The 57,671-nt window shown below is 70.8% G+C and carries 47 protein-coding genes and 1 pseudogene (1 of these 48 running past the window's edge); 19 read left to right on the top strand and 29 right to left on the bottom strand.

What is annotated here, in order from left to right:
• The 3 genes in view from OP04_RS04310 to OP04_RS49145 are tightly spaced (at most 4 nt apart) and all read right to left on the bottom strand, a layout consistent with a single transcriptional unit that may run on beyond the window.
• Positions 1–2,916: the beginning of an RHS repeat-associated core domain-containing protein gene (locus OP04_RS04310; protein WP_157239276.1), read on the bottom strand. Its footprint begins 3,651 nt before the window's first position; the window shows 2,916 of its 6,567 coding nt (coding positions 1–2,916); it begins with the start codon at positions 2,914–2,916; the stop codon falls past the left edge of the window.
• A 4-nt stretch (positions 2,917–2,920) separates the two neighbouring features.
• Entirely contained in the window at positions 2,921–4,306 is a 1,386-nt protein-coding gene (locus tag OP04_RS49150) for a LamG domain-containing protein (protein ID WP_051797073.1), read from the bottom strand.
• Complete coding sequence (locus OP04_RS49145) at positions 4,303–6,516, bottom strand: hypothetical protein (protein WP_157239274.1); 2,214 nt, start codon at positions 6,514–6,516, stop codon at positions 4,303–4,305. Before OP04_RS49145 ends, OP04_RS49150 begins: the two co-directional genes overlap by 4 nt.
• Before the next feature lie 301 nt (positions 6,517–6,817).
• On the opposite strand from OP04_RS49145, the gene OP04_RS04300 reads away from it, so the two are divergent.
• From OP04_RS04300 to OP04_RS04290, 3 genes are read left to right on the top strand one after another with little or no spacing between them, the layout of a single operon-like run.
• Positions 6,818–7,633 (top strand): CPBP family intramembrane glutamic endopeptidase, encoded by an 816-nt coding sequence (locus OP04_RS04300; protein WP_085066217.1) that lies wholly within the window; start codon positions 6,818–6,820, stop codon positions 7,631–7,633.
• 5 nt (positions 7,634–7,638) lie between these two features.
• Positions 7,639–8,754, top strand: coding sequence for a sensor histidine kinase (locus OP04_RS04295; RefSeq protein ID WP_232323471.1), 1,116 nt, complete (start codon positions 7,639–7,641; stop codon positions 8,752–8,754).
• Positions 8,755–8,786: 32 nt separating this feature from the next.
• Positions 8,787–9,449 (top strand): response regulator, encoded by a 663-nt coding sequence (locus tag OP04_RS04290; RefSeq protein ID WP_198153729.1) that lies wholly within the window; start codon positions 8,787–8,789, stop codon positions 9,447–9,449.
• A gap of 27 nt (positions 9,450–9,476) precedes the next feature.
• Here the strand turns inward: OP04_RS04290 and OP04_RS04285 are convergent, their stop codons facing one another.
• The 6 genes from OP04_RS04285 to OP04_RS04260 all read right to left on the bottom strand — a co-directional run bounded on the left by OP04_RS04285 (position 9,477) and on the right by OP04_RS04260 (position 17,658).
• Positions 9,477–12,716 (bottom strand): NACHT domain-containing protein, encoded by a 3,240-nt coding sequence (locus OP04_RS04285; RefSeq protein WP_051797071.1) that lies wholly within the window; start codon positions 12,714–12,716, stop codon positions 9,477–9,479.
• Positions 12,717–12,723: 7 nt separating this feature from the next.
• Positions 12,724–13,545 carry a class II fructose-bisphosphate aldolase gene (locus OP04_RS04280; RefSeq protein WP_051797070.1) on the bottom strand — a complete coding sequence of 274 codons (822 nt, stop codon included), beginning with the start codon at positions 13,543–13,545 and terminating at the stop codon, positions 12,724–12,726.
• Complete coding sequence (locus tag OP04_RS04275; protein ID WP_033338186.1) at positions 13,542–14,594, bottom strand: 1-phosphofructokinase family hexose kinase; 1,053 nt, start codon at positions 14,592–14,594, stop codon at positions 13,542–13,544. The genes OP04_RS04280 and OP04_RS04275 overlap by 4 nt, the downstream gene beginning before the upstream one ends.
• Positions 14,591–15,478, bottom strand: a complete 888-nt coding sequence (locus OP04_RS04270; protein ID WP_033338185.1) for a DMT family transporter — start codon at positions 15,476–15,478, stop codon at positions 14,591–14,593. Before OP04_RS04270 ends, OP04_RS04275 begins: the two co-directional genes overlap by 4 nt.
• Positions 15,479–15,615: 137 nt before the next feature.
• Positions 15,616–16,539, bottom strand: coding sequence for an N-acetylglucosamine kinase (locus tag OP04_RS04265; protein ID WP_033338184.1), 924 nt, complete (start codon positions 16,537–16,539; stop codon positions 15,616–15,618).
• Between the two features lie 18 nt (positions 16,540–16,557).
• On the bottom strand, positions 16,558–17,658 hold the full coding sequence (locus OP04_RS04260; protein ID WP_033338183.1) for an SIS domain-containing protein: 1,101 nt from the start codon (positions 17,656–17,658) through the stop codon (positions 16,558–16,560).
• A gap of 99 nt (positions 17,659–17,757) precedes the next feature.
• On the opposite strand from OP04_RS04260, the gene OP04_RS04255 reads away from it, so the two are divergent.
• Positions 17,758–18,504 (top strand): GntR family transcriptional regulator, encoded by a 747-nt coding sequence (locus OP04_RS04255; protein ID WP_033338388.1) that lies wholly within the window; start codon positions 17,758–17,760, stop codon positions 18,502–18,504.
• Here OP04_RS04255 and OP04_RS55445 read toward each other — a convergent pair.
• A complete protein-coding gene (locus OP04_RS55445; RefSeq protein WP_157239272.1) occupies positions 18,474–19,202 on the bottom strand; it encodes a GNAT family N-acetyltransferase in 729 nt (242 codons plus the stop codon). The genes OP04_RS04255 and OP04_RS55445 overlap by 31 nt on opposite strands.
• 573 nt (positions 19,203–19,775) lie before the next feature.
• Between OP04_RS55445 and OP04_RS52935 the strand changes: the two genes are divergently transcribed.
• The 4 genes from OP04_RS52935 (at position 19,776) to OP04_RS04235 (ending at position 23,608) form a co-directional block, all read left to right on the top strand.
• A complete protein-coding gene (locus tag OP04_RS52935) occupies positions 19,776–19,928 on the top strand; it encodes a hypothetical protein (protein WP_157239270.1) in 153 nt (50 codons plus the stop codon).
• A gap of 346 nt (positions 19,929–20,274) precedes the next feature.
• Entirely contained in the window at positions 20,275–20,691 is a 417-nt protein-coding gene (locus tag OP04_RS04245) for a hypothetical protein (RefSeq protein ID WP_051797068.1), read from the top strand.
• Between the two features lie 431 nt (positions 20,692–21,122).
• Positions 21,123–22,220, top strand: a complete 1,098-nt coding sequence (locus OP04_RS04240) for an SMI1/KNR4 family protein (RefSeq protein WP_198153712.1) — start codon at positions 21,123–21,125, stop codon at positions 22,218–22,220.
• A gap of 305 nt (positions 22,221–22,525) precedes the next feature.
• Complete coding sequence (locus OP04_RS04235; RefSeq protein WP_033338182.1) at positions 22,526–23,608, top strand: NAD(P)-binding domain-containing protein; 1,083 nt, start codon at positions 22,526–22,528, stop codon at positions 23,606–23,608.
• Positions 23,609–23,654: 46 nt separating this feature from the next.
• Here OP04_RS04235 and OP04_RS04230 read toward each other — a convergent pair whose 3' ends face one another.
• A complete protein-coding gene (locus tag OP04_RS04230; RefSeq protein WP_085066242.1) occupies positions 23,655–25,877 on the bottom strand; it encodes a transglycosylase domain-containing protein in 2,223 nt (740 codons plus the stop codon).
• 154 nt (positions 25,878–26,031) lie between these two features.
• Positions 26,032–26,574, bottom strand: coding sequence for a TetR/AcrR family transcriptional regulator (locus OP04_RS04225; protein ID WP_033338181.1), 543 nt, complete (start codon positions 26,572–26,574; stop codon positions 26,032–26,034).
• A gap of 59 nt (positions 26,575–26,633) precedes the next feature.
• Between OP04_RS04225 and OP04_RS04220 the strand changes: the two genes are divergently transcribed.
• Positions 26,634–27,785 (top strand): FAD-dependent monooxygenase, encoded by a 1,152-nt coding sequence (locus OP04_RS04220; RefSeq protein ID WP_063746536.1) that lies wholly within the window; start codon positions 26,634–26,636, stop codon positions 27,783–27,785.
• 55 nt (positions 27,786–27,840) lie between these two features.
• Here the strand turns inward: OP04_RS04220 and OP04_RS04215 are convergent.
• Together OP04_RS04215 and OP04_RS04210 are read right to left on the bottom strand one after the other, a co-directional pair.
• Positions 27,841–31,617 (bottom strand): annotated as a pseudogene (locus tag OP04_RS04215) (GH92 family glycosyl hydrolase); the annotation flags it as partial.
• Positions 31,618–31,748: 131 nt separating this feature from the next.
• Entirely contained in the window at positions 31,749–32,138 is a 390-nt protein-coding gene (locus OP04_RS04210) for a hypothetical protein (RefSeq protein WP_157239266.1), read from the bottom strand.
• A 111-nt stretch (positions 32,139–32,249) separates the two neighbouring features.
• Here OP04_RS04210 and OP04_RS04205 point away from each other — a divergent pair, with 111 nt between their 5' ends.
• Positions 32,250–33,068: a TIGR02452 family protein gene (locus tag OP04_RS04205; RefSeq protein WP_033338179.1), complete on the top strand. Its 819-nt coding sequence runs from the start codon at positions 32,250–32,252 to the stop codon at positions 33,066–33,068.
• 447 nt (positions 33,069–33,515) lie between these two features.
• Here OP04_RS04205 and OP04_RS04200 read toward each other — a convergent pair whose 3' ends face one another.
• Positions 33,516–34,571 carry a glycoside hydrolase family 43 protein gene (locus OP04_RS04200; protein WP_033338381.1) on the bottom strand — a complete coding sequence of 352 codons (1,056 nt, stop codon included), beginning with the start codon at positions 34,569–34,571 and terminating at the stop codon, positions 33,516–33,518.
• A 258-nt stretch (positions 34,572–34,829) separates the two neighbouring features.
• On the opposite strand from OP04_RS04200, the gene OP04_RS04195 reads away from it, so the two are divergent.
• A complete protein-coding gene (locus OP04_RS04195) occupies positions 34,830–35,765 on the top strand; it encodes a transporter substrate-binding domain-containing protein (protein WP_051797065.1) in 936 nt (311 codons plus the stop codon).
• Positions 35,762–37,105, top strand: coding sequence for a threonine/serine exporter family protein (locus OP04_RS04190; RefSeq protein WP_033338178.1), 1,344 nt, complete (start codon positions 35,762–35,764; stop codon positions 37,103–37,105). Before OP04_RS04195 ends, OP04_RS04190 begins: the two co-directional genes overlap by 4 nt.
• A gap of 226 nt (positions 37,106–37,331) precedes the next feature.
• Here OP04_RS04190 and OP04_RS04185 read toward each other — a convergent pair whose 3' ends face one another.
• Genes OP04_RS04185 through OP04_RS04165 form a run of 5 tightly spaced genes read right to left on the bottom strand, consistent with a single transcriptional unit; the run spans position 37,332 to position 44,468 of the window.
• Entirely contained in the window at positions 37,332–40,103 is a 2,772-nt protein-coding gene (locus OP04_RS04185) for a DUF5682 family protein (RefSeq protein WP_033338177.1), read from the bottom strand.
• Positions 40,100–41,212 (bottom strand): ATP-binding protein, encoded by a 1,113-nt coding sequence (locus tag OP04_RS04180; RefSeq protein ID WP_033338176.1) that lies wholly within the window; start codon positions 41,210–41,212, stop codon positions 40,100–40,102. The genes OP04_RS04185 and OP04_RS04180 overlap by 4 nt, the downstream gene beginning before the upstream one ends.
• Positions 41,213–41,236: 24 nt before the next feature.
• Positions 41,237–42,610, bottom strand: coding sequence for a VWA domain-containing protein (locus tag OP04_RS04175; RefSeq protein WP_033338175.1), 1,374 nt, complete (start codon positions 42,608–42,610; stop codon positions 41,237–41,239).
• Positions 42,607–43,971, bottom strand: a complete 1,365-nt coding sequence (locus OP04_RS04170) for a hypothetical protein (protein WP_033338379.1) — start codon at positions 43,969–43,971, stop codon at positions 42,607–42,609. Before OP04_RS04170 ends, OP04_RS04175 begins: the two co-directional genes overlap by 4 nt.
• Positions 43,971–44,468 carry a hypothetical protein gene (locus OP04_RS04165; protein WP_033338174.1) on the bottom strand — a complete coding sequence of 166 codons (498 nt, stop codon included), beginning with the start codon at positions 44,466–44,468 and terminating at the stop codon, positions 43,971–43,973. Before OP04_RS04165 ends, OP04_RS04170 begins: the two co-directional genes overlap by 1 nt.
• A gap of 76 nt (positions 44,469–44,544) precedes the next feature.
• Here OP04_RS04165 and OP04_RS04160 point away from each other — a divergent pair, with 76 nt between their 5' ends.
• The 4 genes from OP04_RS04160 to OP04_RS04145 all read left to right on the top strand — a co-directional run bounded on the left by OP04_RS04160 (position 44,545) and on the right by OP04_RS04145 (position 47,894).
• Positions 44,545–45,294, top strand: coding sequence for a formylglycine-generating enzyme family protein (locus OP04_RS04160; RefSeq protein ID WP_033338173.1), 750 nt, complete (start codon positions 44,545–44,547; stop codon positions 45,292–45,294).
• Positions 45,295–45,305: 11 nt separating this feature from the next.
• Positions 45,306–45,758: a ribonuclease HI gene (gene rnhA / locus OP04_RS04155; RefSeq protein ID WP_033338172.1), complete on the top strand. Its 453-nt coding sequence runs from the start codon at positions 45,306–45,308 to the stop codon at positions 45,756–45,758.
• 200 nt (positions 45,759–45,958) lie between these two features.
• Complete coding sequence (locus OP04_RS04150; RefSeq protein WP_033338171.1) at positions 45,959–46,969, top strand: glycoside hydrolase family 11 protein; 1,011 nt, start codon at positions 45,959–45,961, stop codon at positions 46,967–46,969.
• Positions 46,970–47,069: 100 nt separating this feature from the next.
• Positions 47,070–47,894 carry a hypothetical protein gene (locus OP04_RS04145; protein WP_157239264.1) on the top strand — a complete coding sequence of 275 codons (825 nt, stop codon included), beginning with the start codon at positions 47,070–47,072 and terminating at the stop codon, positions 47,892–47,894.
• Positions 47,895–47,901: 7 nt separating this feature from the next.
• On the opposite strand, the gene OP04_RS04140 is transcribed toward OP04_RS04145, so the two are convergent.
• From OP04_RS04140 to OP04_RS04120, 5 genes are all read right to left on the bottom strand, one after another.
• Complete coding sequence (locus OP04_RS04140; protein WP_051797064.1) at positions 47,902–48,516, bottom strand: DUF305 domain-containing protein; 615 nt, start codon at positions 48,514–48,516, stop codon at positions 47,902–47,904.
• Positions 48,517–48,595: 79 nt separating this feature from the next.
• Entirely contained in the window at positions 48,596–49,405 is an 810-nt protein-coding gene (locus tag OP04_RS04135) for a lytic polysaccharide monooxygenase (RefSeq protein WP_033338169.1), read from the bottom strand.
• 125 nt (positions 49,406–49,530) lie between these two features.
• Complete coding sequence (locus OP04_RS04130) at positions 49,531–50,190, bottom strand: hypothetical protein (RefSeq protein WP_033338168.1); 660 nt, start codon at positions 50,188–50,190, stop codon at positions 49,531–49,533.
• A gap of 228 nt (positions 50,191–50,418) precedes the next feature.
• Entirely contained in the window at positions 50,419–51,153 is a 735-nt protein-coding gene (locus OP04_RS04125; protein WP_033338167.1) for a lytic polysaccharide monooxygenase, read from the bottom strand.
• Between the two features lie 121 nt (positions 51,154–51,274).
• Positions 51,275–52,222 carry a phosphotransferase family protein gene (locus OP04_RS04120; protein ID WP_051797063.1) on the bottom strand — a complete coding sequence of 316 codons (948 nt, stop codon included), beginning with the start codon at positions 52,220–52,222 and terminating at the stop codon, positions 51,275–51,277.
• A gap of 42 nt (positions 52,223–52,264) precedes the next feature.
• Here OP04_RS04120 and OP04_RS04115 point away from each other — a divergent pair, with 42 nt between their 5' ends.
• The gene (locus OP04_RS04115) at positions 52,265–52,810 is read left to right on the top strand and encodes a hypothetical protein (RefSeq protein ID WP_033338166.1); all 546 of its coding nucleotides are present in this window, start codon (positions 52,265–52,267) and stop codon (positions 52,808–52,810) included.
• A gap of 12 nt (positions 52,811–52,822) precedes the next feature.
• Here OP04_RS04115 and OP04_RS04110 read toward each other — a convergent pair whose 3' ends face one another.
• Genes OP04_RS04110 through OP04_RS04100 form a run of 3 tightly spaced genes read right to left on the bottom strand, consistent with a single transcriptional unit; the run spans position 52,823 to position 54,665 of the window.
• Positions 52,823–53,314 (bottom strand): DUF6882 domain-containing protein, encoded by a 492-nt coding sequence (locus OP04_RS04110; protein WP_198153711.1) that lies wholly within the window; start codon positions 53,312–53,314, stop codon positions 52,823–52,825.
• Positions 53,311–53,856, bottom strand: a complete 546-nt coding sequence (locus OP04_RS04105) for a hypothetical protein (protein WP_033338165.1) — start codon at positions 53,854–53,856, stop codon at positions 53,311–53,313. Before OP04_RS04105 ends, OP04_RS04110 begins: the two co-directional genes overlap by 4 nt.
• A 26-nt stretch (positions 53,857–53,882) precedes the next feature.
• The gene (locus tag OP04_RS04100; RefSeq protein ID WP_232323470.1) at positions 53,883–54,665 is read right to left on the bottom strand and encodes an SDR family NAD(P)-dependent oxidoreductase; all 783 of its coding nucleotides are present in this window, start codon (positions 54,663–54,665) and stop codon (positions 53,883–53,885) included.
• Positions 54,666–54,762: 97 nt separating this feature from the next.
• Between OP04_RS04100 and OP04_RS04095 the strand changes: the two genes are divergently transcribed.
• Positions 54,763–55,383 carry a TetR/AcrR family transcriptional regulator gene (locus tag OP04_RS04095; RefSeq protein WP_033338163.1) on the top strand — a complete coding sequence of 207 codons (621 nt, stop codon included), beginning with the start codon at positions 54,763–54,765 and terminating at the stop codon, positions 55,381–55,383.
• Here the strand turns inward: OP04_RS04095 and OP04_RS04090 are convergent.
• Positions 55,303–55,896, bottom strand: coding sequence for a nucleoside monophosphate kinase (locus tag OP04_RS04090; protein ID WP_033338162.1), 594 nt, complete (start codon positions 55,894–55,896; stop codon positions 55,303–55,305). The two genes, OP04_RS04095 and OP04_RS04090, sit on opposite strands and share 81 nt — an antisense overlap.
• 59 nt (positions 55,897–55,955) lie before the next feature.
• On the opposite strand from OP04_RS04090, the gene OP04_RS04085 reads away from it, so the two are divergent.
• On the top strand, positions 55,956–56,384 hold the full coding sequence (locus OP04_RS04085; protein ID WP_157239262.1) for a hypothetical protein: 429 nt from the start codon (positions 55,956–55,958) through the stop codon (positions 56,382–56,384).
• The last annotated feature ends 1,287 nt before the right edge of the window (positions 56,385–57,671 follow it).

The following is a 57,671-nucleotide window of genomic DNA, read 5'->3' as shown; positions in this document are numbered from 1 at the left end:
GACGTCGTCGGTGCTGGTGGGCGCAGTGCCGCACGGCAGCACGGTGGTCGTCGTGCGTTTGACGAGGTGAAGCAGGTTCTTGACCGTGTTGCGGTTGTACTCGAAGGTCGTGCAGCCCTCGTCGCCGGTGACGGCCAGGTCGCCGTCGGAATGCTCGGACTTGACGGTGCCGTAGTCGTTGTCGTACTCGGTGTGGGTGCGCCCCTCACGCCAGCCGCGGGCACCGTCCTTCCCGACCGCGGTGGCGGTGTAGGTGGTCTGGTTACGCAGGTAGCGGGCCTCGACGACGTCGCCGTTGATGTTCCGGGAGGCGGTCGCCGGGGAGCGCCACGGAACATGAACGGTCTTGGACACCGGCAGGTCCTCGTCGCCGTTGTAGACGACGGTCTCGCGGACCATGCCGGCGAACGCGTCCTCGTCGTAGACGGTCTCGTCGCCGAGTGACGCAGGGACGGTGACGGTGCGGGTGCCACCGGTGTGGGAGGCGCGGTCGCCGTGCATGCCGCGCATGTACTTGGTCTTGGTGAGGGTCTTGGCCGCGCCCGCGCCGACCTGGGTGGTGACCCACTCGTACCCGCGGAATTGGCTCCAGGTCTTGCGGTTGACCCTGGTCAGGCCGTCGTCGTCGGCGTAGTGCCAGGCGGGCGGGCCGCCGTAGGTGTAGGTCGTGACCATCGGCGGTGACTGCACGCCGCCCTCGAGCTGCACGTCGGTCTCGGTGATCGAGGCGACCAGATACTTGTGCCACCACTCGACCAGGTCCACGTTCGGGTCGGCCGGGTCGGGACCGAGCACCGGATAGCAGCGCATGCCGTTCCTGGGCGCCTCCGGCAGATTCGTCGCGGTGCACTCCGGCAGCGTGTAACGGATCTGCGTGGTGGCACCGGTCTCGGTCACGATCCTCGACAGGCGCTGCCAGCTGTTGGTGGTGTTGTGCACGGTGAGCACGCGGTTCTGCAGCGCCTCGTGATCGAACGTCACCTGCGGCAGCCTGATCTCGGTACCGACCAGACCGACCTTGGTGATCGACTTCAGCCACAAACCCGGGTCACCACCGTCTCCCGGAGTGGGGAATGTGTGGTCGAACTCCCACCGGGTGACGTCCTGCCAGGCCGGCGTGGTCTTGGCGCTGCTGGTGTCCCAGACCTTCGTCGTGAGCTTCGTCAGGCGCTTCTTCGTCCAGAACGTCGGTGAGTACTTGTTCTCGCACTTCGCATCGGCCTTCAGGCACTCCTGGTCCGTCGGCGTGTCGAACCAGTTGGCCTTGTCACTGCAGGCGGACAGGCAGCGGTCGCCGGTCTCGAACACGACCTGCGCGACCGGGGTCGTCGAACGGCCGTCCGCGCGGTCCCAGGTGCCGTAGTCGATCCGGCTGAGCGTGCCACCGCGGGTGTACTCACGCTTCGCGGTCGCGGTGACCCGGGTGCCGTAGAAGTTGTTCTCCTTGGCATACCAATACGACTGTGTGTTGCCGTGCACGTCGACGACGTAGTCGAGGTTCCACCGGTAGACCAGGTCACATTCCGAGTCGGCGAACGCGGCCTGATGGCACGGCTCGTCCTTGTGGTTGCCGTAGACCGGGACCCGCCAGGCCGAGTCGGTGGTGCCGGACTGCCCCGGCAGCGTGTTGAGACCGAAGTAGTACTCGGTGCCGTCGGTGCCGGTGACCTTCCAGTGTTCGGTGTTGGTCCACTTCCTGACCTGCTCGATCTTCGAGCCGTCCTCGTTCCGGCTGCGCCAGGTCCCCTTGTCCTTGTCCCAGACCAACTCCGTGGAGCTGCCGTTCAGGCTCAGGACGGCATTGTCGGTCCGCCAGCACAGGTCGCCGGTCAGCGTGGTCTCGGTGTTGTTCGCCCCGTCCTTGGTGTCCTCCGCGCAGGAGACGTAGCGACGCTCGACGGAGCCGACACCGAGGTCGAAGCCCTCGCCGATCCAGGACGGCTGGTTGTTGGTGACGTTCGATCGGCCGTCGACCGACGACGACGAGTAGGACACCGCCAGGCTGGGAGACCCGCCCGCGTGTACGGGCGGGGTGGTGATCCCGTACGACCAGTTGAACGATCCGGAGTTCCCGCCGACGCTCCAGGTCGACGACGGTGACAGCGACGTGGCGGCGAAGTCTCCCGCCGGGCCGTTCGGCGCCGCGGCCACCGCGATCAGCGTCCCCGCCGGGGTCGCCACCTCGGCATCGCCGGCGAGCTGGGCGCGGGTGGTCGCGGCGCCGGTGCCGCCGATGGGCGCGATCGGCGCATCCGCGGTGACCGTGCTCGTCGCCGTGTCATTGACGGACGGCAGCTCACGCGCCGAACACCGTGGCTGGTCTCCGGCGACGAGCGCGCACTGCGGCAGCTGCCACAGCCGCAGCCGGGATCCCCATCCGGCACCGTAGGCGTACCGGAACGAGCTGTAGTCCACGGACACGGATGCCGTGCCGGAGGTGGTCGTGCCCGGCGCGCCACCGATGCGGAGCACGACGCCGGCGCGCCACTGGCCGGGAATGTTCGCGCGGTCGATGACCTCGACGGTCAGGTCTGTCGGCAGGCTACGGCCGGCCTCACCGTCGGCGCGGGCCACGCTGACCGGAGTGCTGCCGGCCTTCGCCGGCCCGGACGGCTTCAGCACAGCACGTGCCGATGCCGCGGTCGGCCACACCGGATCGGGCAGATCGGGTACGGGGTCGTTCTGCAGCACGGGCGGAGCGCCTTGGACCTCGCCGCCGTCGGCGTCGGTCTTCTCCACCTGGATCTGCAGCGGCTGCGGCGTGAACGGCACCGCCAGCGCCGGTGGAACGGCGAGCAGAGTGCCCGCCAGCACGGTGCCGAGCGTCGCCGCCAGCAGACGTCCGGCCGTGCCCATGGTCGACCTGCCCACGCTGTTTCCCATCCGTTTCACGTCGGCGTTGAGTACAGAAGTCATCTGGTCAGCTCACCGCGATCCGCAGTTCGCTCTGGAACAGGTCACGAACCTGGAGATCGCTGAGCGCGCCCTGGTAGGCGTGCACGTCGTCGATCCCGCCGCGCCAGCGGTCGGTACGGACCCCGCTGAACAGCGCACCGCCGACGGTCAGCGGGCCGGAGGCCTGCCACACAGGGAAGTTCTTCGTGAGCGGTTTCTCCGGGACACCGTTGACGTACAGCCGGGCCTCTTTGCGGACGGCGTCGTAGACGCCCACGACGTGGGTCCAGACCGCCGTGTCCTCGTAGTCGACCGGCTCAGCCGAGATGACCACGTCCCCGCCGGTGCCGGAGGACGGCACCATCGAGAACGTCCAGCGGTCGGCGGTGACGCCGGCGACCGTGGCCGGGCGAAGCGACAGACCGAACGGGGTACGGTCCGGACCGTCCTGAGACACGATCGTGTGTGCTCCGGTGCCGAAGTCGTCCGGATTCACCCACGCGGACACCGAGAACGACTGATCGGTGCGCAGGACGGGCGCGTACGCCCATGCCGGTACGTCAGCGGTGCCGGTGTTGCGCTGCGACTGGCCGTACTCGGGCTTCGAGTTCGGCGCCTCGCCGTCGACCAGGAGATCGTCGAGGAACATGGCACGGCCGTCGTGACCGCCAGTCTTGATCTCCGTGCCGAGGGTCGTGCGGAGTTGCCGGCCGAACGGGTCGTCCGCAGAGGCCAGGCAGGTGGCCTGATTCGTCTCGTCCCGGCAGTTGAATCCACGACTGAACGTCCACCAACCGACCTCGATCGGGTCCAGGATCCCGGGCACGTCGACATCGCCGTCGAGGGTCGCGCCGGCGGTGTGGCCCGTGAAGTCCTCCGCGACGAGCAGCCGGTCGAAGACTTGCAGGTCAGCGACGTTGCCGCGCAGCCGGTCTCCCGGGCCGGCAACCGCGTCGACGCCCTGACCGACCACGATTCCCCTGCCGTTGGTGATGGGCGCGGTAAACGCGGCGGACGTCTCAAGTCCGTTGACCCAGACCTTGATCCGGCCTTCGGCCCGGTCGAAACCGGCAGCCACATGTACCCACTGGTTGGCGGTATTGGCCACGGTGGAGCAGACCTCGGTACCCGACGTGGCGGTGGCGGCCGCCACCATACTCAGGCACCAGGCGTTACCGCCGGAGGCCAGCGGCCGGGCACGCAGCCGGAACGGGCTGGACTGTCCCGAGGCGGCATCTTTGGCAAGGAGGGTCGATGTCGTGGTCAGGTCGGTAAGCCTGGTCCAGGCCGCAATCGAGAAGGACTTCGTCGTGTCCAGCGCCAGCCCGCTCACACCCGCGCTCTGCGACGTGGCGCCGGTGAACGTCGCGGTCCTGCCGCCGATGATCCGTACGTCGTCGGTCCAGCTCACGCCGGTGGCGACAAGCGGGTTCTCGCCGCTGGGCCGCGCGCTGTTGACCAGCGCATCGACCTCGCTGACTCCGGGTAGGTCTGCAGCCCGTAGCGGGCGACCGCTGTGACCGGCTTGTTCACCAGCAACGAGACGCTCGTCCGGTGACCTTCGTTGAGCGTGCCGTCGATGCCGAACGCGGTGAAGATGCTCTCGCCGTATTTGGTCGTCGACATTTTCACCTGCGCGGTCTTTGCCTGGCTGCCGTTGGTGGCCGTCGTCAGCGTCGCGGCGACCTCCCGTACCTGCTCTGCTTTGAATCCGTACCGGAACGTGGTCACGTCCAGCGACGGCGTGCTGATCGTGAAGACCACCTCCTCACCGGGCTGAAGCAGGCGATTACTCCAGGTGATCACCGGCTCCTTCGGCTTGGTGGTGTCCGGGTAGAACTCGCACCACGCTGACCAAGGGCTCAGGATGTTGTACGGGGCCGGATCTCTGGCCTGGACGCGGAACGCGTACCGCTCCCCGTTCTTGATCGTCACCTTCACCGGCGACGCATGGACGTTCGGCGTCTGCTCGGACACCGTCACGGTCGACGTCGGGTAAGTGCCGTCATCGACCTGCCCCGGACCCGGGATCCGCCGCCACTCGAACGTCACGGCCAGCTTCTGCGTGCTGTCCGCATCGCGCGGGCGAGCGTACAGACTCGGCGTCAGTGTGCCTGTCGAGATCGGCGAGCCGCAGTCCGTGTTCGGCTCGACCATCAGCCCGTTCGGTACGTCCGGCGGGGTGTCGTACTCGACGACCAGCACCGCACCGTTCGGGTGGAACGTCTTCCAGCGCTCGCCGACGTACTCGTTCGCACCGCTGACGTCACACGCACAGAAGCCCACGGTCAGATCGGACCACCGGCCCTTCGCGGCAGTCTGGACCTGGTTCTTGACCGCGTTGTTCTGGAACTGCACGGTCATGTCGTCCTGCTGGCGATCGCACCCGTCCGCCTCATTGCCGTGCGACGACGCCGCCACGAGACCACTACGAAGCTTCGTGGCCCACCCCACGCGCACGCCGCTGCTCCCGATGCCGATCGAGTCGGCCCACCACATCGACGTCGGCGTGTCGTCACACGACCAGGAGTGGTCGACCTTCATCTGCACCCGCGCGGAGTGGATGTATGTCCCGCCCAGGTCAGGAATCGAGAACTTGAAGAACGACCGATGCTTCATCCCCGAGGCCGGGTTGACTCCGACCCGGGCGTTGGTGTGGTGATTGTCGGCGTTGTTCTCCGTCGCGTACGCCCACTTCAACGGCTTCCGATCCCAGGCCGGGTCGATGAACAACGGGAAATGCTGCGCCGGAGAGGACAGCAGGCCCGCATCCGGCACCAACCGCAGATCACCCTGCGCGGTCACCTCCGCCGCCACCGGCGCACTGTTCGCCGCCGGACCCGGGCTCGCCGGCGTCGAGCTGTCACCCGGCACCGCCGCCTGCGCCGCACGCACCTGCCGGTCCACCGTCAGAGGCGCCGAGTCCCACATCACCGGCCTGGCCGCCGTCGCCAGCACCGTCCGGCCGACGGCCGCACGCAGACCGCCGTCCTCCAGCCGCTCCACCGACGCGTCCCCGCCGACCCCGACCGTCACCGACGCGACATCGTCCGCCGCCTCCGGCGTCTTCACCACCAGCACATGCGTAAAACCGGTCCACGTCGCCCGCAACACCAGATCAACACCGGGCAGCACCTCGCGGTACGTCGCGGAGTCACCGGAAACGGTCGGCGGCGGCAGCACGCCTGGGAAGGACAGCTCGAGGGTCTTGCCGGCGTCGTTCAGCGTGACCATCGGGGCGGTGCCACCGCCGGAGAACCGCACGTCCGCGATCGACGCACCGGGGCGGACCGTACCGTCCGGACGCACGGACAGGTTCAGGTTCACATCGGACCAGGAACCGTCACCGTGACGCACGTGTGTCGGCACCACGGTCGACTCCATCACCAGCACACCGGACGGCTCCGCGAACACCTGAGAGAACTCGGTCCGCTCCGCCATCACCTCGACCCGCTCACCGGACGCGGCAGCACGGTCCAGTTCGGACTCAGGGCGTGCGGCGCTCGAAGGCTGCGACAGCAACGGATTCAGCGACAGTCCCACCACACCGGACAGAAACAACGCAAGTCCGCGCCGCGGCGACGACGCCCGGAACCCGCGCGGCAGGACACGACGTGGCACAGCGATTCCCCCCGATATTCAAGATCAAGCCGGAGGGACTGTAGAGCGTCGATACCCAGGAAGTAAACAGCAATTACAAAGGGTATTCACAGAACCGACAAAGCGGGCATCGGGTCACGTTAGGCAACTCTATGAATGCAAGCGCACACTCAGAGCAAGTGTCGAAATTCACCGAGTCGCAAGGTAGATGTCACCCGTGAGAGCTACGCGGAAGTGTCCGCGAAGTGGGGACGAAGGGGCGGGGGCGGATCCATAGCGTTCTGGGGGTCAGCAGGGCACACGGAGCGAAGGAAGTGCGGTCATGGCACGCCACTGGTGGATGCGGTTCGGGCTCATGGTGGTCGCGGGGGTGGTCATACTCGTTGCGGCCCAAGCGGTCAGCACGATCCGGCTGGAGAATCCGGTGTGGCTGCTGGCGGCGAGCCTGGTCGCGGCGGTGCTGGCGCTGCTCGCCTACCGGTATGCCACCCGCGGCATCGAGAAGCGCGAGGCCACCGAGCTGGCCAGGCCGTGGTGGGTGGTGCCGGGCACGCTCGCGGGCGCGGTCCTGTTCGGGCTGGTGATGCTGGTCATCGACCTGCTCGGCGGCATCGGGTCGATGACGTTCAACTCCTGGATCGGGCTGGCCGCCATGACCGGGCTGATGGTCAACGTGGCCGTCATCGAGGAGGTGCTGTTCCGAGGGGTGCTGCTGCGGATGGTGGCGGAGCGGTTCGGCGGGTGGGCGGCGCTCGCGGTGTCGGCGCCGCTGTTCGGGCTGCCGCACCTGCTCAACCACGGGACCGATCTGGTCGGCGCGCTGTCGATCACGATCTGTGCGGGGTTGCTGCTCGGCGGCGCCTATCTGGCCACCGGGTCGCTGTGGCTGCCGATCGGGCTGCACCTGGGGCTCAACTTCGCGGAGTCGGCCGTGTTCGGGATCGTCACGGCGGACAGTCCGCTGCCGGACTTCTCGCTCTACAACACGGTGCTGACCGGGTCTGACCTGCTCACCGGCGGGGCCGGCGGGCCCGAGGCCAGCATGGTCACGTTGGGCGTCATCACCGTACCCGCGCTGGTGTTGATCTGGTTCGCTGCGGCCACCGGACGGATGCGTCGCGGCCGGGCTCTATCGTGACCGGCGTGATCAGTGCCCTGCTCAGGCGTGCACGGAGCCGGAACGTCATGGACGCGTCCGCGACGATCCTGCTGCTGGTGCTGTGCCTGCCGGCCCTCGGCACGTCCGGGACCCGGCTCGGCGAGCTGCCGACGCGGCCGTTCGACGAGTGGGCACTGGTCGTGGTACTGCTGGAGTGCCTGCCGCTGGCGACCCGGCGGCGGTGGCCGGCGGCGAGCATCCTGGTGACGGCGCTGGGGTTCGGCCTCGATCAGGCCCTGGCGTACCACACCCTGGGAGGGACCGCCCTCCTGCTGGGACTGGTCAGCGCGGGCCTCCACGTCGGCCGCCGTCGCCGATGGCTGCTGAAGGCGCTGCTCACGGCCTGTTTCATCGGCCTGGCGGTAATAGCCCGAGAGGCGGACTCTCCCGGCGGGTGGCTGCTCACCTACCTGCTGCTGGCCGCGGCCTGGATCGTCGGGTCACGACTGCGGGCGGCGCGGGCGCTGGAGGCGGAACGACGGCTGCGGGCGGCGGAGTCGGTGCGGACGACCGAACGGACCCGCATCGCCCGGGAGCTGCACGACATCGTCACCCACCACGTGACGGCGATGGTCTACCAGGCCGAGGCCGCCCGCTACCTCGCCGCCGACCCGGCGCGCCTCGGCAGCACGCTCGACGCGGTCACCGGCACCGGCCGCCAGGCGATCACCGACCTGCGGCATCTGCTCGACCTTTTGAACCCGGATCACGATGCCGCCGGCCGGGAGCCGACGATCGGCGCGCTGGACACGCTGGTCGCGCAGACCAGGGACGCGGGTCAACCGATCGAGTTCACCGAGGAGGGTACGCGGACGGCCGCGGCCGGCAGCGGAGAATTCGTCACGTACCGGGTGGTGCAGGAGGCGCTGACGAACGCGCTGAAGTACGCGCACGGCCGGCCGACGGTGGTGCGGGTGGTCTACCGGGAGAAGAGGATCACGGTGCGGGTGGAGACGGTGGGGACGTCGGTGTCGTCTGGTGCGGGCGGGTCCGGGCGCGGGCTGGCCGGGCTGCGCGAACGGGTCGAGACGCTGGGCGGCACGTTCGCGGCCGGCCCCGATGGTCACGGCTTCGTCGTCACGGCAGAGATCCCGGCATGAGCGCAGATTCCGGCATGAGCGCAGATTCCGGCGTGATCGGGCAGATCCGGGTGCTGGTCGCGGACGATCAGATGCTGGTCCGGATGGGCATGGTGACGATCATCGACGCGCAACCGGACCTGTCGGTCGTCGGCGAGTGCGGCGACGGCGAGAGCGTGGTCGCGCTGGCCGCGAAGCTGCGCCCGGACGTGGTGGTCATGGACGTTCGGATGCCCCGCCTGGACGGCATCGAGGCGACGCGGCGGATCGCGGGCGCCGGCGTGACGGATCCGGTCAAGGTGCTGGTGGTGACGACCTTCAACCTTGATGAGTACGTGTACGAGGCGTTGCGCGCCGGCGCGAGCGGCTTCCTGCTGAAGGACGCGCCGCCCGCCCAGCTGCTGCACGGCATCAGGACCGTCGCGATCGGCGCGTCCCTGCTCGACCCGGAGGTGACGCGCAGCCTGGTGGGGCGCTACGCGTCCCGCATCCGGCCCGCCGAGGAGGCTCCCCCGCCCGGCGGCCCGCTGACGCCGCGCGAGCTGGAGGTGTTGCGGCTGCTCGCGGACGGCCGCTCGAACAGCGAGATCGCGGCCGCGCTGACGATCAGCCCGGAGACCGTCAAGACGTTCGTCTCGCGCATCCTGACGAAGCTCGGGTTGAGAGACCGGGTACAAGCGGTCGTCTACGCCTACCGCAACGGCCTGGTCACCTAACCGCCGGCGCACCCGCCATCCGTTTTCTCACCCTCGGTCCGTGATGTCGAGAGCGCGGATGAGGCGCTCCACGTCCGCTGCCGGGAGCCGGGCGCGGTCGGAGTCGAGGAGGTGGCGGAACAGCTGGGTGATCCGGGTGGCGGAATCGGAGGTGGTGCGCGGGAAGACCCGGCGGGAGGTGGAGATCGCGGTCAGGGCGCGGTCGTAGGCCTCCAGCAGCGCGTCCGGCTCGGCGGAGGAGGCGGAGGCGAGCAGGAGGCGCAGCAGGCTGTGGGCCACGGATTCGGCGGCGCCGGACGCGTGCAGGACGAAACGCTCGACGGTCTCGGGGGCGAGCTCGAGGAGCGGCTCGACGGCGTGGCGCAGCATGTCGTCGCTGAACGCGCCGGTCAGGTTCATGGAGACCAGCGCGGGGGCCAGCGGCAGGTGGTTGACGATCACGGCCGCGTCCGGATCCTCGATGGCTCTCAACGACCACAAAGGATCCAATCTCGCGGGTACGGCCGGAGCCGCGCCCGCGGAGACGGCGATGTCGCGGCGCCGGTCCGCGGTCCAGGTACGCGTGATCGTCATGGTCTCCAGCGTGTCCAGCATGATGCCGCCGGGGATCGCGGCCCGCCACTGCAGGCCCATGTCGCGCAGCCAACCGGCGGGGTCCGCCGCATGACGGAACAGCTCGGACGCGCGGACCGGTGCGCCGCAGGCGAGCGTGAGCAGCAGCAGGTTGAAGGAGTAGGTGAGCATCCAGTAGTCGATGCGCTTGTCGATCGGGGCGTAGCGGCGTTCGGAGTACCGCGGCCGGGTGACGGCGGTCCGGAGCCGGTCGATGAGCCACTCGCGCAGCAGCGCGGGCTCGGCGCGGGACAGCATCGCGGTCACGAACGGCATGACGGTCGCGCGGGCGCTCAGCGATGTGTAGCCGAGCAGCGACTGCAGTAGTTCGTCGTCGTCGGGGCGGCCGAGGTGCAGCGTGCGGGCGCGGGAGCGGGCCGCCGCGTCCCGGACCGCGTCGACGACGAGCCGGGCCACCAGGTATTCGCCGAAGGTGGCGTGGAGGAACTCGTACGTCTGAAGGGTCTGTCCGTCCTGGATCGCCTGGGCGCGCTGGATGAAGAAGAATCGGCCGATCATCTCCTGGCCGGCCGTGACCGGCGCACGGAACGCGGTGGCGGGGCCGGGGACGGCCGGGGTGAGGCCGAGGCCGGCCAGGTCCGCGTCCAGCTCGGCGGTGGTCACCCACAGGCGCAGGCGGTGGAACATGGCGAACCCGACCACGGACAGGCGCAGCAGCTCCGCTTCGATCAGATCCAGGGGTACGTCCGGCGGCGCGATCCGGTGCAGCCGCCCGACCTCGCGGGCGGCGAACTCGCGCAGCAGCTGCTCGTAGAGCTGCCCGGTGTCGAAGTCGGCGTCGTCGCGGCGGAGTCCGCCGGCCGGGCTGCTCGCGTCGTAGAGCGCGAGCATGAGCAGCAGCAACGGCTGGGCGGCCAGGTCCGGGAAGCGGCCGGCGATCTCCGGGGAGAGCGGGGCGGGCAGGGCCGCGGCGTTGGCCGTGTTCCACAGGCCGAGCCAGCGCGCGACCTGTGCGTCGTCGAACGGTTCGAGGCGCACGGCGAGGCTGTCGGCCGGGACGCGGGCCCGGTCCGCGACCGCGACGCGGCTGGTGACCACGATCGCGACCGGGCGGCCGAGCACGGCCTCGCGCCGCTGGAACTCGGCGGCCCTGGTCAGGTAGTCGGAGCGGTGCACGCCGGTGGCCTGCAGCAGTTCGTCGAGGCCGTCGAGCAGCACGACCGGCATGGCCCCGTCCGCGTCGCCCGCGAGTTCGGGCCAGGAGACGGTCTCGCCGATGGTGGCGCGCAGCGCGTACTCGATCTGGTCCTGGATCTCCGCGTCGGCCGGGACGTCGCGCAGCGTCACGCGGACCACGAGGAAGTCGGCGGCGGGCAGGCGTGCGGCGAGGATGCGGGTGAGCGAGGACTTCCCGGCGCCGGGCTGACCGAGCAGGATCAGCGGCGCGTCCGCGGCCTGCGGCGTGGTCAGGTGCGTGGCGAGGAACGCGGCCAGGTCGTCGCGTGCCGGCGCGTGCCGGTCGTCGATGTGCGAGGCGGTCCGGTTGTCACGCCGCGGCCCGGCCTGATCGTGGCCGGGCAACGCCGGCCGGTCGTTCTGGGACGACGCGGCCTGGTCGTCACTCGGCATCACTGAACGGCCGGCGTCCGGCACCGCGGCGTCGCCGCCACTCGACTGCGCAGAGCGCGCAGCGCCCGGCAGGATGGCAGCACCGTCGCGGGGTGGTGCTGCGCGGTCGTTGCGTGACCGCCCGGTCCGGTCGTCACGCGGCGTCGCGGCCCACCAGCTCTCGTCCGCCGGCCGCGCGCCCGGACCGGCGACCCGCGCCCGGAACCGCGGGTCGATGTACGCCGCCGCGAGCGACGGCATGACCAGCTCGCCGGCGTCGCCGCCGAGAATCGGACGATCGAGATCCGCGCGGTACGCCGTCGCCAGTTGCTTGCGCTGGCGGCGCGGGTCGCGGTGCGAGGTGGTCCGGAGCAGCAGCGCCTCCAGCGACTCCAGCCCGCGCGCGCCGGCCCGCTCCGACAGGCCACGAAGCCACAGATCGGCCTCGGGCACCTCGGCCGCGAGGCGGCGCAGGCTCTCCTCGTACCCCCGCATGGTCTGATCCGGCAGTTGATCTTGAATGCGGGAGAGGAACGCGCGCCGTGCGCGGTCGTCCGCGGCCTCCCAGACCGCGAGGCCCTCGAGGTGCGCGATCAGTCGCGGGACCAGCGCCACGCACCACGCGTGCAGCGCGACCAGCAGGCGGTCGTGGCTCCGGTCCGCGCTCGGGGACGGGATCTCGGCGGCGAACAGCCGCGGCAGCCAGCCGCCGGACGCGGGAGCACGCAGCGCCAGCGTGATCTGGTCGTCGCGGGAGAAGCCTGCGTCGCCGACGCCGGATGCGGTCAGGCAGTCGTCGAGCGCGTGGAAGCAGGCCGAGACCACCAGCACGCTGTGCGCGGCCTGGAGGCGACGGCTGCGGTCGTAGCGGCCGAGGCCGTGCAGGTTCTCGGAGATCCGGGACGTGACCAGGTGGCCGAGGCGGATGACCTCGTTCTTCGCGTCGAAGAAGCTGAGCGCGACCTCGCTGCCACCGGCGGTGGCGACGCTGAGCGCGCCGCCGAGCACGTTGTCCGCGATGGTGACGAGCGGGCCGGAACCGCCCAGGATCGTGACGGCGTCGGAGTAGGTCAGGCCTCGGGGCATTGCTCCACTATGCAGGCTGGTGCAAAAGCCTCAGCGTGTGCGTCACCGCGGCACGGATCGCGTCGCGGCCGGGCGCCAGGTACTTGCGCGGGTCGGTCAGGTCGGCACGATCGGTCAAGATCTCGCGGACCGCGGCGGTGAGCACACGGTTCAGCAGCGTACCCACGTTGACCTTGACGATGCCGTGCGCGACCGCCCGCTGAAGGCCGTCGTCCGGCACGCCGGACGAGCCGTGCAGCACCAGCGGCACGGGTACGGCCGCGGCCAGCCGCGCGATCAGGTCGTCGTCCAGGACCGCGTCGCGGCTGTGCATGGCGTGCGACGAGCCGACCGCGACCGCGAGCGCGTCCACGCCGGTGGCCTTCACGAACGCGGCGGCCTCGTCCGGATCCGTGCGGACGCCGGGCGCGTGCGCGCCGTCCTTGCCGCCGACCTCGCCCAGCTCGGCCTCGACCCAGGCGCCGACCGCGTGGCAGCGGTCCACGACCGCGCGGGTGCGGGCGAGGTTCTCCTCGTAGGGCAGCGTGGCCGCGTCGAACATGACCGAACGGACGCCGAGCGCGAGCGCCTGGTCGATCAGCGCCTCGTCCTCCGCGTGGTCCAGGTGCACGATGACCGGCACGCTCGCCTGCGCGGCGAGCGCCTGGCAGGCGGCGGCGAACGGGGCCAGCGAGCCGTGGTACTTCACCGCGTTCTGCGATATCTGCAGGATCACCGGCAGTCCGGCGTCCTCGGCGCCGGCCACGATCGCCTCGGCGTGCTCCAGCAGGATCGCGTTGAACGCGCCGATGCCGCGGCCGGTGCCTCGCAGGTCGCGAATGGTCGTCACGTCAGTTCCTCCACGGTGATGGTGTCGCGCCAGCGGGCGCGGGCTTGCGGGTCTATCTCGCCGGCGACGGGTCGCAGGACACAGGCGGCGGAGGTGGCGACGGCGTCGGCCAGGGCCGCGGGCCAGTCGACGGCGGGCGTGGCAGAGCGGCCGTCCGCCTCTGCGGGCCCGTCTGATGCGACGCCCGAGTCGGGGGTGCCGGCGGCCGCCCCGGGCCGGTCGGTGGCTGGGGATACCGGTCGGCCGGCGGCGGTGCCGCGGGCCAGGTGCATCGCCAGCGCCGCGGCGGCGGCATCACCGGCGCCGGTCGGGTTGCCGTCCACGAACGTGGCCGCGTGCGCGCGCCACACCCCCGTCGGCGTGACCGCGAGCGCGCCCTTCTCCCCCAGCGTCACGATGACCGCGGCCGCCCCCGCGTCAACGAGACGGCGGGCATGCACGGTCACGTCGTCCACGCCGACGTGCGTCCCGACCAGCTCGGAGAGCTCGTCGATGTTCGGTGTCAGCACCGCGCCCGACCCCGCCGCCGCACGCAGCGCGGGACCGGACACGTCCACGATCACAGGCACCCCGTGCGCTCCCGCCAGCGCCGCCAGCCGCGACGGGAGCGCGGGCGGCAGTCCCGGCGGGAGGCTGCCGGACACCACCAGCGCGTCGGCACCGTCCAGTTCGGACGCCACCGCGGAGACGAGCGCCTCCTCCGTACCCTCGATGGCTGTTCTTCCCGGTTCCAGCAGGATCGTCGTCGCGCCGTCCGCGCCGACCACGGCCACGGTCTGCCGCACGCTCTCGAACGCGGGCACGAGTCGATGGGGCAGGCCGAGCGCGTCCAATCCGTCACGGAACGGGTCCGGGGTGGTGAGCGCGGACGGCGCCAGCACCACGCCCTCGCCGCCGAGCGCGCGCACCACGCTCGCCACGTTGACGCCCTTGCCGCCGGCCCGGGACCGGACCTCGCGCACCCGGACGCTGCGGCCGACCAGCAGCGCCGATACCTCGTAGGTGACGTCCAGCGCCGGGTTCAGCGTGACCGTGAGGACCCGGGTCATGCTTGGACCAGCTGCTCGGCGTTCTTCTCGGTCGTGTAGACCATGAGCGTGGAGCCGGCCAGCGCGAGCACGATCCCGGCGGTCTGGTAGACGGACGGGACGGTCTGGTAGACCGCGAGCGAGAGCGCGATGGTGAGCACCGGGGCCAGCGCGTTCGTGATCGGCGCGACCACGGACGCCTTGCCGCGGCTCATCGCCATCACCAGGAACAGCGCGCCGACCGCGTTGAGCAGCTGGGTGACGGCCGCGAGCGTGGGCGCCTGCCAGGGGAAGTCGACAGGCACGCCGCCGGTCATCAGGATCGCGACCGGGATGAGGACCAGGCCGCTGATCGTCATCCAGCTGAACGTGGTGGCGTCGTTGACGCCCGCGGTCGCGGCCTTGCGCATGTAGTACGCCTGGACACCCCAGGCGATGCAGATCAGGACCGCGAGCAGCAGGTACGGGCCGGTGGCGAAGTCGCCGGGCGCGACGGAGAACAGCACGATCGCGACCAGCGCCAGGACCACGCCGATCAGCGCGAGGCGGGTGAGACGCTCCTTGAGCGCGACCAGCGCCATGATGACCGTGATGGCCGGGGAGAGCGCGATGATCGGGAAGATGATGTAGGCCGGGCCCATGGTGAGCGCTTTGAACAGCAGCAGCTGACCGCCCGCGCCGGTGAGGCCGACGAGGAGCCCGTAGAACGCGGCGATCGGGCGGCGGTCGAACGTGTTGCCGCGCAGCGCCGCCACGGCCGGGATGATCATCGTGATCGACCAGATGATGTAGACCATCCCGTCGGGATAGCCGTACTCGCTGGTGGGGAGGCTGGAGAAGGCGCCCCACACGCCCCAGAAGAGGACGAGCAGGCCTGCGTAGGGAATCCATCCGGTACGACGCATGGCGGTGTCCTTCCTTAAGACGGTGCCCGGTGCGGTGCGAGAAGTAATGCCTTGCTCGGTGCGAGAGCCATGCCCGGCGACGTGCGGGAGCCGCAACCGCTGCCCCGCGAGACGCGGAAAGCGCTGCCCGCCCGTTCCTAGAGCGGAATCCGATGCCCCGCCAACCGCGCCGCGTAGACCGCCGCGCCCCGGTCCGGTGGCAACAACGGCACGCGCAGGTCGAATCGGTCACCCAACGCGTCCCGGAACGCCGCCAGCAGCAGCTCGGACGTGAACATCCCGCCCGAGTACGACACCGGCACCGGCTCCCCCGCCGGAAATGCGAGCGCCCCGGCCGCCGCATCCACCAGCGCCGCCAGCTCCCGCCCGGCGCCGGCCAGGATCGACGCGCACACCGTGTCCCCCGCGGCCGCCGCCTCGCTGACCGCCGTGCTGAGCGCCGCGATCCGCGCCCGATCCCCCTGCCACCGGTTGAGCACGACGTCGACCGCGTCCAGATCGTCGTCCAGCCCCATCACCCGGCGCAGCACGTCCACCAGCGGCCCGCGCGGCAGCCGCCCGTCGCTCATCCGGCTGAACGCGTTGAGACCCTGCACGGCCGTCCAGTAACCGGACCCCTCGTCGCCGAACAGCTCCCCCCAGCCGCCGGTCCGGATCGCACGGTCGCCGTGCTCCCCGTACGCGATCGACCCGGTCCCGGCCACCACGTTGATCCCGTCCCGGCCCCCGAGCGATCCCGCCCAGCCGCAGATCATGTCGTTGCCGCAGGCGTACCGCCCGGTGCCGAGGATCTTGCGAGGGATCTCGTCGAGCACCGGCACGTCCTTGCTCACCTCCCCGTAACAGGGGATGCCGAAGAACGCGTGCGTGATGTCCGCGGGCTCGATGCCCGCTGTCGCGCACACCTGGCCGACACCGTCCGTGAGCAGCGGCGCCACGATCCCGATATCGCTCATCAGGTAGTAGATGCTCGCGGTCCGCGCCTCCGCGACCACGGCGCCGTCCGCGTCGATCAGGCAGTAGGCGGTCTTGGTGCCGCCGCCGTCGACTCCGAGGAACATGTCAGGCTCTCCCTGGGCTCACTGCATCGAGGCGAACGGGTGGATGACCACGCCCTGCACGACCCGGTTGACCTCGCCACCGGGGAACGGGTTGTCCGGCGTGTGCCCGCCGGCCAGCGACGCGGTGAGCGCCACCAGCTGCGCGGCCACGACCGCGGCGATGCCCCAGAGCGCGTCCGGCGTGCCGGGCGTGCGCGCGACCGGCCAGTGCACGGCCTCCACGCCGTACGATGCGTCCGCGACCACCACGACCCGCTCCGCGCCCAGCGAGCCGGCCAGCTCGCGCGCGATGTCCAGGTCATAGGCGCGCCGATAGGGATCTCCGGACACAAAAACGACCGCGAGGGTACGGGTGGTGAGCGCCGCCTTCGGCCCGTGCCGGAACCCGAGCGACGACTCGCCCATCGCGAACACGTCACCGGCCGTCAACTCGAGGCACTTGAGCGCGCCCTCGTGCGCCAGCCCCTTGAGCCCGCCCGAGCCCAGGTAGACAATCCGGTCCGGGTCCAGCGCACGCACCGCGTCCTCGATCACGCCCGCCTGCCGGAGCACCCCTTCGCCGGCCGCGGCGAGCGCGTCGACGTCGGTGTCACCGGCCAGCGACAGCCACGCGGCCAGCGTCATGCTGGTGAACGACGACGTCATCGCGAAGCTGCGGTCGTTCGTCTCCGGCGGCAGCGCGACCACGACCGCGTTCTCCGCGTCCCGGTAGTCGCGGGCCAGGTCGCCGTCCGCGTTGCACGTGATGACCAGGTGGTACGACGCGGCCGCGACCTGGTCGATCAGCCGGCACGCCGCGCTGGACTCCGGGCTGTTGCCGCTGCGCGCGAACGAGACCAGCAGCACCGGCCGGTCGTCCACGGCCACGGCCAGCGGGTCGGTGACCAGGTCGGTGGTGGCGATCGCGTCGACCGGGCGCTTGAGCAGCCGGGTCAGCTCCGGCGCGAGCAGCTCGCCGACGTAGGCGGACGTGCCGGCGCCGGTCAGCACGATGCGTGTGCGCGGGTCGTGCAGGGCGGTGGCGAGGAGCCGGTCGGTCTCGGTGCGCAGCGCGGTCACCACCTGCCGGGTGGCCCGCCACATGGTCGGCTGCTGTTCGATCTCGGCCCTGGTGAACATCAGGTCCCTTCCCGCGGTTGGTCTGGTTCCGGAAAGCTACTGGTATGCAACTGGTCTGTCAACGGTCTCAACCGGTGCCCGGCTGGTACGGTGGCGGTCATGCGAAACCCCTTGATCGACCCGGAGGCGTCGCCGCTGTACCTGCGCCTGGCCGACCGCATCGAGGAGGATCTCCGCGCGGCCAACGGCGCGGACGGCGCACGGCTGCCGTCCGAGCGGCAGCTCGCGGAGCGCTACGAGGCGTCCCGCGTCACGATCCGGGCCGCGCTCGGCGAGCTGCGCGACCGCGGCATGCTGGTCTCGCTGCCGGCCCGCGGGTGGGCCGTCGCCGCCGCCCCGAAACCGCGCGGCGCGGGCACCGGCGGCCGGGTCATGGGCTTCACGGATCTGGCACAGCAGCGCGGCCTGACCATGCGCAGCCGGGTGCTGTCCTCCGGCGTCCGCCCCGCCACCGTGCGCGAGGCGGAGCTGCTGCACACCGTGCCGGGCGCGGACCTGTTCGAGATGCGCCGCCTGCGCTACCTCAACGACCTGGTCATCGCGCTGGAGCACAACCGGCTGCCGCTCGCGCTCGCGCCCGCGCTGGCCACCACCGACTTCACCGAGCACTCGCTCTACGACGTGCTGCGCGAGACCTCACCGACGCAGCAGCCGCACTACGCGGACTACTCGGTCGAGGCGCGCATCGCCACCGACACCGAGCGCGCCCACCTGGACATCACCGGCGCGGTGCCGATCCTGGCCGCGACACAGCTGACGTTCAACCAGGAGGCCGTGCCGATCGAGCTGACCATCCAGGCGTACCGCGGCGATCGTTACACGTTCCGCGCGTCGATCACGGACTGACGCGTGTACCAGGTCATCGTGGACACGGTCCGGAACCCGAGCTTCTCGTAGAGCGGCTGCCCGTCCTCCGTCGCGATCAACGTGGCCACCCGGTCCGGGTGCGCCGCGAGCGCGGTCTCCATGACCGCCCGCCCGAGCCCGCGCCCGCGATGCTCCGGATGCGTGACCACCCAGTAGAACCCGACCGCCACGCCGTCGTCATAGGTGAAGCAGGCCGCCGCCGGCGTCCCGTCATCATCGCGTGCCAGCCACACCCGCCAGCCCGGGAGGTCCAGCACCCGCGGCGGCAGCCCGTTCCCGGTCACCAGCGGCTGATAGGCCCGCAGCGGGAACTGCTCCACCATCAGCCGCTCGGTCTCCGCCAGCTCGCGGGCGTCCGTGACCTCGGTGACCCGGATCGTGGGCGGGGTAACGGCCCCCGCCGCCCGCAGCATCACCGGTATCCGGAACACCCGCACGTCATCGACCGGCGCGACATCCTCATGCATCAGATCCTCGACCACCAGCGCCCGGTCCCGCGGCGCCCCCGCGACGATCCCGGCGATGAACTCCAGCGACACCGGCCGCGTGACCAGGAACCGCGTCACCGTCGGCAGATCCACCCGCAGGCACCCGTTCTCCGTCCGCGCCGCCGGCTCCAGCGCCCGCCACATCGCCGAAGCATTCACCCAATACACCCGCGCGTCCCGGTTGATCACCGAGCGACTCTAACGCCGCCACGACACCGCGGCCGAGCGTGGGCCAACCGGGCCGTCGGCGCGCCGGGGCGGACACCCGCGAACCATGACGCCACCGAGCGCGAACCGCGGCAAAAGAGCGCCATCTCCGGGCGGATTCACCATTTCTGATCGGTGCGCGTCAGTGGCGTCGTGGAGGTAGCGGAATTCAGGCCTTTTCGAAGTGCGACAGTGTGCCAATTCTTGTGGATTGTCATTGGGCGGTCGAGATGGTGGACCGCGAGCAGGCCGGGCTGTTATGGCATCGCGATGACGGGCGGTCTCCGGTATCGAGCGGAGAGACGGCCGACGGCAGCCGTTCTTCGTATTGCCGGCCGATGAGGAGAATGCACCGATGTCGTGCCCGTGCCGCCTGGCATGCCCGCTTCGCCGGTGGCGGGATGGGGCCTCCGCAGCTGTCGGATCCGCGCCCGCCGGAGGTGGACCGGCGGTAGCCGGAGCCTGATCACGGCTGCGTACCTCCGCTTCCGCCTGCGGTAACGCGTCCGCGGCGGCAGGCTCCCGCGGCGATTCCGCCACGGTGGCAGGCGGCGCGTGGCGCGGCACGGCTGGATCGCGACGGACGCCGTCTACCGCCTCGGCATGGGAGCAGCCGCGTATCCGGCGGAGGCGATCGATATGACCGTGCCGCTTTCCCCAGTCGCGATGCCGCTGGTGAACCCGCCGGAATTCCTCACGCGCGGGTGAATGATTCCGTGACCGGGTGCGATCCCTCGTCCCGGCCACCTCGGCCGTGGTAAAAAACTGTAGCTGCCGCACCCGGAAAGCATTTCATGAAACGACGATCAACGTCGCCCCGTAATGCGCGCGGACCCCTTGCCGAAGTCACACCATTCGCGATACGAGACCTTCCGTATACGGCCGCTCTCATCGGCGGAGTCGCGCGGTCCGGCCGGTAACCCGCCGTGGCCTCCGCCCACGCCGGCCGGCCCGGCTACAACCCGGGATGGGCGCCGCAGCCCTCCGCCGGCGTGGCCCGGCGTCAGCGGACATGGTCCACTCGTCCACCTGACGCCAGGCGACGGCCAGCCGCATGGCGACGTGCGCAGATCGCGGCAGAAGAGGGTGCTGGGCACCTGATGACGATGCCGGCCATGGGGATGTCCGCAGCTGGCTTGGGATTGATGTCGAACAACGCGTCACCGCCGAGCGAATCATCGGACAGAACCGGCATGAGCTGTACTCGGGTGGATGGGCGTTTCCGTCGGCGCCGTTCAACTGGTCGCTGTACCTGTTCTATGGCGGTGACATCCGGCAGGGTGAGCTCTCATGGCTGCGCGGTCAGGTCGAGCAGCTCGCCGAAATGCCACCCGTCGACGAGGACAACGACTGGCCCAGGGGGCTGTTCGTCGTCACGGCCGAAGAGCGCGATGGTGCCCAGATCTGCAGGTCCGTGAGGCTGCTGTCACGCAACTGCCTGCCCCCAAGCCTGTCCTGGCTCTGCGAGTGAGCCATACGAGCAAGCGGCGTTGCCCATGACGCCGCAGCCATCGGCAATACCAGAGGCCGGCCAGGTCCACAGACTCACCACCCGGCATGTCGACACACCCGGCCAGCGGTCCAACTCCCGCACCACGTAACGCTCCACGCAGCCCGACGCGCACGGACGGCGCCAGATTGACGGTCTTGAGGTGCTGGAAACGCCCGCCGCAGCTCCTGATGGAGGCCGAGAGCATCACTGGGCGAATTGCGGGCCGACAGTAGCGGCCTACCCGGTTCGTGGGCGGATGGGCACGCGTGATCTTGTGCGCAGGAGGCGCTGCCGTAAGCGCCGGATCTACCCCGGGAATGTCTGACCCCGCTGGCACAATCCCGGGCGTGGATTTCGCTGAGACTTTCGGACCTCCGCCGCGGCGGACCGTGCCCATCGAATGGGCGGCGGTGGAGGGATGGCTAGGGCTGACGCTCCCAGGGTCGTACAAGGCGATCGCGTCGGCCTACGGCCCGCTTGACATCGGTGAATACGTCTGGTTGCACGTCCCGTGCGTCCAGGACGGCGACTTCAGTCACTTCAACTGGGGCCGATGGCTCACCAACACGCATCGGAGCACACGCATCGCCTCGCGGGACGCGCCGCCGCACGAGCCGCCGCCGTTCCACCCGGCGCCCGGCGGCTTGCTCGCCTGGGGCACCACGCGCCGCTCGGACGAGCTGTTCTGGGACACCTCCGGGCCGGATCCGGACCGATGGCCGGTCGTCATCTTTCACCGCGACGCGGCTGACCAGAAGATCAACCCTTGGCAGCGGTACGAGACGCCGCTGCCGGAGACGCTGGCCGCGTTCGTCGGCGACGGGCTCCCACTGCCCGGTGGTGGCCGGCTCGGCCCGCTCCCGGCGACGGCGGTCCCGACCGCGTTCCTGCCCGACGCGCGGCCGTGGCAGCCGCCACCGCCGGTGACGATCGCGCAGGAGCGGCGGGCCGCGGTGACCGAGGGCTCCGGCCTGGCCGCGCTTACCGCGCTGGTCCCGCCGCCGGACCGGCCGTACCTGGGCGGCGGCGACTGGGACTCGCTGTTCGACCGGCTGGGCACCCGGCTCCCGGCCGAGTACGTGGCGCTGATGGACCGTTACGGCGGCGGCATCTGGGCTGAGTGGCTGCGCTTTCGGACTCCGTTGCGCGACGGCTTCCTGGCGGACGTCACCGAGATGCTGGACGTCTACCGCCAGTGCCGCGCGGACTGGCCGGAGGAGCATCCGCTGCCGGCCTGGCCCGAGCCGGGCGGCTTCCTGCCGTTCGCCTGCTCGATCGACGGTGACGAGTTCGGCTGGCTCGCCGAGGGCGACCCGGACGCCTGGCCGTTGATCGTCTATCCCCGGCACGCGGACCAAGGCCCGCCGCTGCCCGCCGGGCTGATCGACACCCTCCTGGACTGGCTGCGCGGCAAGTACAGCACCGACGGCCTGGTCCCACTCGACCGCGACGACGACCCGGTGGAGTTCGCCACGTTCGAGTCCTGGACCGACGACTCCTACTGGTGACAGCCGCCACCGGCCGCGGCGCAGCCCGTCCAGCACGATCTCCAGCAGGTACGCGGACCCGCGCTCCAAACCCGCCGCCCCGCCCCCGTGCCACAGGAAGCTAGCAGCACGCCGTCGCGCACCGCACCGGCGTCGCGGCCGGCGCACAACAGCCGCGCGATCGTGTCAGTCCGGCACACTCGGTCCTGAACGCGGGCAGGCACGCTCGGCGAGAGCGCGTCCGGCGGCGGCAGTTCCTTCCGGGCGGGGTCGTCATGGCGCAGATCACCGGGGGCGCGGCTGGGGCGCCGCATAGCATCGGGGCCATGCTCCAAGGGGATGATCTGCGCGAGGCCACGGTGGTGGTTGTCGGGGGTGGACAGGCAGGGCTGTCGGCCGCCTATCACCTGAAGAGGCGCGGATTCACCGGAGGCGAGGGCGAGAACGAGCGCACCTTCGTCGTGCTGGACGCGGCGGAGAGAGCCGGTGGGGCCTGGCAGCATCGGTGGGAGTCGCTGCGGATGGCGACGGTGAACGGGATCTTTGATCTGCCGGGGTTTGCGAAGCCGCCGATCGATCCGGACGAGCCGAGCCGGACGGCCGTGCCCCGGTACTTCGCGGACTTCGAGCGGCAGGCCGGCCTGCCGATCCTGCGGCCGGTCACCGTCACGAAGGTACACCACGACGGGCCGGACGCGTTCGTGGTCGAGACCGGTGACGAAACCTGGCGCACGCGGGCGATCATCAACGCCACCGGCACCTGGACGAACCCGGTCCTCCCCCGCTACCCCGGTCAGGAGTCGTTCGACGGGCTGCAGCTGCACACGCACGACTACGTGGCCAAGGAGAAGCTGGCCGGGATGCGGGTCGCGGTCGTCGGGGGCGGGATCTCCGCGGTGCAGCAGTTGGAGGAGATCTCGCAGGTCGCGACCACGTTCTGGTACACCCGCCGCGAGCCGGTCTTCCGCGACGACGATTTCACGCCGGAGGGCGCGGGCCGCGAGACGATCGCGAAGGTCGTCGCGGACGTGGAGGCGGGCCGTCCGACCGGCAGCGTGGTCTCCTACACCGGCCTGATCTGGACGCCCTACGCGCTGGCCGCCAAGGAGCGGGGCGCGCTGGAGCGAAGGCCGATGTTCACCGCGATCGTCCCGGACGGTGTGGTCGAGGAGAGCGGCGAGGTCACCGAGGTCGACGCGATCCTGTGGGCGACCGGTTTCAAGGCCGCGCTCGCCCACCTCGACCCGCTTCACCTGCGCAATGACAAGGGCGGCATCCGGATGATCGGCACGCGGGTGGCGGGCGAGCCGCGCCTGCACCTGATCGGCTTCGGCCCGTCGCAGTCCACGGTCGGCGCGAACCGGGCCGGTCGCGCCGCCGTCGGCGCACTGCTCAAAGAGCTTTCATGAAAAAAGCAGCGGGGGTACGTCGTACCCCCGCTGCTGTGTGAAAGGTCTAGTCCCCGGCCGGCGGGGACGGGGTCCGGGACGATGCCGGGTCCGGCGGCGCGACCTCGGGGTTGTTCGCGTTGCCGGACTTGAAGGAGATCTTCACGCTGGGTGCGTTGAAGTTCTTGACCTGCTGGCCCTTGAGCGAGTCCCGCATCAGGCGGGCGACCGCGTCGATGACCTCGTCCTGGACGTCCGCGCCGACGATGTCGTTCGGGTTGTCCGGGTTGACCGCGATGCCGGCGATGGCCAGCTGCGGCGTGGTGGCGATGAACGACTCGGTGGCGTTGTCCGAGGACGAGCCGGTCTTGCCGGCGACCGGGCGGCCGACGATGCCGCTGACCCGGGTGGACGTGCCGTTGCTGCACGAGCCGTGCGCCGGGCTCTGGCCGACCGGGCAGCGGGCCGCGTCGAGGCCGGCACGCGCCACGTCCTTGTCCAGGACCTGCTTGCAGTCCGGCTGGGCGACCTTGGCGGCGACCTCGCTGGACGTGCCGGTGGTGTCCGTGATCGAGACGACCGGCGTGGGCTTGCAGTAGTTGCCGTCCGCGGCGAGCGTGGCGTACGCGTTCGCCATGTCCAGCGGCGTGGTCGACGAGACGCCGAGCGTGAACGAGCCCCAGTCGTCCGGCTTCGCGGCGAGGTCCGCGTCCTGCTTGGTGCGGAACTGGATGCCGAGCCGTTTCGCCACGTCCACCGCGGCCTTGACGCCGACGGTCTCCTCCAGCTTGACGAAGTACGTGTTGGAGGACTTGCCGAACGCGGTCCACATGTTCTGGTAGCCGTCCTGGTAGCTGGCGCTCGCGTTCTTCGGGCACCAGTAACCGCCGCAGCCGTCCGAGCTGCCGTCCGTGAACGACGTCTTCTGCTTGCTCTTCGTGTTGAAGCCCTTGTCGAGCGCGTAGCCCTTCTCCAGCGCGGCCAGCATCACGAAGATCTTGAACGTGGAGCCGAACTGGTAGCCGGCCGAGTCGTCGCTGCCCGCGATGAACTGGTTCATCGTGTTCGGGTAGTTGCCGCTGGTCGGGTTCTTCGCGTTGCTGAAGTGCCGGTTGATCGCGAGCGCCTTGACCTTGCCGGTGTTCGGCTCGACCGCGGCGAACGGCGCCGCCTTCGGGTCGTCGAAGTCGTAGATCTTGGTGGCTTCCTTGCTGGCCGCGAGCTGCAGTGTCGCGTCCAGCGCGGTGACGATCCGGAAGCCGCCCTTCTTGAGCGCGTCGTACCGGGCGTTCTCGTCCGGGCCGAACTCCTCCTGCTGCTTCCACCAGGAGACGAAGTAGTCGCAGTAGAAGCCCCAGCCGGCCTCGGTGTGCGAGGAGCCCGCGCAGTTACTGGTCGCCTTCGTCGGCTTCAGGTTGAGCGGCTCGGCCTTGGCCGCGTCCGCGTCGGCCTGGGTGATCGCGCCGGTGCCGACCATGGCGTCGAGCACGTAGTTGCGGCGACCGACGGCCTCGTCCTCGTCGTTGTTGACCGGGTCGAACGCGTCCGGCGACTTGACCAGGCCGGCGATCATCGCGGCCTGGCTGAGCGTGAGCTTGTCCGGCGTGGTGGAGAAGTACGCGTTCGCGGCCGCGGAGACGCCGTAGGCCTGGTTGCCGAAGTAGGCGATGTTCAGGTACCGCCGGAGGATCTCGTCCTTCTCCAGCGAGTCCTCGATCGTGATCGCGAACTTGATCTCCTGGAGCTTGCGGGTGGTGCTCAGCTCCGTCGCGGCGTCGCGCTCCTCCTCCGTCGCGCTCGTGTCGTTCTTGAGCACGTTGCGCACGTACTGCATGGTGAGCGTGGACGCGCCGGAGACCTCACCGCCCTGCGTGTTCGACACGAACGCGCGGATCAGGCCCTTGATGTCCACGCCGCCGTGCACGTAGAACCGGGTGTCCTCGGCCGCGACGATCGCGTCCTTCATGACCTTGGCGATCTCGTCGCTGGAGACGTCGGTGCGGTTCTCCTCCAGGAACGAGGTGATCACCGTCTTGCCGTCGTTCGCGTACAGGTACGACGTCTGGGCGGTCGGCGGCGTCTTCAGATCCTCCGGCAGGTCGTCGAAGGAGTCGCTGGCCAGCTTCGCCGCCACCCCGGCCGTCGCGCTCGCCGGGAGCGCGGCGCCCGCGACCACCGCGCCGCCCAGCACCCCGAGCAGCGCCAGCGTGAGAACCTTGCGGGATTTGGACGTGAATCGCCGGCCCGGAGTCGATGCCTCCGGACCCGGCGGTGGTGATGCGAACTGCATTGCCGGGACGGTCCCCTCGTGAATGATGGCGCGCACGAAATAGCTGTTCATGAACGTGCTGAAGTCTGCCGGACGTTTATCGACGCCTGATCAATGGAGACGCGGGAGCGGCCCGGCAGGTTGCCGATCCTCGCCGCGAAAAGCGAAATCTAGATCACACAGAGCCCTTCGCGGGTACGCCGAGCGCGCGCATCGCCGCGTCCACCGCCTCGGTCCGGATGGTGGTGGCGAGGTCCGGGTCGTCCGCGAACAGCACCAGCGTGTCCTGCAGGCCGCCGAGCGCGACCACGGCCCGGACCCGCTCGAACGTGCCTGGCCCGGTCAGCGCCGCATCGATCCGGGTGCGCCAGGTGATGATCCAGTCCACGATCTGCAGCTCGTTGAGGACCGCGACGTCGCGGACGATGCCGAGCAGCATCGCGCGGTGCCGGTAGCAGAGGTCGAAGTAGGCCTCGAGCGTGGCGCGCGGCTCCGTCGGGAGGTTGGCGGAGAGCGCCTCGATGTCGTGCACGAAGGGCTCGACCAGGCTCCTGAGCAGGTCGCCCTTGGAGCGGAAGTGGTAGTAGAGCGCGGCCTTGGTGATGCCGAGCCGGCCGGAGATCTCGGAGAGGCTGGTCTGCTCGTACCCGCGGGTGGCGAACAGCTCCGCCGCGACCCGTAGGGCCTGCTCACGGGTGTCGGTGTTCGGGCGGGGCATCGGACGATCATAGACCCACGCTTGACTACCTGCCGGCCGGTAAGTAACTATCGAAAGTCATGAGACGAGTGCTGATTTCCGGGGCCAGCATCGCCGGTCCCGCGCTGGCGTACTGGCTGGACCGGTACGGATTCGAGGTCACGGTCGTGGAGAAGGCGCCGACCGTGCGGCAGGGCGGCTACCCGATCGACGTGCGCGGCTCCGCGATCGACGTCTGCGAGCGGATGGGTCTCGGCCCGGCCCTGCGCGAGGCGAACATCAAGACGCGGCGGATGACCATGCTGGCCCCGGACGGCCGGGTCGCGGGCCGGATCGACACGGAACAACTGCTGGCCGGCACCGCGCGGCGGGACGTGGAGGTGCCACGCGGCGAGCTGGGCGACCTGCTCTACGCGCTGACCAAGGACCGGGTGGAGTACGTGTTCGGCGACTCGATCCGCACGCTCGACCAGACCGCCGGCGGCGTCGACCTGACGTTCACGCACGGCGCTCCGCGTACCGTCGACGTGGTGGTGGGTTGTGACGGCCAGCACTCGGTGACGCGCCGGCTGGCGTTCGGGCCGGAGCAGGACTACAGCCACTACCTCGGATACTGCTTCGCCGGGTTCACGGCGCCGAACACGGACGGGCTGTCGCACGAGGCGGTGCTCCAGAACGCGCCCGGCGTCGGCACCGCGCTCTACGCGGTGCGCGAGCAGCCCTGGGTGCACGCGCTGCTCGTGTTCACCGACCCGCAGCCGGCCCGCGGGTGGACCGCCGACGACCTGCGCGACCGGGTGGCCGCGCGGTTCGCCGGGGTGAACAGTCCGGTCCCGGGAAAGCTGGCGGACGCGCCGGACCTCTACTACGACACGGTCAGCCAGATCAAGATGCCGTCCTGGACGACCGGCCGGGTGGCGCTCGCCGGGGATGCGGCGTACGCGCCGTCGTTCCTCAGCGGGCAGGGCACCAGCCTGGCGCTGACCGGAGCATATGTGCTGGCCGGCGAGCTGAAGCGGTCCGGCGGCGAGCTGACCGGTGCCTACGAGCAGACGATGCGCGACTTCGTGCGCGACAACCAGGCCATGGCCACCGGGCCGTCGTTCCTGTTCCCGCGCACCCGCCACGGGCTCTGGCTGCGCAACCAGAGCATGCGGATGGCGCCGCTGATGTCCCGGATCGGGTCCCGCATCGAGCGGAACGCGACCGCGCTACGGATCGAGGACTACTGAGACCGGTCCTCCCGGCGTGAGCGGGTCACGCCGGGAGGGAGGCCGACGGTCAGCCCAGCAGCTCCAGCTCGGCCACGGTGGCCGGGCCGGTGAACTCCAGCCGGTAGTGGCTGTACGCGCCCGGCGTCTTCACCGTGAACGGCCGCGTCTGCTGCCGCCAGGTGAACGCCTCACCGGACCGGGCGTCCAGCTCGGTCCAGGTCGTGCCGTCCGCCGAGCCGAGCAGCTTCCACCCGGCCGGGTCGGCGCCGGCCGCCGCGGCCGACGTGATCGTGTACTGCTTGACCTGCACGCCGGCCGGGAGCGTCCACTGCTGTGCCGTCACGCTCGCCGAGGTGGCGGACGAGTCGTCGGCCAGCGCGGCCGTGGTCACGGTGCCGGCCACGTCCTTCTGCGGCGTGGCGGGCGCGGTGCCCGTGGTCAGCGACGGCGGCAGTGCGTCGTCCCCGGTCGCCCACGCCGACGGCTTCGCGCCCATGGTGAAGTCGAGCGTGCCGCCGTTGGCCAGCGTGGTGTGCGGCAGGTAGGACTTGTTCCAGGCCTTGCCGTTCACCTTCAGCGACTGCACGTAGACGTTGGTCGCGGAGTTGCCCGGCGCCTTGATGACGACCTTCTTGCCGTTCTCCAGGTTGATCGTGGCCTTGGTGAACAGCGGCGACCCGATCACGTAGTTCGCGCTGCCCATCTGCAGCGGGTAGATGCCGAGCGAGGCGAAGACGTACCAGGCGGACATCTCGCCGTTGTCCTCGTCGCCCGGGTAGCCCTGGCCGATCTCGCTGCCGAGGTAGAGCCGGGACAGCGCCTCGCGGGTGAGCGCCTGCGTCTTGTACGGCTGGCCGGCGTACGCGTACATCCACGGGATGTGGTGCGACGGCTGGTTGCTGTGCCCGTACTGGCCCATGCGCACGTCCCGGGCCTCGGTCATCTCGTGGATGACGCCGCCGTACGAGCCGGGCTTGAGCGCCTCCTCCGGGTCGGAGAAGAACGTGTCCAGCTTCTGCGCCAGCGCGTCGCGTCCGCCGTACAGGTTGGCCAGGCCCTGGCCGTCCTGCGGCGCGTGGAACGCCATGTTCCAGCCGTTGGTCTCGGTGTAGTCGTAGCCCCAGACCTCCGGGTCGTACTGTTCCGGCGTCCACCGCCACTGCCCGGCCGTGTTCTTGCCCTGGAAGAACTCGACGGACGGGTCGAAGTGGTTGACGTAGTTCAGCGCCCGCTGGCGGTAGTAGTCCGCCTCCTCCTGGTAGCGGGCGGCGTTCGGGCCACCGGCCTTCGCGAGTTCAGCCGCCATGTTCGCGATGCCGAAGTCGTTGATGTAGCCGTCCATCGCCCAGGACATCGCCTCGCCGGTCACGTCGAGCGGCGTGTAGCCCTTGAAGATCGACCGGGTCAGGCCCTTGCGGCCCACGTTGTCGTTCGGCGGCGCGACGGACGCGTTCTTGATCGCGGCCTGGTAGGCGACCTCAGGATCGAAACCCTTGATCCCCTTCAGGTACGCGTCCGCGAACGCCACGTCCGAGCTGGTGCCGACCATCAGGTTCGCATAACCGGGCGCGGACCAGCGAGAGATCCAGCCGCCGTCCCGGTACTGCTGCACGAACCCGTCCGCCATCTCGCCCGCCATCGACGGGGTGAGCAGCGCATAGGCCGGCCAGGTGGTGCGGTAGGTGTCCCAGAAGCCGTTGTTCACGTACACCTTGCCGGGTTTGATCTCGGCCCCGGTCTCGGTGGGCGTGCTCGGCGGCGTGGTGGTCGACGACTGCACGGTGTGCTTCCAGACCGGCGCCGCGTTCGTGCCGGTGTTCTCGTGCGCCGAGTTCGGGTAGAGGAACAACCGGTAGAGGCTGGAGTACAACGTGACCAGCTGGTCCCGGCTCGCGCCCTCGACCTCGACCGTGCGCAGCTTCGCGTTCCACGCGGTCTCGGCGCGGGTGCGGACCGACTCGACCGTGTCCGCGGCCGCGATCTCCAGGTCCAGGTTGTGCTTGGCCTGGGCCACGCTGATCAGCGACGTGGAGACGCGCAGGTTGACGGTCTTGCGCGCCACCGTGACGTACCCGGTGGAGGGCCTGTTGCCCTGCGGCAGCATGCCGCCGGCCAGGACCGGGGAGTCCAGCGTCGCGTACAGGAACATGCGGGTGGCGCCGTTGGCAAGGCCGCCGCGCACGTCGGTCCAGCCGGTGACGACGCCGTTGGCCGCGTCCACGGTCAGGCCGGCGTCGTCGTTCACGTTGTCGAAGATGATGTTGCCGCCGGTCCCGGAGAACGTGAACCGCAGCAGCGCGGAGTGGTCCGTCGGCGCGACCTCCGCCTTGAGCCCGCTGTCGAACGTGACGCCGTAGTAGTGCGGCTTCGCCGTCTCGTTCTCGTGGTGGAACGGCAGTGCACGGGCGGTCCGGTCCGCGTTCGGCACCCCGGTGCCGTCCTGCGGCATGAACTGGAACGTCTGCCGGTCCGCCATCCACGGGCTCGGCTCGTGGCTGACCGACAGCGCCTGCAGCGTCGGCAGGTTCTGCGCGTTGTTGGCCTTGTTGTACTCGTAGAGCCAGTTCAGCGTGCCCGCGTTGGTGACCGGCGTCCAGAAGTTGAAGCCGTGCGGCACCGCGGCCGCGGGGATGTTGTTACCGCGGGAGAAACTGCTGCTCGACTGGGTGCCGCGACGCGTCTCGACGTACCCCGCGAGGCTCTTCTCCGCCTGTGCGACCGGCGTGTCCGCGAGCATGATGTCGTCGAACCAGGCCCGCCACGTGCTCTGCGGTCCCGTGGGCTTGTCGTAGGCGACCAGCACCCGGTCGATGGTCTTGCCGCGCGCCACGTCGCCGATCCGGCTGACGACCTTGTTCCACTGGTTCGCGGAGAGCGTCTTCGACGCGCCCTGCGCCTGCGGGCTGACCACGGTCCCGTGCTGGTCCTTGGCCTTGAGCCCGCTCAGGAACGTGCCGTCCGTGAACGCCAGGTCCACCGAGGTGTACGTCGCCGGGTAGCTCATGTCACCGCGGCTGAACTCCGGGAACACCAGGTAGGACAGCTCCGTGTCCCGGTTGACCTTGATGTTCACGTCGTAGATCTTGTTGTACGTGAAGCCGCGCCCGTCCGTCGCGTGCCGTCCGGCGAACTCCAGCGCGGCCACGCCCGAGTAGCCGACGCGCGCCTTCGCGGCCGGCGCGTTCGACGGCCCCGGCCCGATCGCGCTGCGCGCCGCCGACGGCGTGGGCGGCACGGTGCTGCCGTCGGAGAGCTGCAGGTCCGCGATCTGGATCAGGTTGACGCCGCCGTTCCCGGTGACGTTCAGCCGGTAGTGCGCGTAGGAGCCCGGCGTCGCCACGTCGTAGGTGGTGAGGTTGCCGCGCGCACCGAGCGCCTGCCCGGCGCGGGTGTCCACGGTGGTCCACTCGTTGCCGTCGGCCGAGCCCTCGAGCCGCCAGTCGCGCGGGTCGCGCTCCGGCGCGTCGTTCGCGGCGGTCAGCGCGTACCGGACCACGGTCGTCGGCGCGTCCAGCTGATAGGCGACCCAGCCGGTCGCGGTGAAGACCAGCCACTTCGTGTCCGGGTCCGCGTCGAGCAGGTTCTCCTTGACCTCGCCACTGCCCGCGTTCTCACCGTTCGCGGTGACCGCGGTGACGTGCTTGTTGACCGAACCCGGGATCCCCGGCTGCAGCGTCCCGTCCACGCCCTCCGCGCGCTCCGCGGTGTCCACCCAGGTCGGTGGCGGATCGCCGGTCTCGAACGAGCTGGTGAACCGGGGCGCCGGGGCGGCCGACGCAGGTTCACTGATCACCACCGAGCCTCCGATCAACGCGAGCGAGAGCACGGCAGCAAGAGGCGTTCGACGCATCAGACCTCCATCGTGGAGAACGACCGCCCGCCATCTTCGATCGCCCGACACCGATCTGTAAAGGCAACTTAACAAAAAACCCGATCAATGGGTACGGATGCGGCCGACCAGCCGCATCCGTCTCCTTTGGGTCAGCAGGTCCAGGACTTGGCGGAGCTGCCGCTCAGGCCGCGGACGCTGCCGCAGGCGCCCTTCTGCTTCACCGGACCGGCGTAGTAGCGGTAGGTGCCGTCGTCCAGCGCCCAGCCCTTGCCGCCGCGCAGCAGCAGGCCCGCGCCGACGTAGGTGGGCTTGCCGAGGCCGGTGGTCTTGATCGTGACGACGCACTGCCAGGGCCCGTTGGACAGCTGATAGACGGTGGCGCCGGTGAGCGCGGCCTGACGTTTGACGGTGAAGCCCGGCCCGCAGAGCCCGGCCGGGGTGTAGGGCCCCGCCGCGTGGGCCACCGCCGGCGCGAGCGCCGTCGCCAGCACCGCCGCCCCGAGCACGACACCGGCAGTACGCAGAATTCGCCTGATCACACTGGCTCCTCATTTGTCCGACATTTCATGGTTTAACGGTGTGGGGCTGACGCGGTGGCGGCCTGTAAATGGCTGGCCTCCACTCGGGCCGTTGATCAACAATGTCGAACCGTGAGCACACGACTGCGGGCCATCGCCAGGGAGACGCTCGACGCCATCGACGCCGGGGAGTACCTCGCACCGTCCGGCACCGTGGTGCCGCTGGCCGCCGCGGTCTCCGACGCGATCGCCGGCACCGTCCTCCACCTCCCCGGCGCGCCGCTCGCCTCCCCCGTCATCGGCGACCGGCCGCCCGCGATCGAGGTCACCGGCGAGTCCACACTGCTCGCGGCACGTCGGCTCGCGCAGGACGGACCGGTCGCGGCCATGGTGTTCGCCTCCGCGAAGAACCCGGGCGGCGGCTTCCGTACCGGCGCACAGGCCCAGGAGGAGAGCGTGGCCCGCGCCAGCGCGCTCTTCCCCTGCCTCACCGCCGTGCCGGACTACTACGAGTTCCACCGCGCCCAGCGCGACCTGCTCTACAGCGACCGGGTCGTCTACTCCCCCGGCGTACCGGTCTTCCGCGACGACAGGGGCCGCTTCCTCCCCGCCCCGCACCCGGTCTCCATGCTCACCGCCGCCGCCCCCAACCGCGGTGCCATCGCACGCAACCAGCCCGCCAGCACCGACGAGATCGACACGGTCCTGGCCACCCGCGCCCGCCGCGTCCTCGAGGTCGCCGCCCACCACGCCGAACGCCGCCTGGTCCTCGGCGCCTGGGGCTGCGGCGTCTTCCGCAACTCCCCCGCCGCCGTCGCCGACGCGTTCGCCACCGCGCTCGACGCCCTCCCCGGCCGCTTCGACCGGGTCGTCTTCGCCGTTCTCGACCGCGGCGACGCCCCCATCCGCACCGCCTTCACCACCCGCTTCTCCCTCCCACCGCATTCCTGACCCCGCCGCACCCCCTTCCCCACAGCACGCCGCGAGATCGCAGCACGCCGGGAGGGCACGTCCGCTCCGAGGCCAGCAGGTGCGGGCCAGCAGACCCCGGCGTGCCACGAGACCCCGGCGAATCGGCAGATGCGGGCAGGCCGGTGGGGTGTTGTTCTGAGCTGGGGTGGGGCGGGAGTGGAAGGGAGGAGCGCCAGCGACGACCGGTGCCCGCGGGAGCGTGCGGACCGCAACCACCGCGAAGTGGGAAAATGAATTGGATTGTGGTCTTTTGCTTTGTGGCAGCGGGGGGCGGTGCGCGATCCGCGGCCTCCCCCGTGGTGGCCCGGACGGATCCAGGAGACCGCGGGCGCGCCGTGGGGGCAAGGCCGGCCGTGATCTGTTGCGCGGAGGCGCAACGGCAACGCCGAGGCGGGGCGGCGTTGCCGTTGGCCGGCGGGATGAGGGTCAGGAGTCGCCGGAGGGGCCGGGGATCGTCACGCCGGTGGCGACGGGGACGCCGAGGTTGGGGGAACCGTCGGAGTTCCAGGCGATCTTCTGGGCGCGGGTGGTGCGGGTGGTGCCGCAGCCCTGGCTGGAGGAGGAGTTCGCGTGGTAGACGATCCACATCTCGGTGCCGTCGGGTGAGTTGACGAACGAGTGGTGGCCGGGGCCGTAGACGCCGTTGGCGTCGTTGCGCTGGAAGATCGGCGTGGACTTCTTGACCCAGGAGCTCGCGGAGGCCGGGTTGCCGCCGGTCCAGGTGAGCTGGCCGAGCTTGTAGTCGGGCGTGTTGCAGGAGCTGGCCGAGTAGGTGAGGAACGTCTGTCCGTTGTGGTACAGCGCGTACGGGCCCTCGTTGACGGCGCCGCCCTGACGTTCCCAGGACAGGTTCGGTGTGGAGATGCGCACGCCGTTGCTGGAGACCTGGATCGGCGAGGACATCGGCGCGATGAAGACGCTCTGCTCGCCGCCACGGAACGCGGAGTAGACGAAGTGGTCGGGCCAGCCGTTGAAGCGGACCACGCTGCCGTCGATCGCCCACCCGCCGCTGGGTTCAAGGTTGAGGATCCCGCGGTACGTGTAGGCGCCGTACGGGTCGGTGGTGTTGCTCTCCAGCACGCCGGTGCGGCGCTGTCCCTGGCCCGGCGTCGGCTCCGCGGAGAAGTAGATGTACCAGCGGCCGTTCGTGTACTGCAGGTCCGGCGCCCACATCGTGCAGCAGCCCGGCCCCGGGGCCAGCGAGAACAGCACCTTCTCGGTCGCGGTCTTCAGCCCGGCCATGGTCGACGACCGGCGCATGACGATGTTCGACGACCAGGTGGTGGCCACGTAGTACCAGTACCCGCCGGAGTAGGCGATCGACGGGTCCGCGCTGTTCGGCGCGCCGACCAGTGGGTTGGTGAACGACGGGCCGGCTGCGGCCTGCGCGGACGGGGCGGCGAGCGCGACACTCAGGCCGGGCACCAGCACGACGGCCGCGACCGCCGCGAGCACCCGCCTCCAGCTACGTTTCACGGACATCGACTTTCCTTCCTCGGATAGTCGGCACCACGATGTGAGCGCTCACACCCACGACGTCGGAAACCGACCGGACGGTACGTTGCGCGCTTGTTTCAGCAATGTTAGCGATCACAATAGGAGTGTCAAGCATAGATGGTTGACTATCTAACGTTGTCACATCGCCCCGCGCGGGCGACCCCAGTCGTCACATAGAGCGCTTACTCTGTCGCACTACGCTCTCCTGCCGCGGGCGGGCGTCCGTTCCACGGGGGTGGCGACATGCGACGAGACCGTTTCCGGCGCGCGGTCACCGGCGCTTCGGTCATGCTCACGCTCGGCCTGGCCACGGTCGCGGCCTGCCAGCCCGACGAGGCCGGGCCGCCGTCCGTGGACCAGCTGCTGCGGCAGACCGGCATCTGGCAGCGCCCGACGCTGCGCATCGGCGTGGCCGCGAACGAGCCGCTTATGGGTGAGGTCAAGGACGGGATGCGCAGCGGGTTCGACGTGGAGATCGCCCGCTACCTGGCCCGCTCGCTCGGGTACACGAACGAGAGCGACATCGAGTTCATCACGGTACGCACGGACGAGCGCATCCGGTTCCTGCTGGCCGGGCACGTCGACATGGTGGTGGCCAGCCTCTCCTACACGGAGGAGCGCGCCAAGCTGATCGGCTTCGCCGGGCCGTACTTCGTGACGAACCAGGCGTTCCTCGTCCCGAAGGCGTCCGCGTCCACGCTGCGGACCGAGGACGACTTCAGGGAGAAGCAGGTCAAGGTCTGCACCAGCGGCAGCTCCACCACGGAGGACGAGCTGACCCGGCGCGACTTCGCACGGTCCGTCGTGCTCGACCTGCAGGACTGCGTCGACGGCATGCTCTCCGGCGAGTACGGCGCGATGAGCTCGGACAAGACGATCCTGGCCGGGTACTACTCGCAGCACCCGCAGGACTTCGCGTACGTGCAGCTGCCGTTCGGCGCGGACGAGCGACTCCACATCGGCGTGTCGATCAACGACACCGCGCTGCGCGACCTGGTCGCCTACTTCCTGCGGAAGAGCTACGACCAGGGACGCGAGACCGGTGCCAGCCCGTGGACGACCGCCTACAACAACACGATCGGCGCCTGGTATCTGGCCGACGTGGACGACATCGCCCAGCCTGAGCCGAACGACGTGCCGGACCTCGTCGACCACGACGACAAGGTCTCGCCGCGATGACCGCGCCCGCGGAGCACCGGGCGTCGGGCGGGCAGTCGTTCTGGAGCGTGGTCGTGGGCGTGCCCGCGATCTTCTCCGTGCTGCGGCTCGGCGTGGAGGCCGGCGGCGAGCTGCAGACCACGCTGCTGCTCGTCGCGAACGTGGACCCGATCAACCTGATCGCGGCGCTGTTCACCACCGCGGCCCGGTTCGTGTCCGCGACGCTGGTCGGCGTGCTCGCGATCGGCGGCGTGGCCTGGGCCAGCCGCACGCCCGGCCAGGACCGGCCCGCGCTGTTCGCCCGCTGGCTGCGCGCGTCGCCGCTGTGGTTCGCCGTGGCCGCGTTCGGGCTGGCCGTGATCACCTGGCAGATCATGTACCTGCCGCTGCTCCTGCCGTGCGCGGTCGCGGCGTTCCAGTCGATCGTGACCATCCCGCCGGACGCCCGGTGGAAGGTCGTCATGGTGGTGCTGCCCGCGTTCGCCGGATACGTCTGGCTGGTCGGACCCACGATCACCGCCGCGGTACGCCAGGGCGACTGGCTGGTGTTCTGTCTCTTCGTCGCGCCGCCGCTGCTGGCGCTCGGCGTTCCGGGGCCGCTGCCGCGGCGGTTCGTGGGCGGGCTGACGCTGATCGCGCAGGGCGTGGCGCTGATCATGGTCGCGGCGGCCGCCATCCCGATGATCACGACGCCGGTGCTGCCGCTGACGGTGACGACGGTCTCGCGTACCACCCCGGTGCCTTCTTCGGGTGCCGGTGCCGCTGTTCCGACGGCCTCTCCCGGCGGGCCGGCGGCACCGGCCGCTTCCACGGATCCCGCCGGCGCGACCGGCACCGACGGTCCGGGTGTCGCGTCGAATCCCGGCGCACCAAACTCCGGCGCATCAGACCCCGGCGCGTCAGACCCCGGTGCGACTGGCTCGCCGGGCCTCGCGGGCTCTGCCGACACGGCGGCGCCACGCACCGCAACCGGCCCGCCGGATCAGCCCGAATCGGGCAATACGCCACCTAGCGGCGCTGCGGCCGGGCCCGGCGCAGGATCCGAGGCCGGGTCACCGGCTTCGGGCAGCGCGGGCCGGCCGCCGGACGACGATCCGCGCGACACCGAGGACATCCTCGGCCACGTCATCACCGTGGACGACGTGCACATGGTGATCCTGCAGGAGAGCGGCGGCGTGCGTTACGTCCCCACCGATCTCGTCCAGGACCAGGTGCTCTGCCCGACCGAGGGCGAACTCCCCCGCTTCCGGCTCTGGGTGCGCGGCTTCCACGTCGAGGACTCGCTGCTGGAAGGGCTCGGCCGCCAGGTCCGCCCCGCCAGCCGCCTCGACGCCGCCTGCCGCAACCCGGTCACCGGCTGACCGGCCCGGCAAGCGTCCGACCGATCCGCGGTAGCTGACCGGGTTGCCACGACCTGGCAACCGGCCAACCCGACGACCGGCCGACCCTGATCTGCGGCAACCCGGTCCACCAGCTGATCGGCTCCGCCACGACCTGGCAATCGGCCGACCCGATCCATCACTCGGGCCGTGGTCTCACGGCCGCGTCGGCCCGCGCCCCGGTGGTGCGGACCGACGCGGCCTTCTCTCACGCTCCGATCAGCAGCGCCACCGCCCCCGCCGTCTCCGGGTGAGCCGTCAGCAACGCCACCGCCGCCGCGCCCTCCGGGACCGCCGCCGGGGCCGCCCACTCGCCCTCACAGCCGAGCAGCCCCGCGACCGCGTCGGCCGTGACCGGATGCGCGGCCAGCAGCGCGCCGGCCGGGCCCGCGCCTGGCGCCGTGGCCACCGCGGCCGCGCGGGCCTTGCGCGGTGGTGCGTTCCACGGCGCTACCCAGGCGTCGACGCCGGCCAGCGTGCCGGGGAACGTGCGGCCGGCCTCGCGGGTCAGGACCGGGACCAGCTCCGCGGCCTGGTCCTTGAGCGTGGTGATCAGCGACGGGAGCCACGGCAGCAGCACCGGGTCCGGCAGGCGGGCGAACGCCTTGGAGAGCGTCTCGACCACGAACGGGGACAGGCGCGGCACCGACTCCAGCGATTGGATGAAGCCGACCACGTACTGCGGGAACGCGGGCACGATCAGCGGGTTGCCGAGCAGGTCGTCGACGGTGGCCCGCAGGTCCGCCAGCGGGAGCACGCCGAGCTGGTGACGGGCGGCCCAGAGCAGCGCGATCTTCGCCGGGGACTCCGGGTGGGACTGGCGCACCGCGATCTCCAGCTGGGCCCGGTCGCAGCCGAGCGACAGCGCCAGGCTCTCCATGCTGAACAGGAAGCCGAGCATGGCGCCGACCTGCCGCACGCCGGTGTCGTCCGCGACGAACGCGCTCGGCAGCAGCGTGCAGTAGTGCGCGTAGCCGGTCTTGACGAACGACTCGCACCAGGCGGGCAGCGTGGGCGCGCTGGACCGGTAGTGCGCGAGCAGCCGCCGGATGCGCCGCAACACCTCAGGAGCGCCGTCGACGGTACGCTCCGCGGCCAGCAACTCCACCGCCCGCGCACCCAGCTCGTCGGTCAGGCGGGGGCTGTGCAGGAACAGCAGCGAGTCCTCGACCGCGGTGAGCGCGGTGGCGGCGGTCGCCTTCGGGTCCCAGGCGGCGCGGCGGAGGCGCTGTTCCAGAACCTGTTCGACGGTGACGCCCTCGTACCCCAGCTCGATGATCGTGCGCTGGTGCCGCCCGAGGTCGAGGTCCCAGCTCTCCTGGATGTGCTTCTCGCCCAGCTTGCGGGAGCCCATGATCGGGCGTACCGCGTGGTCGGGCAGCAGGTAGCGCAGCATCCAGAGCAGCTGGGAGCAGGCCGCGAGCTCCGGATTCGCCGCGAGGTCGAGCAGCGCGCGCTGGATGCTGCGCTGCTCAAGATTGAGGCCCAGCGGCGCGAGCCGGTCGTAGACGTCACGGGCCAGCGGCGGCAGCGCGGCGTAGCCGACCTGGCCGATCCGGTCGCCGCCGAGCAGGATCTCGCACAGCCGTCGCACGTCACGGCGGCCGGGCACGGCGTCCTTCTCGATGCAGGTGACGGCCGCGTCCTGGAAGTCGTACGGCGTGGGCCGCGCCCGCCCGCGCATGCCGGCCAGCAGGATCGACGTCTCGAAGACCGCGATCGCGTCCGCCGTGCTGGCCAGGTAGCCGTTGCGGCGGGCGAGCCGGACGATGTCCACGCACCAGCCGCGCAGTTCCTCCTCGTCGAGCCCGTCGAGCGCGGGCGGTCCGGAGAGGTAGCCGGTGAGGTGGTCCTCCACCGCGGTGGCCGCGACCGGCGCGGGCAGTTTCACGGCGGCCCGCTTCTTCCCGCCCTTCTGCCCGTCCAGCTGGAACGGCTTCAGACCGGTCCTGGTCAGCGACTTCTGCCAGGTGGCGCCCGCGATCGAGACGGACCCGGGCGCGAGCCCGAACTGCGCCTCGATCGCGGACTGGCTGCTCGGGATCAGCCCGTACAGCCAGGTGGTCCCGGTACGCGGCGTGATGGCGAAGTCCGGCGTGCCCGGCGCGGACCCGACCTCCGGCAGCCGGCTGGCCGCGTGGAACGCGCCGCACACGTAGAGGCAGTCGCCCGGCGCGGCGCCGGAGGTCGCCAGGTGCTCGCGGATCCGCGTCCACATGTATCGCTCGCGGTCCTCGTCGGAGGCGAACCGGCGCGAGTCGTGCGGCGCCAACCGGCGGAACAAACTGCCGATCAAGACCATGACCTGCCGGTACGTGTCGTAGTCCGCGCCCGCGAGCGGCTGCTCCACGTACTGGTCCCACCACTCGGACCAGTGCCGGACCCGCCCGTGGTGCAGCAGGTGCTCCTCCAGCTCCGCGAACCGAGGCCGGAGGTCACCGATCTCCACGCCGACCGCGTCCCCGTGAAGATCGTCCTCCTCGGAGGCCGTGCCCTCGGAGGAAGGCACCTCCGGCTGCCACTGGAACACGTGGTCCGTGGAGCGGTCCACCAGCACCAGTTCCACGCCGGGCGTCTCCAGCGCGTACGAGATCGCCTGGTACTCCGCCGACGCCTCGGTGATCGGCGCGATCACGGACAGCGGCGCGGACTCCACCGGGAACCCGGAAAGCTCCGACGCGAACGCCTGCAGGGCCACCGGCAGCCGGCAGTTGCGCAGCTCGGTGAGGAGCGGTGCGAGATCCTCGCACAGCTCCAGGTAGATCACCTTCGGCTGGAGCTCCCGGAGCCGGCGCACCATCGCCACCGCGGAGGCCGGGGAGTGGTGGCAGACCGGGAAGATCTCGAGGGGTTCACGGAGAGCGTGATCAACGTCGTCGACGATCCCGGAGAGGATGTCCGGAAGCGCGGCCGGTCCGCCGGCGAGCGCCTCCGCCGCGCCGAGCAGCTGGGTGCGGAGGGCATCGAACGGCCCGCTCACGACAGGGTGGCGATCGCCTGGCGACCACCCTCCAGGAAGCCGTTCCACTCGCCGCCCGCGTCCTTGCTGCGCGGCTCGATGACGCCGTGCCAGTACTTGTTCAGGATCGCCAGGTCTTCCGGGCTGCGCCGGGCCAGCGATCCGACCAGCGAGGACGCCAGCGTCTGCGAGCTGAGCGCGGCCGCGCCGAAGAACGTGCTGTGCAGGATCGCGTCCTCCAGCACGCCGATCTGCTCCGCGGTGGACAGCGCGGACTCCAGGCGCTCGTCGTCGCTGGTCGCGGACGCGGAGGCGGCGCGCAGGTCCGCGAACGACTGGAGCAGCACGTCGAGCAGCGTCGGCGGGACCTCCAGCTCGATATTGTGGCGGCGCAGCAGTTCCTCGGTGCGGAACCGGACGATCTCCGCCTCGCTCTTCTTGTTCGTCACGACCGGGATGCGGACGAAGTTGAAGCGGCGCTTGAGCGCGGACGACAGGTCGTTGACGCCGCGGTCCCGGCTGTTCGCGGTCGCGATGATGGAGAAGCCGGGCTTGGCGAAGACGATGTTGTCGTCCTCCAGCTCCGGGATGGACACGTACTTCTCGGACAGGATCGAGATCAGCGCGTCCTGCACGTCGCTGGTGGACCGGGTCAGCTCCTCGAAGCGGCCGATCACGCCGTTCTCCATCGCGGTCATGATCGGCGACGGGATCATCGACTGGCGGGACTGGCCCTTGGCGATGACCATCGAGACGTTCCACGAGTACTTGATGTGGTCCTCGGTGGTGCCGGCCGTGCCCTGCACCACGAGCGTGGAGTTGCGGCTGATCGCGGCGGACAGCAGCTCGGCCAGCCAGCTCTTGCCGGTGCCGGGGTCGCCGATCAGCAGCAGGCCGCGGTCGGACGCGAGCGTGACGATGGCCCGCTCGACGAAGCTGCGGTCGCCGAACCACTTCTGCGGGATCTCCCGCTCCAGGCCGTCGGCGCGCTCGGAGCCGAGGATGAACAGGCGCACCATCTTCGGGCTGAGCCGCCAGGAGAACGGCTTCGGCCCGGTGTCGACGGACTCCAGCCAGTCCAGCTCCTCGGCGTACTTGACCTCGGCCGGGGCGCGCAGCATGTCAGTCATGAAACGAAAACTCCTCAATGAGATTCAGGCGACGAAGTTCTTGAGCTCGGTGACGAGCTTCCTGATATGTCCGGAAATGACGGGTGTGCCGAGGTCCTTGAACTTCTTGCGGAACCACGGGTCCACGCTCTCGGTGCCGGAGCTGTTGACGGAGCCGACCGGGATGAACTTCACCCCGGACCGGTACACCGCCTCGATGCCGGCGTAGAGCGGCTCGGACGCGCCGAACTCGTAGAAGTCGGAGATCCAGACCATCACGGTGTTCCGCGGGTCGGTGATCTTCGGGCGGGCCATCTCCATCGCGACCGGGCCGTTGTTGCCGCCGCCCAGGTTCGTCCGCAGCAGCACCTCGAACGGGTCGTGCACCCAGGCGGTCAGGTCGAGCGCACGCGTGTCGTACGCGATCAGATGCACGTCGACCTTGGGCAGCCCGGCGAAGATCGAGGCCAGGATGGTGCAGTTGACCATCGAGTCGACCATCGACCCGGACTGGTCGACCACGACGATCAGCTTCGCCGGCGTGACCCGCTTCGCCGTCTGCTTGTAGAACAGCCGGTCCACGTAGAGGCGCTCGTCCTCCGGGTTCCAGTTCGGCAGGTTCTTCCAGATCGTCCGGTCGATGTCCAGGTTCCGGAACACGCGCTTCGGCGGGATCGACCGGTCGATCGTGCCGGCACTGGCCTGCGCCACCTGCGTCCTGAGCACCTCGGAGACCTCGTCGACGTACCGCTTGATCAGCAGTTTGGCGTTCTTCAGCGCCACGCCGTCGAGGTTGTCCTTGTCGCGCAGCAGCTGCTCGATCAGCGACATGCTCGGCGTGAGCTTCGCCGCGAGCCGCGGATCGGCCAGCACCTCGCGCAGCGCCATGCGCTTGACCAGGTCGCCCTCGATCGCGGCCAGCGCGGGCCCGAGGTCGACACCGAAGCCGTGGCCGGTGCCGCCCTCGCCGGTCGGCATGCCCGTCTGACCGGGGCGGGGTGCGCCGGCGCCGGCCGCAGCAGCCCGGTTGCGCAGCGCGCCCGGCGGGCAGCCCAGCGACCGCTCGAACCAGCCCGCGTCCGCCTGCCAGCGCGACAACTGGTCCGCGCTGACCGGGCCGTTGCCGGTGGCGAACACGTTCAGCAGCAGCTTCGACGCGAGCGCGGCGCGGCGGACCTCGCCGGACCGGTCGCCGTCCGTGATCGTCATCAGGCCGTCGATCTCGGCCTCGAGCTGCGGGAACCGCTGCACCACGTTGTCCACGGACACGCCCGGGTCGAGCAGCACGGACGGCAGCCCCAGGTCGTCGACGATCGCGACGCTCGCGGACTCCAGCGCGGGCTGCTCCTCCGGGTCGAAGAGCCGGGCCAGCAGCCGCCAGTAGAGTACCTGGCGCCTGTTCTCCTCCGCGGTCGTCATTTGCGCAGCAACCTTCCCGCGCGCTCGCGCAGCACGTCGACCGCGGTGCCGGCGACGGCCTCGGCCTTCGCGGCCTTCGCCTCGGCCGGGCCGTTCGCCCACTCGCCGACGTGCGCGGTGACCTGCTTCTTCTTCACGATCGCCTGCACCGCGAGCGGCTGCACGGACCAGCGGCCGTCCCAGCGCAGCAGCCCGAGGCAGGCGTGCGACGCGTCGACGATCGCGGGCGTCAGCGGCCCGGCCGCGGGCACCCGGTCGTGGTCGACCGCGAGCACCACGCCGCCGCCGATGTCGAAGCCGGCCTCGGACGCGGCGTAGCCCTCCAGCAGCACCGGTGTGGCGACGGCTGCCGGGTGCCGGTCCAGCGGCGCGACCGCGGGCAGCGTGGCGCCGGCCAGCCGCACGCGCGCGGTGGTGAACGGGTCCGCCGCCTCGCCGGGCGTCGCCCTGGACTCGTCCCAGATCAGGTCGCCGGCCGGTGTGAGCAGCGCATCCTCGACGTCGACCGTGCGGTGCCCCGCGGCCATCAGGCGGAAGATCGGGAAGCCGGCCAGCATCCGCCACGCGGACGGGCCGGTGATCGTGTCGACCTTCGCCGCGGCGACGCTCGTGCGCACCAGGCGGACCTCGTCGCCGGTCTCCACCAGCGCGTGCGCCTGCGCCTGGAACACGGTCGGGTGCTCGTGCAGGTCCACCCCCAGCAGGAGCAGGCGGCCGGTGACCGGCACGGCCCCGGACGCGGGGTAGCCGTCCTGGGACAGCAGCAGCCCGCGGGTCCACAGGTCGGCCCAGCGGCGGACCGGCACCCGGTCGAGCGTGGCGACCGGTGCGGCCGCGCGCAGCTCACCGGCGAACCCGTCGAGCAGCACCGCGAGCCGGCGCTGCGCGGGGTCGGCCAGCAGCGCCTGCACGGACTGCGCGGCCGCGGCCGCCAGCTCGTGGTCGACGCCACGCCAGCCCGCGATGGCCAGCTCGCGCAGCCAGGAGCGGCTGCCGGCCAGCAGGTGCCCGGCGTCCGCGGCGGCCGGCACGGCGGTCCACCCGGCGCGGGTGCGGCCGAGCGCGGTGTCCACCGAGATCAGCAGCGCGTCGTGGGCGGCGCCGAGCAGCGCGGCCCGCGCACCGGCCAGCGCGATCAGGTGCTCGTCCGTCACCGTACCCGCGAGGATCTTTCCGACGGAGTCGGCGACCCGGTCCGCCAGCGGGGAGCCGGAGAACGCGGCCGCGAGATCCTCGAGCGCGCCGGCGCGCTCCTCGTCGAGGCGGGCCAGGCCGTGGGTGAGCGCGTCGTCCAGGCCCTCGACCAGCGTGAACGTCTCGGCGAGACCGTCCGGCGCGGCGTGCAGCGCATCGGCCAGCATCAGCGCACCGCCCCGGCCGCGGGGAACCACTGCAGCTCCGGCAGCGGGTCGGTGCTGGCCGGCAGCTCGAGGTAGGCCAGGTGGCGCAGGAAGCTGCTGAACACCTCGGCCGCGCGGTTCGGCGCGGAGGTGGTCCGCAGCGCGGACATCACGCTGCCGCCGTCGGCGACCTCGGCCTTGAGGTAGCGCGCCACGCGCTCCGTGCCGTACTGCAGCTCGGCCTCCGCGACCAGCGCCTGGATGTGCTTGCAGGCCCACGATCCGCCGCTGAGCCCGCCGCACGGGCGGTTGTTGTTGGTGTTGCAGCTGAGCCCGTGCTCCCCCGCGGTCACGGACGAGACGTAGACCCGCTCGATGTCCGAGCCGCTGGACACCACGCCCTGCAGCCGGCCCTCGGCCAGCTCCACGAACGGCACCTTGGCCAGCTTCCGCGGTCGCGTCGGCGCGACGACGGGCGCTGCGCTGCGCCGCTCGTAGGCGACGCCATCGGTTGTCACAACCAGTCCTCCTCACGAACAAGTGCCCGTAGTTGTATCGGAACGGTCCGACAAAAACGTGGCAAGATCCGGGGGCGTGTGGGAGAAAACGAGCGCCGGTGGGCGACCGGCCTGGCGGCACACGCCGTCCGGCGTGCTGTTTCGCGAGGTTCCGGCCGGCACGTTCCGGATGGGCCTGTCCGAGGCGGAGGAGGCGACGCTGGCCGGGATCGAGTTCCAGGAGTCCGGGCTGACCGCGCACGACCTCGCGCAGATGCGGCCGGTGCGCGAGGTGAGCGTCGGCGCGTTCCTGATGGCCCGGCATCCGCTGACGGTCGCGCAGGTGCGGCACTGGCTGCCGGACTTCACCGACGACTACTCCGACGGCGACGAGGTCCGGGTGGCCCGGCTGGACTGGCCGTCCGAGCTGATCGACCTGATGCCGTTCCGGCTGCCCACCGAGGCCGAGTGGGAATATGCCGCCCGCGCCGGGACCAGCACGCTCTGGCACCGCGGCGACACGCCGCCGACCGAGGACGACGTGCTGGACGCGTTCGGCGACGAGCCCGCGACCGTCGCCTCGGAGAACGCGTTCGGCCTGGCCGCGATGGGTTCCACCGGCGACCTGTGCGCGGACGCGTACCTCGACGGTTACGCGGGCGCGCCCGCGGACGCCCGCGCCCGCACCGGCGAGGACAGCGACCGCGTGATGCGCGGCGGCGCCGCCGACATCTATCCGTGGCAGGGCGTCGACGAGTGGCTGATGATGCTCCCGTCGACCCGCTACGAGTGCGGCGAGTTCGCGTCGATCCGGCCGGTCGCGGACCTGCCCGCCGACGACCGCTAAGGTTGCCGGCCATGGGCGAGGTGGAGATCTTTACCGACGGCGCGTGCCGGGGCAATCCCGGGCCGGGCGGGTGGGGCGCGCTGCTGCGCTACGGGCAGCACGAGCGGGAGCTGCGCGGCGGCGAGGCCGGCGAGACCACCAACAACCGGATGGAGCTGATGGCGCCGATCTCCGCGCTGGAGACGCTGACCCGCCCGTCCGTGGTGCACATCCACACCGACAGCACGTACGTGCGCAACGGCATCACCACCTGGATCAAGGGCTGGAAGCGCAACGGCTGGCTGACCAAGGAGCGCAAGCCGGTCAAGAACGCGGACCTGTGGCAGCGCCTCGACGCGGCCTGCGCCCGGCACACGATCGAGTGGCACTGGGTGAAGGGTCACGCCGGGCACGTCGAGAACGAGCGCGCCGACCGGCTGGCCGCGGCCGGCCTCGAGGACGCGGTGGCGGCCGCGAAAGCCTGAAACTTTCGGAACACTTTCAAGAAGCGGCGACCCCTGAGGGTCGTCGCTTCTTGTCTTGTGCTGCGTCGACACCCTTGATCCTTCCGGACAGTTTCCGGGAAGTGTTGCCAAGGTGACCGGACGGCTCCTACGATCGCCATCGACGGACATGGATGTTCGTCGCTGGCTCCGGCCAGCCCGCACGAGGAGGAAGCAGGAACATGAACGACACCTCCCCCGCTCCGAGGAGTCGCCGCGGCCGCATCCGGATGCTCATCGGCGCCGCCTGCACCACCGCGGTCGTGATCTCCGGCATGCTCTTCGCCGGCACCGCCCACGCCGAGGCCGACCGGACCGTCAGCTCCAACCTCACCGGCACCCACAACGGCTACTACTTCTCGTTCTGGAAGGACAGCGGCAACGCCAGCATCACGCTGCGCGCCGACGGGCGGTACAGCAGCAGCTGGAACAACAGCACGAACAACTGGGTCGGCGGCAAGGGCTGGGCCACCGGAACCCGGCGGACCGTCTCCTACTCCGGCACGTACAACCCCGGGAACAACAACACCTACCTCGCGCTGTACGGATGGACGCGCAACCCGCTGATCGAGTACTACGTGGTGGAGAACTTCGGCAGCTACAACCCGAGCAGCGGCGCGACCCGGCTCGGCACCGTCACCACGGACGGCGGCACCTACGACATCCTGCGCAGCCAGCGCGTCAACGCGCCGTCGATCGACGGGATCCAGACGTTCTACCAGTACTGGAGCGTCCGCCAGTCGAAGCGCAGCAGCGGCACCATCACCACGGCCAACCACTTCGACGCCTGGGCCCGCGCCGGGCTGAACCTCGGGACCAACCACAGCTACCAGATCATGGCCACCGAGGGCTACCAGAGCAGCGGCAGCTCCGACATCACGGTCCGCGAGGGCGGCAGCAGCACGCCGACCACCGCCAACCCGGGCGGCGGCAACTGCTCGGCGACGCTGTCGGCCGGCGAGCAGTTCGGCGACCGGTTCAACCTGAACGTCGCGGTCAGCAACGCCACCAACTGGACCGTCACGCTCAACCTCAACGGCGGCCAGAGCATCCAGAACAGCTGGAACGCCTCGGTCTCCGGCACCACCGGCAGCGTCACCGCCCGCCCGAACGGCAACGGCAACACGTTCGGCGTCACCATCATGGCCAACGGCAACTGGACCTGGCCGACGGTCACCTGCCAAGCAGGCTGACCAACCACCACGGGGGTACGGCGTGCGCCGTACCCCCGCACCGTGACAGCACCCGCTACCGTGGCGGCCATCACCCGGTGTCGATCGGATGTGGGCGGCGATGGAAGCTCAGGACAGGCGCGCGTTCGGGCCGCGGGAGCTGGCGGCGGCCGGGTCCGCGCTGCTGCTGCTCCTGTTCCTCATCAAGATCTACGGGGTGGCGCACTTCTCGCTGACCACGACCACGGGGCTGCTGACCGCCTCGCCGATCCAGGTCGGGCTCGGGACGGTGACGATCTACGCGTACCACGTGCTGCCCGCGCTGGCGTTCGTCACCTGCTGGCTCGCGGTGCGCTACCGGCGGGAGATCGAGTGGGGCGCCTGGCCGGTGATCGTGATCGTCGCGGTGGTGGCCACGCTCGCCTCGCCGTTCCAGTACCTGCTCATCCAGCTGGCCGTGGTGGCGGTGGCGCTGCCGGTCGAGGCCGGGCTCTGGTGGCTGCGGCGCCGGCGGGAGTCGCGGACGCTCGACGGCCTGCGCGGCATGGTCTTCGTCTACCTGACGTGCGGGCTGCTGGCGCTGCAGTTCCTGGTCAGCCTGGACGCGCCGTGGGTGTCCGCGCAGGCGTTCCGGCTGGACGCGCCCACCGTCATCCGCACGCAGCGGATGACGGTGGACCGGAACCGGCTGGACGTGGTGACCGCGCGCGTGTTCGTCGGCTATCCGGTCTCGGAGGAGGCCGGCTGGCTGACCGTGCTGCACGCGGACACGCGCTATCTCATGCGGTTCCCGGTCGCGTCCGTTCAGGACCGGCTGACCTGCCATTACGAGGCCGATCAGCTGCAGGGCGACCGGCCGCTGCTCTCCGTCGTCGAGGGCCGCCCGTACGACTCCCCCAACCTCGACTGCGCGCTGGTGAGCGGCTATCTGGCCGGGCGGCCCTAGACAACGCTCAGGCCGCCGGGACCGCGGCGCTGATCTGCAGCATCAGCTGGATCTGGGCGGTGCGGGACTCGTCGATGCTCTTGGCCAGCGCCTTGGCGTCCGGGTTGACGCCCTCGGCCGCCTCGGTCTTGGCCATCTCGACCGCGTTGTGCTGGTGGCCGGTGAACAGCGCCAGGAACGTGGTGTCGAAGTCGGCGCCGGCGGCCGACCGCAGCGACTCGATCTCCTCGTCGCTGGTGGCGGGCAGGCCGCCGTGGTCCGCGTGCAGGTTGATGTCCGTGTCCGCGCTGTCGGCCTTGCCCCACGAGGTCAGCCAGGACTTCATGGTCGTGACCTCGTCGGTCTGGGTGGCGACCACGGCCGCGGCCAGCGTCTTGAGCTGGTCGCTGCCGGCCTTCTCGGCGGCGATCCTGGCCATCTCGACGCCCTGCTCGTGGTGGTTGACCATCATCTGCAGGAACATCACGTCGTTGTCGTTGTGCTCGCCGGTGTTCGCGGCGACGTTCGTGCCCGCGGGCGGTGTGGGGTCGGCCGTGGGCGTGGCGGGTGCGGTGCCGCACGCGGCGAGCGCGAGCGTCAGCGTGGTGGCGGCGATCAGGGCGGCGGTCAGGCGGCGCGTCATCGTGGGCTTCCTAGCAGCGGAGGAGGGTGGGCGCGGAACCGTGCGGAACCCGCCAGGGAAACGGGTTCCGCACGGACAATCACTTGATCGGCAGCCAGAGCGCGAGCACGATCGGCGGCTCCCAGCCGGGGAGCGTGGTGTGGCCCTGGCGGCACTCGTAGGTGACGCCGTCGAACGTGACCTTGTCGCCGGTCTTGTACGCGGTCCAACTCTTCCAGGTGGTCGCGCCGCCGCCACCGGTGTTACCGCCGCCGGTGGCCGGCGCGGAGGTGGTGGCGGACGCGGACGGGGACGGGGAGGTCGCCGGCGGCTGGACCGGAGCGGCCGAGGTCTGCGACGGGGACGGCGCCGGGTTGACCGGGGTGGTCGAGCCGCCACCGCCGCCGACGTTCAGGTCGACGCAGTTGTAGAACGCCATCGGCGTGTCCGCGATGTTCCAGACCGCCAGCACCTTGGTGCGGCCCGAGTACGCGCTCAGGTCGACCTGGTGCCTCACGGTCGCGGCCGGCTGCGCGCCGTTGTCGTTGAACTCGGCGATCTTCTTGTTGCCGACGAAGTACTGCCACGTGGTGGTCTTGTGCCGGGCGGTGAGCACCCAGTTGAACGTGGTCGACTTGCCGACGTCCGTGGCCGGCCAGTTGCGGGAGTCCTCGTCGAGCGCGGCGAAGCCGGGGATGTCCGCGTCGCAGCTGGTCAGGCCCTTGGGGCCCTCGACGGACTGCGGCTCGTACTGGATGGCGCCGCAGTCCTTGACCGCCCCGCTGGCGCAGTTCGCCTGCCGGCTCGGCGGCGAGGATATGTAACCGTGCGCGCTCGCCGGCGACGCGATCACCAGGGAACCGGCAACGGTGCCCAGCGCGAGAAGTGACGTGGTGAGGGTTCTACGCATGACGAACGGTGCTCCTTCGTAGGACGGACCGCTGCGCGTCCCCCGGCGGGAGAGGGTCACTCAGCGTGGAACCCACGCTAGAAGAACGTCACCTAAAGCAAGATCCGGCGTTCCCTAAATCTTCTTTATGATCGCCTCCTCGCCCAGCGGGCCAGCGGTCCGATCGTCGACCCCAGCCGCAGCGTACGTTGCGGAGCGTCACCGGCGGACAACGTGGACAGACGCAGCGCGACGGCGCCGCCGGCCATCAGCAGGTAGACGCCGGCCGCCACGCCGGAGGTGATCGCGTAGCCGGCGCAGGTCGGCGACGCCGGTGGCGCCCAGCCGGCCGGATCGGTCCAGACCGTGATCCGGTCCCCCGTCTCGGGATCATCGCCGCAGAACGGGGTGATCGGCCCGATTCCGGTCGCCCGGACCCGCAGCACGTTGATCTGCGACTCGTTGTTCCACTCACGGGACGCGCTCTCCACGGTCGTGGTCACCCGCTCGCCCGCGACCGCCTGGTACCAGACGGCGCCCGGCACCGGCCAGACCAGCATCGGCAGGAACAGGCCGGAGGCCAGCAGCACCGCGCCGCGCGGGATCGGCACGCCGGGACGCCGGTCGTAGCCGGCCGCCACCAGCATCACGCCGCCGCAGTACAGCAGCATCATGATCGCGTAGCCGAGGAAGAACCAGCCGGCCCCGCCGCGCGCCATCAGCAGCGCGGTGGCCGCGACCAGCACGAACAGCACGGCGAAGCCGCCGCCCGTCCTCAGCCCGTCCTTGATCAGCGAGGATCTCATGATCACTATTGCGGCACACCACGGCAACGCTCCCGGCGACGAGGTGGTTAACAAAGATCAAAATCACGCCACGGTACGGCCGGCGCGCCGGACGCCCTGGCCGTGTGCCCCACGTGTCCTGCGAGGGCCTTCCTGCTGGGCGGTGCGCCCGGGACGTACCGTGGCATGCTTTTGATCGTGGTTCTTGGACCGGGCGCCGACCAGGGGGAATGAGCGGCGCCCGGGGCATCAGATGCGGGCCCAGAGCGCCGGGACGTTCGGCGGCTCCCAGCCGGTGATGGCGGTGTGGGCCTGCGTGCAGCGGTAGCTCGCGCCGCCGTAGGTGACCGTGGCGCCGACCGTGTAGCTGGTGCCGGCGGCCCAGGTGCCACCGGCCGGCGGGGGTGTGGTCGGAGCCGGCGTCGTGGGACGAGGCGTGGGTGTCGGGGTGGGGGTCGGCGTCGGGGTGCCGCCGCCGAACTGCAGGTCCACGCAGGCGTAGAACGCGTTCGGGGTGTCGGCCACGTTCCAGACCGCGAGCATCCGCTGGCGGCCGGTGATGCCGCTGAAGTTCACCGTGTGGCGGACGGTCGCGCCGGGCTGCGCGCCGCCGTCGTTGAACTCCGCGACCTTCTTCGTGCCGATGAAGTACTGCCAGGTGCTGGTGGCGTGGCGCGCGGTCAGCACCCAGTTGAACGTGACCGTGGAGCCGACCGAGGTGGCGGGCCAGCCCTTGGACTCGTCGTCGAGCTGGGAGAAGCGGCCGACGCCGCCGCTGCACTTGGTGCTGCCCTTCGTCCCCTCGACGGACTGCGGCTCCCACTGGATGTCACCGCAGTTGGCGACCGTGCCGCCGGCGCAGAGCGCCTGCCGGCTGGGCGGGGAGGAGATGTAGCCGTGCGCGCTCGCCGGTGCGGCGACCACGAGCGTGGCTATCAGCGTGAACGACGCGGTCAGCGCCGTGGTGAGCAGGGATCTCCGCATGCCGGGCTCCTTCGGGTCGGGAGGGTCGCGGGCCGCGGACTGCGCAGAGCGCTGCAGCCCGACCGCCGAATGCGCCCTCCACCTGGCGCCTGACGTGCACATCAGCCTACTGGAAACATACTTAACGGTAAATGTCCCAAGCGTCGAAAATCTGCCGGAGTGCGGACCATCGCTCGGCCGTGTGTTCCGGCGGGTAGCCGCGCGGGCCGACCTCGATCCACATGATCAGGTAGAGGTAGATCTGGTAGGCGCGCAGCCGCCGCGCCTCCGCCTCGCCGAACGTGCCGCCGGCGGCGCGGTAGCCGGCCAGGAACGATGCGTCGTCGGCGATCTCGCGGAAGAGCGCGAGCGAGGCGAAGTCCGCGACCGGGTCGCCCCAGAACGCGCGCTCCGCGTCGATCAGGCCGGTGACCTGCCCGTCGGGCGTGACGAGGATGTTGCCGTCCCAGAGGTCGAAGTGGACGAGCGTGGGGGTGGTGACCGCGTCGAGGCCGGCGGCGTCGATCAGCGCGGTGATCTCGTGGGCGGGGCGGGGCAGTTCGAGGCCGGCGTCCTCGGCGTCGGCGAGCAGCGCGTCGATCATGGCGGCGAACGCGCCGGGCCAGGTCGGGTGCAGCGGGCCGGACGGATAGCCGAAGCCGGTTCCCGCGCCGGCCGGCATGGTGTGCAGCGCCGCCAGATGCCCGCCGAGTGCGTGCCGCACCCGGGCCCGCGCCTCGGCCGGCAGGTCCGCCTCCGCGAGCGTCACCCCGGGCAGTTCCGTCATGATCAGCAGGTCCGGCTCCGCGTGCACGACCTCCGGCACGCTGTTGCCGGCCGCGAGCCGGTAGTACAGCGCCTCCGCCGGCAGCAGCCCGTGCTCGTATCGCATGAGTTTCGCCCCGGCGGGCGGCGCCACCTTCACGATCAGCCGCGTGCCGTCGGCCAGGCGGACGCGGAGCACCGCGTTGAAGGTACCCCCGGCAAGATCTTGAACGTCCGCGACCGCGGTGCGGAGACCGGCGCGGGCGAGCGCGCCCTCGATCCGCGCCCGCGTGACCTGCTGGCGATATCCGTGCGCGAGACCCATCGAACGAGGATAAGCGCCGGTCCCGTTTGCGAGAATGGGCGCGTGGGAGTGCTGACCGACTACTTCACCGCGCCGTCCGACCCGGCGGCCGCGGCCGCACTGGACGGGCTGCTCGATCTGACGCCGGCGGCGCACGAGGCCGACCGGGAGATGCACCGCCACACGCCGGAGACCGCGTCGCGCCCGCGCCTGCAGATCGCGGCGAACGGCACGCCGGTGCTGTTCGCGCGCGGTGTCGATCCCGTGGTCATGCTCGGTTTCCTCGAGGCGGTGCTGACCGGGCGGACCTACGAGCGCGTGCGCGACGACCCGCGCCAGGGCTCGCTGGTCGCGGGCGGCGACGGCGGCACCGTGCTGACCGTCACCGACACGCTGCGGGACGCGCTCGCCGCCCGGGACGCGTCCGCGCTGGAACGGGACGGCTACGCCTGGGCCGCCGCGCGCCGCGCCGACGGCCCGCACGACGTGGAGGACGACGAGGCGGCGGTCCGGTTCGCCATGGTCCTGTCCGAGCTGGCCACCGGCGCGGCCGCGCGCGGCGAGCACCTCTACTGCCGCGTGATCGGCACCGAGCGCTCCCGCACCTGACGGCCCCGGCCCTTAGCGCACGTCGACGGTGAACGTCGACGTGCCGCCGTCCGCCGCGGTCAGCGTGACCGGGCCGAACGTGATGATCGGGATGGCGGCGCCGCCGCGGGGGCGGTAGAAGCCGGTCGCGCCCGTGATCCGGACGGCCAGCGCCGCCAGCGTGGCCGCCGTGTCCTCGTCCGCCGTGAGCTTCGGCGCGGTGAGCGAGGTCTGCCCGTTCCGCAGCGCCCAGTCCCGGACGGCCCGCGCGTCGCGGCTCAGGTCCGGCAGGATCGACTCGTTGGCCCAGGCCCAGAGCCACGACTGCGCGGCCGGGTTGTGGCTGCCGATGATCTGGGCCGGCGCGGAGGCGACCCGGTCCGCGAACGTCCAGGTGATCACGCCGGTCCGCTGGTCCAGGTCCCACTGCTGCGCGGTGCCGAGACCCCAGGAGGCGTGCTCCTGCGCGAGCCGCACGATCAGATCCTCGCCCTGGAGCAACATCGTGCTCAGCTCGTCACTCATGCGGCGGAGTCTTCCACACGCCCTTCCCTGCGCCGCAGTTCGCGTAGGACGCCGTGCCGGCGCAGCGCCCAGGCCAGCCGCCGGACGCCGGGATGCCGGACGAACAGCACCAGCGCGCGGCGGATCAGCCCGAACCGGTTGTCGCTCACCTGGCTGTCGGCCGCCTCCCAGATCAGCGCGCGGACCTTCGCGTTGTCGAGCACGGCGCGCACCTCGTGGCGTACCGCGGGATCCTCGGCCGCGGACGTGATCGCGGCGGCCTGACCTGGCGGCACCTGCGCGGTGGCCGCGGCGATCAGCGGGCGGCGCACCTCGTCGTGTTCCAGCAGCAGGAGCACGGCCTGCCGGATCTCGTCCGTGTCCAGCGCGGACCGCAGCAGCGTGAGCAGGCTGCGCTCCACCTCGCGGTCATGTTCCTCGGAGACGGCGAGCGTCGCCAGCAGCAACGCCACCTCGTCCAGGTCGACCAGGTGCTGCAGCCCGCTGCGGAACTCCGGCAGTTCCCAGGCGGCCTGCAGGCCCTTGACGAGGTTGCGGTTCATGGCCCACCGCTACCCGGTAGCGACCGTCACCGAAACACACCGGTCAGCCGCGCGGAGGCCTCCCACAGCCCGGCCCGCAACGCCGCGTCCCGGGCCGGGGCCGGAAGGTCCACGAAGCCGGTACGCCCGCCCAGCTCCAGGAATCCGGTCGGCGCGATGAACGACTCCGCCGTGACCTCCTCCGTGTCGGCCGCGAACAGCACGGGATCGGCGACGCGGTCCAGCGGCTGTCCGAGCGTCCGGACGAGCAGTTCCGCGGGCAGCCGGAGCGGCGCGGCCACGTGACGCTGGATGCCGGTCGGCGCGGTGCCGGGGTGCACGGCCACGCTGCGTACGCCGGCGCGATGGTTCAGCTCGACCGCGAACAGGATGTTGGCCAGCTTCGACGCGCCGTACGCGCCCATCGGCGTGTACCGCCGCCGCGCCTGGAGGTCGTCGAGGTCGAGCCGGGAGCGCCGGGCGATCTGCGCGCTGACCGTGACCACCCGCGGGGCCGCGCTCCTGAGCAGCAGCGGCAGCAGGCGGCCGGTGAGCGCGAAGTGGCCGAGATGATTCGTCCCCATGTGCATCTCGAAGCCGTCCACGGTCTCCCGCCGCCGCGGCACCGCCATCACGCCGGCGCAGTTGATCAGCAGGTCGATCGGCCGCCCGTCCGCCAGCAGCGTGTCCGCGAAGTCGCGGATCGAGGCCAGATCGGCCAGGTCGCACCCGGGCCGTGCCGCCACGATCACCTCGTCACCGCGCGCCCTGAGCACCTCCGCCGTCAGTCGCGCGATCCCGCTGCCACCGGTGATGACCGTCCGTCTCATGACCACTCCAATATACCGTCGGTACATTAACTGTGCCGACGTTAATATACCGGCGGTCCATAAGTCAACGGACCGTCGGTACATTAGGATCGGGGTCGTGACGAGTTTTCAGCGGGCGCGCAGCGAGGAGCAGCGCGAGATCCGGCGGCAGGCGATCCTGGACACCGCGGCCGCGATGCTCGGCGAGATGGCGGTGTCGGAGGTCGCGCTCAACGAGCTGAGCCGGCGCACCGGCCTGGCCAAGTCCGCCATGCTGCGCTACTTCGAGTCGCGCGAGGCGATCCTGCTGGAGCTGCTGGACCGCGAATGGCAGGAATGGGTACGGGAGGTGGCCGCCGCACCGGACGCCGAGGACACCGCCGCACTGCTGGTCCGCACGCTCGCGGCCCGCCCGCGGCTGTGCGACCTGTTCAGCGCGAACGCGGGCGTGCTGGAGCACAACGTCTCCGCCGCCGTCGCCGGGCGCTACAAGCACGCGGCCGCGGTCAACGTCGGCGCGCTCGCGGAACTGCTCCGCGCGCGGCTGGGCGTGGACGGCGTACCCCTGGCGGTAAAGATCATCATGGTTGTCGGCGCGGTCTGGGCCCACTCGCGCCCCGCGCCGGCCATGCTCGCCGCCTACGACACCGACCCGGCACTATCCGCCATGCGCCTGGATTTCGCCCCCACCCTCCACGACATGATCTCCACCCTGATCGCCGGGACCGTCCGGCGCTGACGGAAACACGCAGCTCTCCAGCTCGATCGCCAGCTGCCAGAACGAGCCCGTCTGGCAGACTGCGCGGAAACGGCCGTCGCGACGGTAGACGTCGTGCAGCGGGGCGGCGTCCGCCCGGTACCGGGGAAGGGCGAACACGCTGCGCCCCTCTGCCAGCCGCCGGTCCACGTATCCGTCGGGCCGCGACACCTCGATCACCACGTCCGGCTCGTGGCCGTGCGCGGCCAGCAGCACGGCCTGCGCGACGCTCCTCGGATATCCGTAGAGGACCCAGCCGCCCCGCTCCCGGGCCAGCACCTCCGCGACGAACTCGGCGGTGACCTCCTCCGGCACCAGCTCGCCGGCCCGCAGATGCTCGTCGAATCGCCGTCCCCACGCCGTCTTCCGATGCACCGCGTCCCGGATCAGGTCGCTCACGTTGCGGGCCTGCACGTCCCGCGCCTCGCCGAGCAGTTGCGCGGCCGCCCAGGCGTCGAGCACGCCCGGCTCCGCGATGACGGCGATCTTCCGCACGCTCTCACCTTCGGGCTCGGCCTGTTTTCCGGAATGGGACGCGGGGAACAATAGGGGACGTGGATACCCAGGTGGACGTGGCGGGGCTCAAGGCCGAGGCCGATCGGCTGTTCGAGGTGCATCGGGCGCTGATCGCGGAGGCCGGCGCGCTCGCGGCCGGCTCGATGGCGACGGTCACCGCGGGGTACCAGCGTCTGGCCGAGGCCGCGTCCGCGGTCGCGCAGGCCGGCGCCGCCTGGTCGGCCGCACGCGAGGCCCGCGGCCGGATGCCCGGCAATCCCACGCTGGCGGCCGCCGCCGACCTTGCGGAGGAGGCGTTCTTCGCCGCCGACGCGACTCATCGCGACGTCGTCCTCGAGGTGACCCCGGCGCAGGAGCGCGCGCTTGCTCTCGCCTCCGCCGACGCGGTCGCAACAAAGGCCGCGAACCTCGCATTCCGGGCGGCGCAGGACGCCTACTTCTCCGCGCTTGCCCGCCAGTCCGCCTGACGCCGGCCGCGGTTCCGGTGCGCTTGCCGGGCTTTCAATGCCGTACAAGGACATTGCCGACCCATGATGTGCCGAAATCCTGATGCTGGAAGCTCACGTGGCCCCTGCTCGGCCGGATCACTCACGCCGGGCCGGACCGCGATGCCCTCGGACAGCTCCAGGTAGCACGCGAGGCGCCGGGCTGCGATCGCGCGGGGCGGGTCCGCGAGATGCTGCGCAGGCGCGTTCACGATCGCGCCGCCGCGGAAATCCGGTTCCGCATACCACCCAGAAATCTTCGGGGCCAACTCCTCCCCTGTGTCCGTCACATACTCCGTCAGCCGGCGCGCCACAGGTTCGCCGCAAGCGAAAAGAACGGCGTCGATCAGCCCAAGTGCCTATTCAGCGACTCCCCGGAAGCCCCGGCCTCCACACCGAGCCCAGCAACACCGACACTTCCAGCGAACCGATCGTCCGCTTCCGGCGTGGTGCGGCAGCGTTGCTCCCGCGGGCAAACCTCGCGCCGGGCTCCGCTGGCGCTCCGCACGACGCGAGGAGCCGGTTCCGCCGTGGTCCGGCACACCAACGCCCGTCCTTGCAGCCGGCCACGTCAAGGCGCCGCGCACCCGAGATTTCGGCACTCGCTGACCTTTCGCCGTCAGGGTTCAGCTCGGCGCGATCGCGCGCACGCTCCGCAGGGTCCAGCACTGCGCCCGAAATTTCATGAAATAGCTGGCCGAGCGCGACGGCCCGTGCCGCTCGCGCGGCCCGTGGAAGATCGTTGTTGCGCTCACTGCTCTTTGAACCCGCCGGAAAAGACAGTGAGCGCAACAACGATCTCTACCCGCCCCTCCCTGCCGACGATATGCCGAAATTTCGGGCGCAAAGCGCCGGGTGGCGGTCTCCGGTCCTGGCAATGGCCTCCGGGCCGGGTAACCGTCTCCCCGCCTGGCAATGACCCCCGGGCCAGGTAACCGTCTCCCCGCCCGGCGATGACCCCCGGGCCAGGTAACCGTCTCCCCGCCCAGCGATGACCCCCGGGCCGGGTGACCGCCTCCGGGCCCGGCGATCACCTCAGGGCCCGGTCGCCGCCGTCGGGCCGCTATGGGCCGTCTCACTACTGGCCAGCGCCATCGAGGTCGTGAGACGGCCGGCCTCGCCACCGCTATTTCACAAAATTTCGGTGCATAGCACCCCTGCAGCCAGTCTGGATCCGGCACCGCGTCGACGCCCTGCCGGAAAGGATCATTCGGTGCCGCAAAGACCAGGTCAACTCCGGCTGTTGACCTGGTCTTTGCGGCACCGAAT

Source organism: Catenuloplanes japonicus, assembly GCF_000717135.1.
Classification (GTDB): domain Bacteria; phylum Actinomycetota; class Actinomycetes; order Mycobacteriales; family Micromonosporaceae; genus Catenuloplanes; species Catenuloplanes japonicus.
The sequence above is the reverse complement of the archived record's forward strand: the minus strand, read 5'-3'. Positions and strand labels throughout refer to the sequence as shown.

Excerpts from the sequence above, each read along its gene's own strand:
- OP04_RS04300 (WP_085066217.1), top strand. The coding sequence starts at position 6,818 with ATGGCACGCCACTGGTGGATGCGGTTCGGGCTCATGGTGGTCGCGGGG.
- OP04_RS04285 (WP_051797071.1), bottom strand. The coding sequence starts at position 12,716 with ATGCCCCGAGGCCTGACCTACTCCGACGCCGTCACGATCCTGGGCGGT.
- OP04_RS04275 (WP_033338186.1), bottom strand. The coding sequence starts at position 14,594 with ATGACCCGGGTCCTCACGGTCACGCTGAACCCGGCGCTGGACGTCACC.
- OP04_RS04270 (WP_033338185.1), bottom strand. The coding sequence starts at position 15,478 with ATGCGTCGTACCGGATGGATTCCCTACGCAGGCCTGCTCGTCCTCTTC.
- OP04_RS04265 (WP_033338184.1), bottom strand. The coding sequence starts at position 16,539 with ATGTTCCTCGGAGTCGACGGCGGCGGCACCAAGACCGCCTACTGCCTG.
- OP04_RS04260 (WP_033338183.1), bottom strand. The coding sequence starts at position 17,658 with ATGTTCACCAGGGCCGAGATCGAACAGCAGCCGACCATGTGGCGGGCC.
- OP04_RS04255 (WP_033338388.1), top strand. The coding sequence starts at position 17,758 with ATGCGAAACCCCTTGATCGACCCGGAGGCGTCGCCGCTGTACCTGCGC.
- OP04_RS04245 (WP_051797068.1), top strand. The coding sequence starts at position 20,275 with ATGGCGACGTGCGCAGATCGCGGCAGAAGAGGGTGCTGGGCACCTGAT.
- OP04_RS04235 (WP_033338182.1), top strand. The coding sequence starts at position 22,526 with ATGCTCCAAGGGGATGATCTGCGCGAGGCCACGGTGGTGGTTGTCGGG.
- OP04_RS04230 (WP_085066242.1), bottom strand. The coding sequence starts at position 25,877 with ATGCAGTTCGCATCACCACCGCCGGGTCCGGAGGCATCGACTCCGGGC.
- OP04_RS04225 (WP_033338181.1), bottom strand. The coding sequence starts at position 26,574 with ATGCCCCGCCCGAACACCGACACCCGTGAGCAGGCCCTACGGGTCGCG.
- OP04_RS04220 (WP_063746536.1), top strand. The coding sequence starts at position 26,634 with ATGAGACGAGTGCTGATTTCCGGGGCCAGCATCGCCGGTCCCGCGCTG.
- OP04_RS04200 (WP_033338381.1), bottom strand. The coding sequence starts at position 34,571 with ATGTCCGTGAAACGTAGCTGGAGGCGGGTGCTCGCGGCGGTCGCGGCC.
- OP04_RS04195 (WP_051797065.1), top strand. The coding sequence starts at position 34,830 with ATGCGACGAGACCGTTTCCGGCGCGCGGTCACCGGCGCTTCGGTCATG.
- OP04_RS04190 (WP_033338178.1), top strand. The coding sequence starts at position 35,762 with ATGACCGCGCCCGCGGAGCACCGGGCGTCGGGCGGGCAGTCGTTCTGG.
- OP04_RS04180 (WP_033338176.1), bottom strand. The coding sequence starts at position 41,212 with ATGACTGACATGCTGCGCGCCCCGGCCGAGGTCAAGTACGCCGAGGAG.
- OP04_RS04175 (WP_033338175.1), bottom strand. The coding sequence starts at position 42,610 with ATGACGACCGCGGAGGAGAACAGGCGCCAGGTACTCTACTGGCGGCTG.
- OP04_RS04170 (WP_033338379.1), bottom strand. The coding sequence starts at position 43,971 with ATGCTGGCCGATGCGCTGCACGCCGCGCCGGACGGTCTCGCCGAGACG.
- rnhA (WP_033338172.1), top strand. The coding sequence starts at position 45,306 with ATGGGCGAGGTGGAGATCTTTACCGACGGCGCGTGCCGGGGCAATCCC.
- OP04_RS04150 (WP_033338171.1), top strand. The coding sequence starts at position 45,959 with ATGAACGACACCTCCCCCGCTCCGAGGAGTCGCCGCGGCCGCATCCGG.
- OP04_RS04145 (WP_157239264.1), top strand. The coding sequence starts at position 47,070 with ATGGAAGCTCAGGACAGGCGCGCGTTCGGGCCGCGGGAGCTGGCGGCG.
- OP04_RS04140 (WP_051797064.1), bottom strand. The coding sequence starts at position 48,516 with ATGACGCGCCGCCTGACCGCCGCCCTGATCGCCGCCACCACGCTGACG.
- OP04_RS04135 (WP_033338169.1), bottom strand. The coding sequence starts at position 49,405 with ATGCGTAGAACCCTCACCACGTCACTTCTCGCGCTGGGCACCGTTGCC.
- OP04_RS04130 (WP_033338168.1), bottom strand. The coding sequence starts at position 50,190 with ATGAGATCCTCGCTGATCAAGGACGGGCTGAGGACGGGCGGCGGCTTC.
- OP04_RS04125 (WP_033338167.1), bottom strand. The coding sequence starts at position 51,153 with ATGCGGAGATCCCTGCTCACCACGGCGCTGACCGCGTCGTTCACGCTG.
- OP04_RS04120 (WP_051797063.1), bottom strand. The coding sequence starts at position 52,222 with ATGGGTCTCGCGCACGGATATCGCCAGCAGGTCACGCGGGCGCGGATC.
- OP04_RS04110 (WP_198153711.1), bottom strand. The coding sequence starts at position 53,314 with ATGAGTGACGAGCTGAGCACGATGTTGCTCCAGGGCGAGGATCTGATC.
- OP04_RS04105 (WP_033338165.1), bottom strand. The coding sequence starts at position 53,856 with ATGAACCGCAACCTCGTCAAGGGCCTGCAGGCCGCCTGGGAACTGCCG.
- OP04_RS04100 (WP_232323470.1), bottom strand. The coding sequence starts at position 54,665 with ATGAGACGGACGGTCATCACCGGTGGCAGCGGGATCGCGCGACTGACG.